This is a genomic window from Burkholderia puraquae (assembly GCF_002099195.1).
In the GTDB taxonomy this organism is placed as follows: Bacteria; Pseudomonadota; Gammaproteobacteria; order Burkholderiales; family Burkholderiaceae; genus Burkholderia; species Burkholderia puraquae.
In genome coordinates, this window is the sequence record NZ_NBYX01000011.1 from 113,449 (window position 1) to 170,207 (window position 56,759).

Sequence of the window (56,759 nt, forward strand, 5' to 3'; positions counted from 1 at the left end):
TGGACCGATTGCGTTTCGGCCGCGGCCGGTATGCCCTGGACGACGACCGGGCGAACACCGGTGAGCGCGAGCAGCGCGACATCCTGCGCGAAGGCCGCACGGGTGTGCGCATCGTTCGCGGTACCGCTCTTGACGATGACGACGGTCTGCCCGTGCAGGGCCTGCATGAACGGCAGCGAGCGCGCCAGCCCGGCCACGCGGCGCGACGTAAGGGTAGGACTTTCAGGGTCTGGGAACATGGGAATCCGGATGGATGAAGGGAGTGCACGACGCCGCACGGTGCGGCGTCAGTGCGTGCTTTGCATGAGCCGGTGAATCTCGTCGGGCGTCAGCGCGTCGCGCGACGCTTGCCGGAACGGGCGGTCACTGAAACACCGCGCCGCGTCGGCGAGCAGTTCGAGGTGCGCGCGATCGTCCGCTTTCGGCAGGATCAACACGATGAATTCGCGCACGGGCTTGCGGTCCGGCGCGTTGAACGCGAACGGGTACAGCGTGCGCACGAATAGCGCGACGGCCGAGCCGAGCCCGTCGACACGCGCATGCGGAATCGCGACGCCCTGGCCGAGCCCCGTCGAGCCGAGTTGTTCGCGCTTGATCAGCTCGGTCCTGATGCGTTCCGCGGAAACGCCGCTGCTGCGCTCGATATATCGCGCGACGAGGTCGAACAACTGGATTGCGCTTTCGGCTGGCACGTCGAGCAGGATGTTGTCTGGCGGACAGGCATCGGCGAGTCGGGGCGCGAACGATGCGCGGCCGCGTCGGCAGGGAAGGTCGGGTTGGCCGCTAGAGGCGGCCTGCTGCGTTTGCATGCGGATCTCTCCGTGTCGGGAATGACAGGGAAATCCTAGACAAAAGCGCGTAAAGACGGTGTCAGATACGCAGGGGGGCGGCATTAAAATTGTGTATCGATTGGGGCGCGGCGTGCGCGACGCGCCCGGTACGCGCGCCTTCAGGTGCCCGACAGCACGAACGGCAGCGTCGTCAGCAGAAACACCGAAATGCCGACGACCGGCGCGCCGAACGCGATCGCCGCGAACGCCACCGCGGCGCTGGTCAGCACGAGCGTTCTCGATACCCGGCGGTGCCGGTCGTGTGCTGCGGCCCTGTCATCGCGGAGGGCATCGGTCCGCGCACCGATCACGTGTTTCCAGAACGTCAGGCCAAGCATGATTGCTCCTGTATGAATGATGACCGGGACGGGGCGCGCAACGCGCCCCGCAAGCGGATCAGCGGCGCTCGAGCTTGAGCACGCGCGAGATCTGCCCGGACGTGAAGCCGCTGTTGCGCACGTAAGGCGCGCAGTCGAGCGGGGCGGTGAGCGATTCACTGACGACGTATTGGCCGACGAAGCGGTACGCGTCCGTTGCCATTCGAATGAACACAGGAATCGCGTCGCGTTGCGCGGCGAGCGTCCTGCCGGCCGCTCGCGCGGACGCGCTGCCGTCGCAGAGGATCACGTCGGGCGCTTGCGGGTTGAGGTCCGTGCGCAAGCAGGCGGCCACGACCTTGCCGTTCTTCGTCGGCAGGAACGCCTGCTTGCTGCCGCCGCAGGCGGTGTGGATGAATTCGCGGGTGTACTGCCTGTCGATCTCGAACATGACCGGGCTCCGGTATCGGAAATTTCCGTTGGTTAAATCAGGTATGCAAAGTAATTCGACCGGATCGAGATGCCAGGAAAGGGCATGCGATCGATCGTGCCGGGGCGGCGGATCGATGGCGCGTCGTGGCACGGGATTTTCCGCGCGGACACGCTTGCCCGCACGATGCGCGATCAACGCATCGACATCGTGCTCAAGCGTGCGCGGGAATGACTACGGCGCGCACCGTCCGCCTGTCGGCAGGACGGTGGCTCGGGAAAAGCGAGACGCAGGCGTCCTGCCTGTCAGGCAGAAAAGCAACTCGGCGGGCGAGGACTTCGGATGCGCATGTGCGTGCTCGGTGGTGGATTGCGAACACATTCTAGTGAACGCACGCACGGCCGCAAGTAAAAAGGTCGTAAAGGTTGCGCGGCGCGCGCGGGATCGCGGTCGGGTGCGACGGGGCGGGCTTTCATCTCACCCGAGCACGGCTGCGGGCCTTCGCGCGGCCCTGCATCGCCGATCAAACGCAACAACGCGTGACGACTTTCGTCGCCACGCGTTATCTGCCTGCATCTCGCAGCGCATGCCGGTGAACCGGCACACGCGCGGCACCGTCAGAAGTCGAACCCAGGCCCGCCCGCACCCGGGCCGCCCGGCGCAGCCGCTGGCGCCGCATCCTTCGGTGCTTCGAACACGGTGGCATCGGTCGTCAGCAGCAGCCCCGCGACCGACGCCGCGTTCTGCAGTGCCGTACGCGTGACCTTGGTCGGATCGAGCACGCCCGATTCGACGAGGTCGCCGTATTCGCCCGTCTGCGCGTTGTACCCGAAGTTGCCCGAGCCTTCGGCAACCTTCGCGACGACCACGCTCGCTTCCTCGCCCGCGTTCGTGACGATCTGGCGCAGCGGCTCCTCGAGCGCGCGCAGCACGATCTTGATGCCCGCGTTCTGGTCGGCGTTCGCGCCGTGCAGTTCGCGGATCGCCTGCCGCACGCGGATCAGCGCGACCCCGCCGCCCGGCACGATGCCTTCCTCGACGGCCGCGCGCGTGGCGTGCAGCGCGTCGTCGACGCGATCCTTCTTCTCCTTCACTTCGATCTCGGTGGCACCGCCGACCTTGATCACCGCCACGCCGCCCGCGAGCTTCGCGACGCGTTCCTGCAGCTTCTCGCGGTCATAGTCCGACGTTGCCTCTTCGATCTGCACGCGGATCTGCTTCACGCGCGCTTCGATGTTCTTCGCATCGCCCGCGCCGTCGATCACGGTCGTGTTTTCCTTGCCGACCTCGATGCGCTTCGCCTGGCCGAGTTCCGCCAGCGTGGCCTTCTCCAGCGTCAGGCCCGTTTCCTCGGCGATCACCTGCCCGCCGGTGAGGATCGCGATGTCCTCGAGCAGTGCCTTGCGGCGGTCGCCGAAGCCCGGCGCCTTCACGGCCACCGTCTTCAGGATCCCGCGGATGTTGTTCACGACGAGCGTCGCGAGCGCCTCGCCTTCGACATCTTCCGCAATGATCAGCAGCGGCCGGCCCGACTTCGCGACCTGTTCGAGCACCGGCAGCAGGTCGCGGATGTTCGAGATCTTCTTGTCGTGCAGCAGGATGTACGGGCTTTCGATTTCGGCGATCTGCTTGTCGGGCTGGTTGATGAAGTACGGCGACAGGTAGCCGCGATCGAACTGCAACCCCTCGACGACATCGAGTTCGTCCGCGAGCGACTTGCCGTCCTCGACGGTGATCACGCCTTCCTTGCCGACGCGGTCGATCGCTTCCGCGATGCGCTGGCCGATCGACTCCTCGCCGTTCGCGGAGATCGTCGCGACCTGCGCGATTTCCTTGCTCGTGGTGGTCGGCCGGCTGATCTTCTTCAGCTCGTCGACGGCCGCTACGACGGCCTTGTCGATGCCGCGCTTCAGGTCGAGCGGATTGAGCCCGGCTGCCACGTATTTCTGGCCTTCGCGGACGATCGCCTGCGCGAGCACGGTGGCCGTCGTGGTGCCGTCGCCGGCCGCATCGCTGGTGCGCGACGCGACTTCCTTCACGAGCTGCGCACCGATGTTCTGCAGCTTGTCCGCCAGTTCGATTTCCTTCGCGACCGACACGCCGTCCTTCGTGACGACGGGCGCGCCGAAGCTGCGCTCGAGCACGACGTTGCGGCCCTTCGGCCCGAGCGTGACCTTCACTGCGTTCGCGAGAATGTTCACGCCTTCGGTCAGCTTGGCCCGTGCGACGTCGCTGAAAATGATTTCCTTGGCTGCCATGATTGCGCTCCGTTATTGATTGACGACCGCGACGATGTCTTCCTCGCGCAGCACGAGAAACTCGTTGCCGTCCACTTTGACGGCTTGACCGGCGTATTTGCCGAACAGCACGCGCTCGCCGACCTGCAGGTCGGGCACGATGCGCTGGCCGTCCGCATCCTTGCGGCCGGGGCCGACGGCGATCACTTCACCCTGGTCGGGCTTTTCCGCGGCGCTGTCGGGGATCACGATGCCCGACGCGGTGGTGGTTTCCTGGTCGAGTCGCTTCACGATCACGCGGTCGTGCAAGGGGCGTAGGCTCATTTGTTCGTCCTGTGCTGATCTGTCGAAATGGGCTGGCACTCTTTAACAGAGAGTGCTGACGAGTATAAAAATGCGCGGCGGCGCGATCCAATAACGGATTCGGAAAAGCATTTTCACGGAGGCGCTTAGGACGAAGGGCGCGCCGGGCCGCGCGTCAGATCAGCAGCGACAGCGTCCTGAACAGCGCGAGATCCGCCTTGCGTGCCGAGCGCGCATGGCGGCGGATCACGTGCAGCAGGCAGTCGATGAAGCAGCGCGCCGCATCGCTCAGCGTGCTGCTGCGCCGCGTGACGATCCCGAGGTCGCGCGGCTCGAAGGTTTCCTTCAACGGCAACGCGCGCATCCGTTCGCCGAACGACGGCACGGCCGCGAGGATCGTCGGGCACCACGTGCACATGTCCGCCTGTTCGAGCATCGTCTGCAGCATGGCCACCGACTGCGCGCGCACGATGCGCCGCTCGTCGATTTCAGCGCCGTGGCGCGTGAACAGGTACTCGACGAGCGCGGCCTGCCCGTCGGCCGCGAAATTCAGCACCCAGTCGTTCTCGAGCAGGTCGTGGATCGACCGCGCGTGCTCGAGCGGGTGGCCGGCGCGCACCATCACCGAGGTTTCGTAGCGCAGCATCGGCTCGAACGCGAATTCCTGCATGCTGCCCGGTTGCACGTGCCCGAGCGCGAAGTCCATGCTGCCGTCGCGCAGCAGCGGCTGCGCGACGGCCATCAGCGCTTCGTAGAGTTCGAGGCGCACGTCGGGCATCCGCTCGCGAAAGCGCAGCACCGTTTCCGCGAGGAAGGTCATCGTGAGCCACGGCGTGACGCCGATGCTCAGCCGGCCCTCGACGCGGCCGCGCATGCGTTCGAGATCGCTCTGCGCGTGCTCGAGCTGCTTCAGCACGAGCTTCGCGTGCGTGAGCAGCGTCTTTCCGTATTCGGTGAAGCCGATCCCCTCCGGCGCGCGGACCAGCAGCGGCAGACGCTCGCTGGCCTCCAGTTCGCGCAGCGCGCGCGTGACGGCCGCCTGCGACAGCCCGAGCGTGCGCGCCGCGCCGCGGATGCTCCCGGCTTCCGCGCTCGCGACGAGTGCCTGCAGCTGATGCAGCTTGATCGTGCTCATGGTGCGATACCCGACAACGAAAGGTTGTCATCATAACGAAACCGGGGCTGTTCGCCGGGATTTTCGCTGCCTACGATGCGGCCACGATCTGTCATTCGGGCGATCGGCAACCGGAATGCATCGAGGAGAATCGGGGTTGGACCACAAACCTATCCAGCCGGAAATGGCGGCCATCGAGACGGACATGATTGCATTGCGCCGCCGGCTGCACGCGCATCCGGAGCTCGGCTTCGAGGAACATGCGACGAGCGACCTCGTGGCCGATTTCCTGACAACGTGGGGTTATCGGGTGACGCGCGGGCTTGGCGGCACGGGCGTGGTCGGCACATTGACGCGAGGCCGCGGGAAACGGCTCGGGCTGCGCGCGGACATGGATGCACTGCCGATCCGCGAGACGACCGGGCTGCCGCATGCCAGCCGGTGCGACGGCGTGATGCACGCGTGCGGCCACGACGGCCATACGGCGATGCTGCTCGCGGCGGCGCGCTGCCTGGCCGAGCGCGCAAGCTTCACAGGCACGCTGAACCTGATCTTCCAGCCGGCCGAGGAAGGGCTCGGCGGCGCAAAACGGATGATCGACGACGGGCTGTTCGCGCAGTTTCCGTGCGATGCGGTGTTCGCGATGCACAACGTGCCGGGCCTGCCGGCCGGCGTGCTCGGCTTCTGCGACGGCCCGGCGATGGCATCGGCCGACGAGGTGCGCGTGCGCGTGACCGGGCGCGGCGGGCATGGCGCGGCACCGCATACGACGATCGATCCGGTGGTCGTGTGCGCGTCGATCGTGATGGCGCTGCAGACCGTCGTGTCGCGCAACGTGAACCCGCAGGACCTGGCGATCGTGACGGCCGGCTCGATCCATGCAGGCACCGCATCGAACGTGATCCCGCCGCACGCGGATCTGGAACTCAGCGTGCGTGCGCTGTCGCCGGACGTGCGCGCGCTGCTCGAACGGCGCATTCACGAGATCGTGCAGGGGCAGGCCGCGAGCTATGGTGCGACGGCCGAGATCGACTACCGGCACGCGTACCCGGTGCTCGTCAATCACGCGGCGGAAACTGCGTTTGCACGCGACGTCGCCCGCGAATGGGGCGGCGAGGCCGCGTTGATCCCGCATTTGCGGCCGATCGCGGCAAGCGAGGATTTCGCGTTCATGCTGAACGCATGCCCCGGCAGCTACCTGTCGATCGGCAACGGTGACGGCGCCGCCGGATGCGGGCTGCACCACCCCGGCTACGACTTCAACGACGCGTGCCTTGCCACGGGCGCGAGCTACTGGATTGCGCTGGCGGAACGCTACCTCGCGTGACGGCCCCGCACGATTTTGACTGACGATTCACACAAGGAAGGAGACTGGCAATGAAGCAGTGGAAACGGATGGCGGCGCTTGCGGTGGCGCTCGCGGCAGGGGCGGCGCATGCCGGTGACTGGGCGGGCAAGGAGATCCGCCTCGCGGTCGATCCGACTTACCCGCCGCTCGAATACAAGCTGCCCGACGGCACGCTGACGGGCTTCGGGATCGACATCACGAACGCATTGTGCGCGGAGCTGCATGCGCGCTGCGTGTGGGTCGAATCGAGCTTCGACGGGATGATTCCGGGGCTGCTCGCGCGCAAGTTCGACGTGATTGCGTCGTCGATGACGATCACGCCGAAACGGCAGCAGCAGATTGCATTCACGAACCGGATCTCGAATGCGCCGGCGCGCCTCGTCGCGCGCAAGGGGTCGCCGCTGCTGCCGACGGCCGACGCGTTGAAGGGCAAGCGCGTGGGCGTCGAGCAAGGTTCCGCGCAGGCCGATTACGCGATCGCGAACTGGCAGCGGGCCGGCGTGCAGGTCGTGTCGTACCAGAACCAGGACCAGGTCTATGCCGATCTCGTGACGGGCCGGCTCGACGCGGCGTTCCAGGCATCGATCGCGGCCAGCGACGGTTTCCTGAAGAAGCCGCAGGGCCAGGATTTCGCGTTCGTCGGCGCGGCGATCGACGACGTGAAGTACTTCGGGCAGGGCGACGGGCTCGGGCTGCGCAAGCAGGACAACGACCTGCGCGACGCCTTCAACCGTGCGCTTGCGACGATCCTCGCGAACGGCACGTATCAGCGGATCAACCGGAAGTACTTCGACTTCGACATCTACGGCGCGAAGTAAGCGGCGACGCCCGTAAAAACGGGCAATCACGACAATATAAATAAGGATTACGGATGAACTGGAGATCGTTTTTCGTCGCGATTCCGGCGCTGTGTGCAGCGCCTGCGTTCGCGCAAGGCAGCGTCACGCTGTACGGCCTCGTCGATGCGGGCATCGACTACACGAACAATGTCGGCGGCCACAGTGCCTGGCAAATGGCGAGCGGCTTCGCGCAAGGCAGCCGCTGGGGGCTGAAAGGTACCGAGGATCTGGGCAGCGGCTACAGCGCACTGTTCCAGCTCGAGAGCGGATTCAACGTGAACAGCGGCACGCTCGCGCAGGGCGGCCGCATGTTCGGGCGGCAGGCCTACGTCGGGCTCGGCAGCACGCGTTTCGGCACGTTGACGCTCGGCCGGCAATACGATGCGGTAGTCGACTATCTCGCGCCGACGACCGCGAACGGCAGCTGGGGCGTCTATCCGTTCTCGCATCCGCTCGACAACGACAACACCGGCAACACGTTTCGCGTGAACAACACGGTCAAGTATGCGAGCCCCGATTTCGCCGGCTTCTCGTTCGGCGGCACGTACAGCTTCAGCAACGACACGGGCTTCGCGAACAACCGGCAGTGGAGCGTCGGCGCGCAGTACGAGCAGGGCGGGCTGCTCGTCGGCGCGGCGTTCCTGAACGCGGACAACCCGGGTGCGACGTCGGGCGGCGCGATCGCGGGGGCGGGATCGGTCGGCGCCGATGCGAACTTCGCGTCGGCGCGGCTGCGGATCTTCGGGGCGGGCATCAACTACACGGCGGGGCCCGCGACGGTCGGGTTCGCGTACACGAACAGCAACGTCACGCGGCCGACCGCGAACGTCGGCTACCTGTTCGGCGACGAAACGATCGCGCCCGTGACAGGGCCGCTCGCGGGTGGCACGGTGTCGTCGATCAAGTACCAGAACTTCGAAGTGAACGGCAAATACCAGTTCACGCCCGCACTGTTCGTCGGTGCGCAGTACGTGTACACGACGGTGCGCTACGACGCGACGACGGGCACCGCGAAGCCGAAGATCCATTCGCTCGGGCTGATGGCCGACTACAACCTGTCGAAGCGTACGGACGTGTACCTGATGGGTGCGTACCAGCGGATCGCGGGCGATGCGACCGGCTCGTCGCTCGACCAGGCCTATATTCCCGGTGCGGCAGACCTGTCATCGACGTCGAAGCAGTTGATGGTTCACGCGGGGATTCGTCACAGGTTCTGACGGGGCGACAGGGGAAGGGCAGCGAGGCGGCGGGCGCGGCACGGAGTCGCCCCGTCGCCTCGCTGCGTTTACTGCGCGACGCGAATCACGACCTTGCCGAAGTGCTGCCCCGACTGCAGGTACGCATACGCCTGCGGCGCTTCGTCGAAGCCGAACACGCGATCGACCACCGGCTTGATCTGCTTCGCGTCGACGAGCCGCGCGACATCGTCGAGCATCGCGCGGCTGCCGACCATGATCCCGTGCAACTGCCGGATCCCGCCGATCAGCGACAGCAGCCCGAGTTCGGGGCCGGCGAAGCTGCTGAGGCCGCCGATCACCGACACGATGCCGCCCATCTTCGTCGCGGCGACCGAGCGCGGCAGCGTATCCTTGCCGCCGACCTCGACGACCAGATCCGCACCTGCGCCGCCGGTGAGCCGCAGCACCTCATGTTGCCATTCGGGCGTTGCGCGATAGTTGATCGTTGCGTCCGCACCGAGTGCGCGGGCGCGTTCGAGCTTTTCGTCGCTCGACGACGTAATGATCGTGCGCAGCCCCGCGGCATGCGCGAGCTGCAGCGCGACGATCGACACGCCGCCCGTGCCGAGCAGCACGACGGTCGCGCCGGGCGCCAGGCCGCCGTCGGCGAACAGCGCGTTCCACGCGGTGACGCCCGCACACGATAGCGTCGCCGCCTCGTCGTAGTTCAGATGCGCGGGAATCGCGACCAGCGCGGCTTCGTCGGACACGAAGTGTTCGGCCAGCACACCGTCGAATTGCGCACCGGGCGACCCCGACGTTTTCTGCGGCGTTGGCGGCCCGTCGATCCAGTGCGGGAAGTACGTGTTGATCACGCGATCGCCAGGCTTGAAGCGCGTGACGTCGCGGCCGGTTTCGATGACTTCGCCGGCGCCGTCCGCAACCGGAATCAGCGCTTCCTTGCCGATGCCGAGATAGTCGCCGCGCGCGAACATCAGGTCGCGATAGTTCAGTCCGGCCGAGTGGATCTTCACGACGACGTCGGTCGGCCCGACCGCGCGGTGCGTCGCGTCGATACGCCGAAGCCCGGCAATGCCGTCGCCCGGTTTCAGTTGCCATGCATGCATGTCCGCTCCTTTTCGAGATAGTCGGGACTATCATAGTGTTGCGTACGGGGACGCATTGGCGAGAATTCGGCCAACGATTGTCGCCAGTGCGGACACAAACCAGTCATTCCACCGGAGCGGAATTGCATGGACGAGCGGTTGAGGGGCGTCGCCGAATTCGTCGACGTCGTGGAGTCGGGCAGCTTCGCGGCGGCGGCGCTGCGTCTCGGCATGACACGCTCGGCGGTCGCGAAGATCGTCGCGCGGCTCGAACAGCGTCTCGGCGCGCGGCTGCTGCAGCGCACGACGCGCCAGCTCGGACTGACCGACGAAGGGCTCGTCTATTACGAGCAATGCCGGCGGCTGCTGGCCGAACTCGGCGAGACGGAGGCCGCGCTCGACGCGGGGCAGCGCGAGCCGGCGGGGCGGCTGCGCATCAGCGTGCCCGTGCTGTTCGGGCGGCAATGCGTGGCGCCCGTCATGCGGCGCCTCGTGGAGCGCCATCCGCGGCTCGAAATCGACGTGTCGTTCAGCGATCGCGTGGCCGACCTGGTCAACGACGGCTTCGACATCGCGGTGCGCATCGGCGAGCTGGCCGATACGAGCGCGCTCGTCGGCCGGAGGCTCGGCGTGCAGCGCATGGGCATCTGCGCGGCGCCCGCATATCTCGAACGTCATGGCCGGCCGGCGGGGCCCGACGCACTCGCGTCGCACGTCGGCATCGCGTATTCGCGCGGCGGGCAACCGACCCCATGGCGGGTCGTCGGCGCGGACGGTGCGGTGCACGACCATCGCCCGGCCGGCCGCCTGCGGCTCGACGACCTGCAGGCGATTGCCGATGCGGCCGCGGCCGGCGCGGGCCTCGCTTGGCTGCCGTGCTGGCTGATGGCGCCTTACCTGCGCGACGGCCGCCTCGCGCTCGTGATGGACAGCAACAGCGTGTCGGGCGCCGAGGTGTACGCGGTGCGGCCGGCGGCGCGTCACGTGCCGTCGAAGGTGCGCGTCGTCGTCGATGCGCTGGTCGACGAGATTCCGCACATGCTGGCGTCGGACGACGCGAACGGCGAGCGCGGATGACGGCGACCGATTCTCCGATGACGACGCGACAATCCGGTTGGATGCGCATCGCGTTCGGACGCGTCTCGCATGTACGGCAGAACCGAGTGAGGAAAGGCCGGCAAGTCGCTTTTTTCGGGCGACTAGCGCTTGCGTCGTCGCGGATCGATGCCGTTTTGTTCGAGCAGCTTGCGCAGCCGCGCGTTTTCGATCCACAGTGAAGCGAACGCGGCCACCGTCATCAGGATCGGAAACCATTCGCCTGTCGCGCTGATGATCGCCCAACCTACGGCCGTGACAATCAGTGCCGTGACGATGAGAAGCAATCGGTCTGCAAGCCACTTCATTGCGCACCCCGGATCGCCGTGTTCGCCTTCAGGCCGAGATAGCTGTGCGAGCCCGGTGCAAGCACTTCGGGATGGCGCAGAACTTGAGCCATGACCAGAGGATGAACCGCGAGTCCGTAACGTGTGCCCCATCGAGCGACCGCCAAGGACATATCGATTCCTCGCTTGCCGACTCCGCATGCCAATGACGCATCGGTTGCGACCATCAAGCTGCCAATGACTGCGCCCAGGTAGATGCTGGCAAGAATCGAACTGCCGATGGTGACGCCTTCCAGCTTCGTCGTGGCGCCAATCAGTTCACCGATCGTTGCATCTGCACCTAATGTTCTCAAGACATCCATCATCGCGGCAACGCTGACGATGGACGTTTGTAGTGTTGCGAAAAGAGTTGTTGGAACGGGCATATGCAACGCGGTCATGTTTGCATGGAAGGCCGTGGAAAAACTCGGACATTTCGACATCTGGACTTTCTCGGGATAGGTCGCGAAATTCTTACATATTCCTTTCTGTAAATTGACCGGCAACTCTAGCAGGTTGTCGAGCAGACCGATCGAGTTTGGATCGGATGATCGAGCCGGTGATATCCCCACCAATCGTGCCGGATAGCGTTGATGCCGACATGCCGACCGATCACGGTAGCCTTCGCTATTACCGCGATCAGTGTAGTTTTGCAGCTCTTGTTGGCCGACTTGAGACTTTTTCTAACGTTTTCAGATCGCGCTCGTCGTGCGCGGCGAGACGAGCGGCGGGCTCGCGTGGTGAGGCATGGCGCTCGCGGCGCCGGTCTGTATCTGGTGACGCGGTATTAAGCGAACGACAGGGACTACCTGGGGCAGGTAACAGAATTTGAAGGTTTCCGGCGCAGGGCGCATATACGTACACGTCCGGAATGCGGGCGTCTGCCGGGCGCCAAACAGCGAGCCACAGCGCCTCGGCGGCATGTCTTGGGGAAACAATGCGAGCCGTCAGCCCCGCCGTGCGCGGGTTTTTTGCGTGTTCCATGAAAACCGTGAGCTTGTGGCATCGTGTCGCGAAAAGTAGATACGCCCGACGGTAACGCCGGGGTTTCGAATGGCTTCAATCGCAATCGAATTGGGTTCGGGAAAGCGCGCGACGCTGACACGCGCGGGACGTGGGACGTTGTTGGCCAGTCAGCGCGCCGCAATCTCCGAACTGATGCTGCACTGGCCGAAGTATGCAGGCCTGACGACGAATGCGGTGATGTATGTGCGGCAGTTGGGCCTTGGTACCGTTCGTGGTGCACCGCTCGATGTGCTCAGGTCTGCCATCGAGGATGGGCGGGTCGTCGTCGAGATCGAGCGCGTGGCGGTGAGTGGCGGCGCTTCTGGTGGTCAGCCGTCCATGCCCCCTTTCCCTCGTGGGAACCGGTTCGGTAGAGTGGCACCGATGGCGTTGCGGTCTTCAGACAAGCCAATCCCGCGTTGGGCGCGGCCGAGCGATGTATCGGCTGATGAGTTGATACGATACCTGGAGAGCGTCATAGCTGGCACCGGCAGTGGTATTGCCGACATCGCGCCCGTACGGGTTGATAGTGCGCTGCTCAGCGAGGCGACACCGTTCTCGCTCGACGATTCACCGTGGGGCGACGCCATGACCATGGCGGCTGTCGACGCGTTTCAAGAGGAACAGTGTTTCGCACGATACGAAATCGACATGGAAATGTGTGCGGCCGCTGGCGCGATGTATAAAGACCCCAGGACCTACGCACTGTGCGGGCAACGTGCTTTCGAAAAATTCCAGACTTGTAGAGGAATGTGACATGAGCAAACCGAGACGCGCCACCATCGTATTTTACGACGAGGAGACCGAACAGGTTACGCTGTGCACGGTGTTTCGCCGCGACGTGCAGGCCGTCCTTGACCGCGAAATGAAGGCAGGTGTCGCCATCACGATTCCGCCGCATGCCGAACCGAATGACGGGTGCCCGATTACCGATGAGGACGCGCGGCGATTGGGCGGCATGGCGCTGCTGATGCAGGCGGGCGTACATCCGGAATTGCGCGAACGGCTCAAGTTCGTGGAGTCGGGTTCCATCGACTGGTCTCCCGTTCGGCGGCCGGACACCGACTGAAAGTTTGGGGTGGCCGCACCCGGCGAATCGATCGTCGTGCGAATCGTGGAACACCGGCCTCCATGCATATTCCCCCACCCCGTTAGCATGTGACGAATCCGACTTTGGGCGCCGCGCGGGCGACGCTAAGATCGCCGATCCCGTAGATCGAGCGTCAACAAAAATGAAAAAGTCCGCTTCGCCGTTGCATGCTTTCCGTTTCCGTGTCGTCTGCGCCGCGATTGCCGGCGCGGTGTCGCTCGCGTCGTGCGGCGGCGTCGACAGCGATGCGCCGCCGCCTCAGGCCAATACGACGCCGCCGCAGGCCGCGAAACGCCCGAACATCCTGTACATCATGGCCGACGACCTCGGCTATTCCGACATCCATGCATTCGGTGGCGAAATCAACACGCCGAACCTCGACGCGCTCGTCGCATCGGGCCGCATCCTGTCGAACCACCACACGGGCACCGTCTGCGCGATCACGCGCGCGATGCTGGTGTCCGGCACCGATCACCATCTGGTCGGCGAAGGCACGATGGGCGTGCCGACCGACGAGCGGCGCGGGCTGCCAGGCTACGAGGGCTACCTGAACGATCGCGCGCTGTCGTTCGCCCAACTGCTGAAGGATGCCGGCTATCACACGTATATCGCGGGCAAGTGGCACATCGGCTCGGGGATCGTCGGCAGCGCGACGGGCAGCGGGCAGACGCCCGACCAGTGGGGTTTCGAGCGCAGCTACGTGCTGCTCGGCGGCGCGGCGACGAACCACTTCGCGCACGAGCCGGCCGGCTCGTCGAACTACACGGAAGACGGCCGCTACGTGCAGCCTGGCCAGCCGGGGCAGCCGGGGCAGCCGGGCGGTACGGGCGGCAGCCCGGCCGTGTTCTATTCGACCGATTTCTATACGCAGAAGCTGATCTCGTACATCGATTCGAACCAGCGCGACGGCAAGCCGTTCTTCGCATACGCGGCGTACACCTCGCCGCACTGGCCGCTGCAGGTGCCCGAACCCTGGCTGCACAAGTACGCGGGCGTGTACGACGCCGGCTACGACGCGATCCGCAACGCACGGATCGCGCGGCAGAAGGCGCTCGGCCTGATTCCCGCGGACTTCAAGCCGTTCGACGGGCTGCCCGAGACGACGGCGGCATCGCCTGCGACCGCGAACAACGGCACCGCGAACGCGAAGTACATCAGCGCCGTGCATACGGCCGCGGACGGCTACAGCGATTACGGCACTGGCAAGGTCGACAAGCTGTGGTCGAGCCTGTCGCCGGCCGAACGCCGTGCGCAGGCGCGCTACATGGAGATCTACGCGGGGATGGTCGAGAACCTCGACTACAACATCGGCCTGCTGATCCAGCACCTGAAGGACATCGGCGAATACGACAACACGTTCATCATGTTCCAGTCGGACAACGGCGCGGAAGGCTGGCCGATCGACTCGGGCGCCGACCCGACGGCGACCGATACCGCGAACGGGCAGGAGCCGATCTACTCGACGCTCGGCACCGACAACGGCAAGCAGAACGCGCAGCGCCTGCAGTACGGGCTGCGCTGGGCCGAAGTGAGCGCGTCGCCGTTCCGGCTGACGAAGGGCTACTCGGCCGAAGGCGGCGTGTCGACGCCGACGATCGTGCGGCTGCCGGGCCAGTCGCAGCAGCTGCCGACGCTGCGCGCGTTCACGCACGTGACCGACAACACGGCGACGTTCCTCGCGATCGCGGGCGTCACGCCGCCGTCGCAGCCGGCGCCGCCGCTCGTCAACACGCTGACGGGCGTCGACCAGAACAAGGGCAAGGTGATCTACAACAACCGCTACGTGTATCCGGTCACGGGCCAGTCGCTGCTGCCGGTGCTCACGGGCTCGGCGACGGGCGAGGTGCACACGACGCCGTTCGGCGACGAAGCGTACGGCCGCGCGTACCTGCGCAGCGCCGACGGCCGCTGGAAGGCATTGTGGACCGAGCCGCCGCTCGGGCCGCTCGACGGTCACTGGCAGCTGTACGACCTCGCGTCGGATCGCGGCGAGACGACCGACGTGTCGGCGCAGAACCCGTCGGTGATCGGCACGCTCGTCGACCAGTGGAAGACCTACATGAGCAACGTCGGCGGTGTCGAGCCGCTGCGTCCGCGCGGCTACTACTGATCGCGGGGACGACACGATGCGGTTCCGCTTCTGGACGACCGGCACGGCGCTTGCCGCCACGCTGTTCGCCGCCGCGTTCGCGGTGGGCTATGCGAATTCGGCGGCGCCGCCAGTCGGCGCATTCGACGACCTGAATCGCGGCCGCGCGCTTGCGCCGCTCGGTTCGGAACGCCAGTGCGAACGTTATTCTGGACTGCCGGCGAAGTGGCGCGACGACCCGCAGGCGGGGATGGTGCACCTGCGCGGCGGCGCGTTCGTGCTCGGCAGCACGCGCGGCTATGCGGACGAGCGTCCGGTCGGCGACGGCCGCACGCGCGTCGGCGGCTTCTGGATCGACCAGACCGACGTGACGATCGCGCAGTTCGCTGCATTCGTGCAGGCGACCGGCTACGTGACCGAGGCCGAGCAGCAGGGTGGGGCGGCGGTGTTCCATGTGCCGACGCGCGACGAGATGAACGCGCGCGACCTCGCGTGGTGGTCGTGGGTGAAGGGCGCGTCGTGGCGTCATCCGCGCGGGCCGGGCAGCGGCGTCGACGGGCTCGGCAACCTGCCCGTCACGCTCGTCACGCAGCGCGACGCGCTCGCGTATGCGCGCTGGCTCGGCCGCGACCTGCCGACCGAGGCCGAATGGGAGTACGCGGGCAAGGCCGGTCGCGACGATGCTTCGCTCGACGCGGCGCCGCGCGACGCGCAGGGCAAGCCGGCCGCGAACTACTGGCAGGGCGTGTTCCCGGTGCTCGACACGTCCGAGGACGGTCATGCGGGGCTCGCGCCCGTCGGCTGCTACGCGGCGAACGGCTTCCGGCTCTACGACATGATCGGCAATGCATGGGAATGGACGAAGGACGCGTACACGGGCCCGCACCAGCCGCATACGAACGGCGACACGGCGGCCGTCGCGCCACCGACGCGCCGGCACGATACGCCGATGGTCATCAAGGGTGGCTCGTTCCTGTGCTCGCGCGACTACTGCGTGCGCTATCGCGCGTCGTCGCGTGAACAGCAGGAAGCCGATCTCGGCGCGTCGCATATCGGCTTTCGCACGATTCTGAGGGATGCGTCATGAAGCGCGTCATGTATCGCGCGGGCGCATGGCTGATGGTTGCGTGCGCGGTCGTTCATTCGGGTTTGACCGTTGCTGCGGAATCAGCCGCACCGGCCGTACGCGTCGGCGTGACGCGTGGCGTCCATGCGCAGATCCTGGACGAAGTGAAGCGGGTCGCCGCCACGCGAGGACTGGGTATCGACGTCGTCGAATTCGACGACGCGTCGCGCATCGACGCAGCGCTTGCCGACGGCCGGATCGATGCAGCCAGCTTCGAGGATGCGCAACAGCTTGCTGCGACGCGCGCACGGAAGCGCTACGCACTGTCCGACGTCGCGCCGACTGTCACGCTGCCGATGGCGCTCTATTCGCGCAAGCTGAAGAACCTGAACGAACTGCAGCCCGGCGCGACGGTCGCGATTCCTGCCGATCCGCGCGGCATGGCGCGCGCGCTCGTGCTGCTGCAGAACGACACGCTCGTGACGCTGCGCGAAAAGGCCGGCCTGCATGCGACGCTGCGCGACGTGACCGGCAACCGGCTCGGGCTGAAGCTCGTCGCGCTGCGCCGCGATCGCCTTTACGCGGCGCTCGATACGGCCGCGTTCGTCGCGATCGACAGCGACGATGCCGCGCGTGCCGGGCTGCAACCCGCGCGCGACAGCATTGGCATCGAGGATGCGCGCTCGCCGTATGCGAACGTGCTGACGGTGCGCGATGCCGATCGCGCGAAGCCGTGGGTGACGCAGCTCGTCGCCGCGTATCACTCGGACGACGTCGCGCGCTTCATCCTCACGCGCTACCAGGATTCGGTGCGGCGGCCGTGGTAGACACCTACCTGCTCGCGTGCAACGCTTGCGGCCGCTGCTGCAACAGTGCACCGACGCTGTCGTTGCGCGAACTGTTCCGGCATCGGCATCGCTTCGTCGGTGCGCTGACGATCCGTCGCGTGCCGAAGCGGCGGATCGGCGAGCGCTGGCGTGCCGGCGGCCGCGAGCACGCGCTCGATGCGGACGACGTTGCGGCATTCGATGCGCTGGCGGAGCGGTTGTTTCATCGCACCGGCGGCATGGGAACCGAATGGATCGCGCTGACGCTTCAGGGCTACGACTATCCGTCGCTTGGCCGTTGCGCGGCGCTGGCCGACGACGGCCGCTGCGGCGTGCATGCGGACAAGCCGTCGATCTGCAGTGCGGTGCCGCTCGATCCGACGCTGCCGGACCGGTTGCAATCCCGTGTGCTGGCCGCGCGGCGCGACGATGCGGGATGGCTGGGCGCGAACTGCATCGTCGAAGTCGAAAACGCGCAATCGTCGGATGTTGCTTCCTTTCCGGTTCCGCTGGTAACGGCCGGACAGGTCGCAGACCGTGCGGCGCTCGACGCGTATCGCGATGCGCTCGTGTTCGAGCGCGCGGTGTGGCGTGATGCGGTGTTCGCCTCGTTGACCGACGGCGGGCAGGACGTGCGCCATGCGCTGTCGCGGCTTGCGCCCGGCGGCTACCTGACCGTGTCGATCGTGCCGGTGCTGCTGGCCGTTGCAACGGTGTCCGTGCATTGCCGCGCGCTGTGCATCAGCTTCGTCGACGCGCAGCTTGCATTGATCGGCGCAAACATCGAAGCGGCACTTGCACGCCGACGTGCCGACGACCGGCCCGCCACGCACGAGTTGCGCGGCTTCGCGCAGGCGCTTGAACGCGCCCGGCTCGCGCTGGCGGCCCTGCCGCCGCCCGCAGCCGGAACACGTGAAGACGCGCCGCGCATCGACGCGTGGCTCGACGACCGTCCCGTCGCCGATTCGCTCGCTGCGTAACCGCCGCCGGACGATCGCGGCACGCCGTGTGTGCCGTACACTTGGTGCTCTTTCAACCGCTATCGATGGAGCGTGCATGTACGCGTCGACCTTCATTTTCCGTGCCGGGCAATACGACGACGCATTCCACCGGCTCGACCGGCAGATCGCCGACATGGCGCGTGCGACGCCCGGCTATCTCGGCGAGGAAACCTGGGAGAACACCGAAGCGGGGCTGATCCAGAACGTCTACTACTGGGACTCCGAGGCGGCACTGCAGCAGTTGATGCAGCATCCGGCCCACCTCGAAGCGAAGGCGAAGCAGGCGCGCTGGCTCGATGGCTATCGTGTCGTGATTTCGAAGGTGCTTCGCGAATACGGCGACGGCAAGCTGACGCAACCGCATGCGGGGCAATCCGCGTCGCCGGCTGTCTGATTCATTTCTTTCGCATTACGGATCAATAACAACGAGGCGTGCACGACGCGTCCGCATTCGTCTGCAGGTTTGCGCGGCATCGCGTGCAATCAATTCTTCATCAAGCATGGCTAAGGTGGCGTGGCTTCACGTCGTCAGTCTGTCCACAACAACATCCCCATTCGATGTCGTACGGAGCCTTGTCCATGCCGAATTTCGCCTTGTCTGCGAAGCGCCGCCGCGCGCTGCGCGATCGAACCGTTCCTGTCGTCGCACTCACGCTGATCGCCGCGAGCATCGGCGCGCATGCCGCCCTGCATGACAACGGCGACGACAGCCGTTTCGCGCCCGGTTTCGTACCGGGCTTCCTGGTGTTGAGCCGCAGCGTGTACGACAACGTGTCCGCCAACGTGCAGCCCGGCGCGATCCTGCCGCCGAACTGCGCGAAAACCACCCGCGGCTGCGGCACGGCGTCCGGCGCGCCGAGCGACGGCACCTATCCGTACGTATGGAACAACGACCGCTACGACGGCAGCTTCGGCATCACGTCGCGCATCTTCCTCGACCAGATCACGCCGGCCGGCGGCGTCGTCAGCACGCTCGAAGTGCCGAACAGCCTGCAGAATGGCTTCGCGCACGACCAGATGGTGACGAGCTTCAGCTCGAAATCGGAACTCGGCCTGCACCTGTCGGCCGACGGCAATTACCTGACGTTCATGGGCTACGTCGCGCCGGTCAACGCGATCGACGTGTCGAACTCGAACACGCCGCTCGCGGTCGATACGACGAACCCGGACGGGCAGAACTTCTATCGCGCGATCGCGCGCGTCGATCGTCACGGGCATTTCCGCTTCACCGAGACGAATGCATACAGCGGCAACAACGGCCGCGCGGCGATCCTGAACAATCGCGACGGCCGCGAGATCTACTACACGTCGGGCAACGCCGGCAACGGCGCGAACCCGCAACCGGACAACGTGATTCTCGGCGCGGGCGCGCAACTGATCGACGGCGCGAAGCACCGCGAAGCGCAGCAGGATCCGGGCGTGCCGACGCCGCTCGCGAGCTTCTCGGTCACGGAACTCGGCGCGAAGGCCGACAAGATCGGCAAGGACGACAACTTCCGCGGCATCGCGGTGCACGACAACGTCGTGTACTACTCGAAGGGCAGCGGCGGCAACGGCGTGAATACCGTGTACTTCGTCGATACCACCGGCACTGCGTGCCCGTCGGGCGTCGGCGTGCCGTCGCCGAAGGCCGTGCTGCCGACGGCGCCGCTCGCGTACAACGCGGCGACGCTGCAGGCGGCCGGCCTGCCGAACAACATGTGCGTGCTGGCGGGCTTCCCGTCCACGCCGAACAAGACCGCGACGACGCTGTCCTATCCGTTCGGGATGTGGTTCGCCGACGCGAACACGCTGTATGTCGCGGACGAAGGCGACGGCTACACGGGCGGCGCGGACTTGTACACGCATGCCGCTGCCCAGACGACGGCGGGCCTGCAGAAGTGGGTCTACGACGCGGGCACGAAGCAGTGGAAGCTCGCGTACACGCTGCAGAACGGGCTGGATCTCGGCAAGCCGTATTCGGTGGCCGGCTACCCGGCTGGCAACAATACGGCGACCGGCCTGCCGTGGGCGCCGGCGACGGCAGGCCTGCGCAACCTGACGGGCCGTGTCGAACGCGACGGCACGGTGACGATCTGGGCGATTACGTCGACGGTCAGCGGCAACGGCGATGTGGGTGCCGATCCGAACCGCCTGGTTGCGGTGCGTGACGTGCTGAAGAACACGAGCGCGACGACGGCTGCGCATGAGCAGTTCGCCGTGCTGCGGACGGCGAAGTTTGCGGAAGTGCTGCGGGGGATCGAGTTTGCGCCGGGTACCGATACGGGGCGGTCGCACTAAAGAAGGCGAGACCCGGCTGGTGCCGGGTGACAGAGGCACGGCCGCGCGCTTCCGCGGCCGTGCCTTTCAACTTTGTCGTGGCACGCGTTCAGCCGGTGCGCTGCGCTTCGCCGTCTTTTGGCTCAGCCTGTGCCGCGCGCTCCCAGATCGCGAACATCGCATTCTGGACCGACGTTTGCGCGTCGATGACCTTGCGGTGATCGATGCCTGGCAGGTCGAGCAGCCGGTCGACTGCCGCTTTCGCACCTTCGGCGTCCTGCGGGAATCCGCACGCGAACCGCTTGTTCGTATCGAACAGGATCCACCACACATCCGATTCGTACGGTCCCTGGTCGTTGGTTTCGATTACGACCGCGCCGAGGTCGGACAGCGCGATGCCGTGCGTTGCGCCCTTCGGGTCGGTCGACTCGATGCGCATATCGGTCGCGGTCACGGTCCAGCGGCTCGGCTGGATGGACGAGGGGATCGATGACGGTGCGGTGTCGAGCCGGGCCGTGTCGGCGGCACCGGCCGGCGCGGCGGCATTCACTGGCCCGATTGCATCGACCGGGCCATCCTGCGCGATATCGGCTGCCGGTGCGACAGCGTCCTTATTCATGCGCCCGCCGATCCACGGCAACGCGGCGGCACCGGCCATCGCCGCAATCCACAGGGAGTACCCGAAGCCGAAAGCGTGGATCGGCTTGAAGTCCGGGCCGGCCGGTATCGTGTGCCATCCGAGCGCGAAGGCCACGACCACGGCGAGCAGCGCGGATACGATTCGGTTCGGCTTGATCAGTGCAACGACCAGCAGCGGGTTGCCGAGCCATGCGAATTGCAGGTCGAGGATCGCGAGCGGGCCGATCGCGAGGACCATATAACCGCGCCACCAGTGCACTGCGCCGGCAGCATTCGGCGGTTCGGCGGCGACCGGCAGCAGCAGCGATACGACGTACAACGCGACGATGACGGCGCGCGCGAGGTTCAGGCGAGCGGGTGCGGTGCGAGTCTGCATGTTGCCTTCTTGTCGTGCAGGGGCGTGCGAAGCGGTCAATGCCGGACGGCCGTGCCGGCAGTCACGATGCGTCGCTGGCGATTGTGGGCGATTCGCGCAGCGATGTCGAATGCGCGCCGGATGCCCGGCCTCGCCACCCGTCGCCCGCATCGCATCAAAGCGCTTCGACCAGCAACCGCTTGCTCTTCTCGCAGTACTCGTGACATGCGGCCCGCGCCGCAATCGCCGCGCCATGCACGAACCGCGGTGCATCGGCCCGCCGCGACATCGACACGACGATCGACGGCGGCGAAGGCTGCAGCGGCAGCTCGACCACTTCACCACTTTCGATCAACGCATCGACGAACAGCACCGGAATCGCCGCGACGCCGAAGCCGTCGCGCACGAGCTGCACGATCACCGAGATCGACGGCGACCCGGTGATGCGCGTGTCCGACAGCGGCACGCCGTGCGCGTGCGCGAGCGTGCGCACGATATCCTCGAGCGCACGGTGGGGTGCCGTACCGCGCCCGTAGGTGAGAATCGGCTGCCGCAGCACCTGCCTGGCGAGGCCCGTGCGCGTGTTCGGCAGCAGCCCCGCACGCGCGATCCAGCGCACCGGGTAGTTCGCGAGCGCATCGCACACGACCGACGCCTCGTCGCTGCCTTCCACGCGGATGATCAGGTCGAGCTCGCCGGCCATCAGCCGGCGCTGCAGCACCACGCTGACGTCGACGGTCAGGTCGATTTCGAGCTGCGGATAGTCGGCCGCCAGCCGCCGCATGTAGTGCGGCAGCCAGCTGTGCACGACGGTCTCGATCACGCCGAGCCGCAGCTTGCCGCGCAGCGCGCTCTCGCCGGACGCGGCGGCCTGCAGCTCCTGCGTCGCCTCGACCACGGCTTTCGCATAGCCGAGCAGGTATTCGCCGTTCGGCGTGAGCCGGAATTCGCGGCTGTCGCGGTCGACGAGTACCGTCTGCAGTTCGTCCTCCAGCGCCTTCAGGCGCTGCGAGATCGCGGCCGGCGTCGCGTGCAGCGCGGCGGCCGTCGTGCGGAAGTTGCGCAGCTTCGCGAGCGTGACGAAGGTTTCGAGAAAACGCGTGTTCATGGCGGTCGGACGGACGGTGGATGCGCACTTTGCCGGTGAGGAAAAGTGAACGGAGCCGGGGAAAACCCCGAGATCCGTTAAGAAATTCTATACACGAAGCGCAAAAAAACTCGTTGGCGACAAAATTTTTTCTTTTCTATTCTTCGCCGTATCCGATGACACGGCACCGTCATCCCGACGACATACCGATCTGCGACAGACCCTCATGACGCCTTCCGAATTCCGCCAGTCCGTGCGCCACGGCGCATTCCGCGGCCCGACCGCGGGCCACTGCGGCCCGTACGCGCAAGCGAACCTCGCGATCCTGCCCGAAGCGGTCGCGCACGATTTCCTGCGCTTCTGCCAGGCGAACCCGAAAGCCTGCCCGCTGCTGGGCGTCGGCGAACCGGGCGCGTTCCGGGTCGATGCGCTCGGCGAGGATCTCGACATCCGCACCGACGTGCCGAGCTACAACGTCTACCGCGACGGCCGGCTGACCGAGCGCGTCGAATCGCTGGAATCGCTGTGGCGCGACGATTTCGTCGTGTTCGCGATCGGCTGCTCGTTCTCGTTCGAGGACATGCTGGCCCGCGAAGGGATCGGCTTGCGCCACGTCGAGGAAGGGCGCAACGTGCCGATGTACCGAACGTCGATTCCGAACCGCCGCGCGGGAATCTTCGGCGGCCAGCTCGTCGTGTCGATGCGGCCGATGCGCGGCGCCGACGCGATCCGCGCGGTGCAGATCACGAGCCGGTTCCCGGGCGTGCACGGCGCGCCGATCCATCTCGGCGATCCGCGCGAACTGGGCATCGCCGATCTGAACGCACCCGAATTCGGCGACGCGGTGACGATCCGCGACGGCGAGCTGCCGGTGTTCTGGGCGTGCGGCGTGACGCCGCAAACCGCGCTGATGGACGCGAAGCTGCCGATCGCGATCGCGCACACGCCCGGCCACATGCTGATGACCGACATCACGAACGCGTCGCTGGCCGTGTTCTGAGCCCGGACGACGACAACCCGATCCGCACGACCCGCCGCTCGCGCGACAACCATCTGACGGCGCATAACGACAGGAGCACCACCATGGAAAGCAAGACCCTCGCGGCGAACGCCGCGCAGCCCGCGAGCCCCGAGCGCAACGGCCTGTTCTCGTGGTACGCGGACGCGCAGCCGCGCGAGCGCCGCGCGTTCTGGAGCTGCAAGGTCGGCTACATGCTCGACGGGATGGACACGCAGATGCTGTCGTTCGTGATCCCGACGCTCGTCGCGACCTGGGGCATCTCGTTCGCGGACGCGGGCTTCATCGGCACGGTCACGCTGCTCGCGTCGGCGGCCGGCGGCTGGATCGCCGGCATCCTGTCCGACCGGATCGGCCGCGTGCGCACGCTGCAGCTCACCGTGCTGTGGTTCGCCGTGTTCACCGCGCTGTGCGGGCTCGCGCAGTCCTACCACCAGCTGCTCGCGGCGCGCGCGCTGATGGGCTTCGGCTTCGGCGGCGAATGGACGGCCGGCGCGGTGCTGATCGGCGAAGTGATCCGCGCGCGCGACCGCGGCAAGGCGGTCGGCCTCGTGCAGTCGGGCTGGGCGATCGGCTGGGGGCTGTGCGCGCTGCTATATGCGCTGCTGTTCTCGGTGCTGCCGGCCGAGCAGGCGTGGCGCGCGCTGTTCCTCGTCGGCCTCGCTCCCGCGCTGCTGGTCGTCGCGATCCGCCGCTACGTGAAGGAGCCGGACGTCTACGAGAAGGAGAAGGCCGCGCAGGCGAAAGTGGCCGATGCACCGCGCCTCACCGAGATCTTCGCGCCGAAGCTGATCACGACGACGCTGCGCGCGGCGCTGCTGACGACGGGCGCGCAGGGCGGCTACTACGCGATCACGACGTGGCTGCCGACCTTCCTGAAGACCGAGCGTCACCTCACGGTGATGGGCACCGGCGGCTACCTCGCGATGATCATCTTCGGCTCGTGGGTCGGCTACCTGACGAGCGCGTACCTGACCGACCGCCTTGGCCGCAAGCCGAATTTCATCCTGTTCGCGGTCGGCTCGATGGTGATCGCGTTCGCGTACACGTCGCTGAACCTGACCAACGCGTCGATGCTGTGGCTCGGCTTCCCGCTCGGCTTCTTCGCATCGGGCATCTTCTCGGGGATGGGCGCGTTCCTCACCGAGCTGTTCCCGACCCGCGTGCGTGGTTCCGGCCAGGGCTTCTGCTACAACGTGGGCCGCGCGATCGGTGCGCTGTTCCCGTTCCTGATCGGCGCGCTGTCCAAGCAATACGGGCTCGGCATGAGCATCGGCATCTTCGCGGTCGCAGCATACGGCGTGGTGATCGTCGCCGCGCTGACGCTGCCCGAGACACGCGGCCGCGAACTCGACGCCGCCTGACCCACCATAGCGGCAAGGGCGGCCGGCCCTTCGTTTTTCTTCCCCTTTGATCGACCCGGTGACACGGCGTGCGACGCGCGCCGTGCGGCGGCGCTCGTCCCTCGATTCAACGACGCATCGACCCGACATCATGACTGACCGACACCTTTCTCCCGTTCCCTCCGACGCCGCACGTTGGCAATTCTGGATCGACCGCGGCGGCACCTTCACCGACATCGTCGCGCGCCGGCCCGACGGCACGCTCGTCACGCACAAGCTGCTGTCGGAGAACCCCGAGCAGTACCGCGACGCGGCCGTGGCCGGGATCCGCCACCTGCTCGGTCTCGCGGCCGGCGAGCCGATCACGCCCGAGCGTGTCGACATGGTGAAGATGGGCACGACGGTCGCGACCAACGCATTGCTCGAACGCAAGGGCGAACGCACCGCGCTCGCGACCACGCGGGGCTTTCGCGACGTGCTGCGCATCGCGTACCAGAACCGGCCGCGCCTGTTCGATCTCGACATCGTGCTGCCCGACGCGCTGTACGAGACCGTCGTCGAGATCGACGAGCGCATCGGCGCGCACGGCGACATCGTCGTGCCGTTCGATGCGCAGGGTGCCGAGGCGTCGCTGCGCGGCGTGTTCGACTCGGGCGTGCGTGCGCTTGCGATCGTGCTGATCCACGGCTATCGCTACACCGCGCACGAACGCGCGCTGGCGGACCTGGCGCGCCGCATCGGCTTCACGCAGGTCTCGGTGTCGCACGAGGTGTCGCCGCTGATGAAGATGGTGTCGCGCGGCGATACGACCGTGGTCGACGCGTACCTGTCGCCGATCCTGCGCCGCTATGTCGAGCAGGTTGCGCACGAGATGCCGGGCGTGAACCTGCAGTTCATGCAGAGCAGCGGCGGGCTGACGCGCGCCGACGCGTTCCAGGGCAAGGACGCGATCCTGTCGGGCCCGGCCGGCGGCATCGTCGGGATGGTGCGCGCCGCGCAGGCGGCCGGCTTCGAGCGCGTGATCGGCTTCGACATGGGCGGCACGTCGACCGACGTGTCGCACTACCACGGCGAGTTCGAGCGCGTGTTCGAGACGCAGGTGGCCGGCGTGCGGATGCGTGCGCCGATGATGAGCATCCATACGGTTGCGGCGGGCGGCGGCTCGGTGCTCGGCTTCGACGGCGCGCGGCTGCGCGTCGGGCCCGAGTCGGCCGGTGCGAATCCGGGGCCGGCTGCCTACCGGCGCGGCGGCCCGCTGACCGTGACCGACTGCAACGTGATGCTCGGCAAGATCCAGCCCGATCATTTCCCGCGCGTGTTCGGCCCGCATGCGAATGAGCCGCTCGACCGCGACGGCGTCGCCGCGAAGTTCGCGGCGCTGGCCGACGAGATCCACGCGGCGACCGGGCGGCGCGAGACGCCCGAGGCGCTCGCCGAAGGCTTCCTGGAAATCGCGATCGGCAGCATGGCGAACGCGATCAAGAAGATATCCGTGCAGCGCGGCCACGACGTGTCGCGCTACGTGCTGACGACGTTCGGCGGCGCGGGCGGCCAGCACGCGTGCGGCGTGGCCGACGCGCTCGGGATGACGCAGGTGTTCGCGCATCCGCTCGCGGGGGTGCTGTCGGCATACGGGATGGGCCTCGCCGACCAGACGGCGATGCGCGAGCGCGCGGTCGAGGCCGTGTTGTCCGACGCGTCGCTGCCGGCGCTGAATGCCGCGCTTGACCGGCTGGCCGACGAGGCCGTCGGCGCGCTCCTCGAACAGGGGGTGCCGCAGGCGCGGATCGCGATCGAGCGGCGCGTGCACCTGCGCTACCAGGGCACCGATTCGGCGCTCGACGTGCCGGCCGGCAGTGTCGCCGAGATGCAGCAGGCGTTCGAGGCCGCGTACCGGCAGCGCTATGCGTTCCTGATGCCCGGCACGCCGCTCGTCGCCGAGCTCGCGTCGGTCGAGGCGATCGGCCGCTCCGACGCGCCGGTGGAGATCGCGCCGCTCGCGCCGCGCAGCGACGGCGGCGATGCCGCGCTGCGCGCCCATTCCGCGGTGCGCTTTTATTCCGGCGACCAATGGCACGACGCGGCGCTCTACGTGCGCGACACGCTGCTGGCCGGCGACGCGATCGACGGCCCGGCGATCGTCGCGGAGAAGAACGGCACGACCGTCGTCGAGCCCGGCTGGCGCGCGCGGATGACCGCGCAGGGCAACCTCGTGCTGACGCGCACGACGCCGCTGCCGACGCGCCGCTCGCTCGGCACCGACGCCGATCCGGTGCGGCTCGAGATCTTCAACAACCTGTTCATGTCGATCGCCGAGCAGATGGGGCTGCGGCTGCAGAACACCGCGTACTCGGTAAACATCAAGGAGCGGCTCGACTTCTCGTGCGCGATCTTCGACGGCGCCGGCAACCTGATCGCGAATGCGCCGCACATGCCCGTGCACCTGGGCTCGATGGGCGAGAGCATCCGCACGGTGATCGAGCGCAACCGCGGCCGCATGCGCGACGGCGACGTGTTCATGCTGAACGACCCGTATCACGGCGGCACGCACCTGCCGGACGTCACCGTGATCACGCCGGTGTTCGCGGACGGCTCGGCCACGCCGCTGTTCTACGTCGGCTCGCGCGGCCACCACGCGGACATCGGCGGCACGACGCCGGGCTCGATGCCGCCCGATTCGACGCATATCGACGAAGAAGGCGTGCTGATCGACAACTGGCAGCTCGTGTCGGCCGGCACGCTGCGCGATGCGGAAACCCGCGCGCTGCTCGCGTCGGGCCGCTACCCGGCGCGTAACGTCGAGCAGAACATGGCCGACCTGCGCGCACAGGTTGCCGCGAACCAGAAGGGCGTCGACGAGCTGCGCCGGATGGTCGCGCAGTTCGGCCGCGACGTCGTGCTCGCGTTCATGGGGCACGTACAGGACAACGCGGAAGAAGCCGTGCGGCGCGTGATCGGCGCGTTGCAGGACGGCGCGTACCGCTACCCGCTCGACAACGGCGCGGAGATTCGCGTCGCGATCCGCGTCGACCGGGCGGCGCGGCGCGCGGAAATCGATTTCACGGGCACGTCCGCGCAGCTCGACAACAACTTCAACGCGCCGAAGGCCGTGTGCATGGCCGCCGTGCTGTACGTGTTCCGCACGCTGGTCGGCGACGACATCCCGCTGAACGCCGGCTGCCTGAAGCCGCTCACGGTGATCGTGCCCGCGCGTTCGATGCTGAACCCCGAGTATCCGGCGGCGGTCGTGTCGGGCAACGTCGAGACGTCGTCGGCGATCACCAACGCGCTGTACGGCGCGCTCGGCTGCGTCGCGTCGAGCCAGGGAACGATGAATAACTTCACATTCGGCAACGATCGATACCAGTACTACGAGACCATTGCGGGCGGCAGCGGTGCCGGCGACGGCTTCGCGGGTGTCGGCGCGGTGCAGACGCACATGACGAACTCGCGGCTTACCGATCCTGAGGTGCTCGAATGGCGTTACCCGGTGCGGCTCGATTCGCACCGGATCCGCGCCGGGTCGGGCGGCGGCGGGCGCTGGCGCGGCGGCGACGGCGCGGTGCGGCGGATCCGCTTCCTCGAGCCGATGACCGCGTCGATCCTGTCGAACAACCGGATCCACGCGCCGTTCGGCGCGGCGGGCGGCGGGGCCGGCGCGCTCGGCCGCAACACGATCGAGCGCGCGGACGGCACGACCGAGGCACTCGACCATATCGGCCGCGCACAGATGGCGCCGGGCGACGTGTTCGTCGTCGAAACGCCGGGCGGCGGCGGATACGGCGTGGCGGGCTGAGCCGCGCAACCGGCGCGGGCGCCCCGCGCCGGTGCGCGGACGACATTGCAACGGACTGTGGAATAAAGCCGCGCATTAACGCGCAAATGGAATCAAAAATGACGGAAAGTCGGGTCGCAGGAATGCGATCCGACCCTGCCGCCACGGCCTGGCCACGTCGCCGCCCGTGTATGCTTTAATCGACCGCAAACGCCCGCCCGGCGGGGCACTCAGCCTTTCTTGCCAGGCCTGTTGCGCACCGCCGCACCCGTGATCGGCCAGGCTGCTAATCATGAAAAATCCGGCTTGCCAATCGAGTCCCGATTCCTTGACACTCTGCTCTAAATGTGAGTGCCAATCTTGATCGTCATTTGATAAGATGGCTCTCATCATTCGTTAGGCGGAACCTGCGCGCATCGCGCGCGAACGCCGGGTCGCATTAGCTGGAAACAAGTACGGGACGAGGCCCTTCATCACGGCATTCACGATGGCCCTGCCGGGAGCGCGACGCGCGGCCCGACGGGCGGTCGGCCGGCTCGCCTCCGTCTACACTGTGCGTTTTTTCTGGATCGGGGCGTCTCCATGGATGACGAAAACGATAGCGCGGTGCTCGAGGCGCACGTCGGTACGCGCAGCCCCTGCTGGCGTCTCGGCAGCGACAGCAATGCCCTCGAACTGGCGGCCGTCCGCGGCCTGACCAACGTCGCCGTCGCGCTGACGGGCGAACAGGCCGCGTGCATCCGCGCGCTGACCGGCGTCACGTCGCACCTCGTGCTCGACATCACGCTGTTCGGCGAACCGGTCAGGCTCCATCTCGTCGGCAGGAAGATCGACACGACCGACTGGGCCGGCACGGCTTGCGCCTATTCCGATGCGGAATCCGTCGCGGGCGATCTCTCGCACGGGCTCGCGTTCGCCGAGCAGGTCGTGTCCGAAGTGAATTCGCTCGTGGTGATCCTCGACCGCAACGGGAGGGTGCAGCGCTTCAACCGCCTGTGCGAGGAAGTGACGGGCAAGCGCGAGGTCGACGTGATCGGCCGCAGCGCGTTCGAGCTGTTCATGAGCCCGGAGCAGGGCGAGCAGTCGCGCACCAACATCACGGGCTTTTTCGCGAGCAACCACTCGTTCGCGGTCGAGCGCTACATCAACACGGTCAACGGGCCGCGCCTGTTCCAGTTCCGCAACAAGTTCGTGCAGAGCGGCAGCGGCGTCGAGGAGCAGTTCCTGATCTGCTCGGGCATCGACATTACCGAGGAGCGCAGCGCGCAGCAGCGGCTCATCGAGCTCGCGAACACCGACGTGCTCACCGGGCTGCCGAACCGCCATGCGATCAGCGAGCGCATCCACGCGGCGATTGCCGCGGAGACCGCCGCGTCGCGCGGGCAGGTCGGCATCCTGTTCCTCGACCTCGACAACTTCAAGCGCGTCAACGATCACTACGGGCACATCACCGGCGACCGGCTGCTGCAGGACGTGTCGACGATCATCAGCGGCTGCCTGCCGTCCGGCGCGACGCTCGCGCGGCTCGGCGGCGACGAATTCCTCGTGCTGTTCGAGCATGGCACGCGGCCGCTGCTCGAGGCGACCGCGCAGATCATCCTCGAACGGCTGCGCACGCCGATCCATCTCGGGCTGATGGAGGTCTACACGAGCTGCTCGATCGGCATCGCGATGCATCCGCAGCACGGCGATTCGCTCGAAACGCTGATCCGCAGCGCGGATACCGCGATGTACGTCGCGAAGGAAGAGGGCAAGCATACCTACCGCGTGTTCTCGCTGGAGATGAACCAGAAGGTCGCGAAGTACATGTGGCTCGACACGAACCTGCGCAAGGCGCTCGAAGAGGAGCAGTTCGTGCTGCACTACCAGCCGGTCGTCGATATCGCGACCGGCGACGTGCACGGCGTCGAGGCGCTGATCCGCTGGCAGTCGCCCGACCGCGGGCTCGTCGCGCCGGTCGAGTTCATCCGCTTCGCGGAGGAGTCGGGCCTGATCGCACCGCTCGGGCGCTGGGTGATGCGCACCGCGGCCGCGCAGGCCGCCGCGTGGAAGGCACAGGGGCTCGGCATCCGGATCGCGGTGAACGTGTCCGCGCGGCAGTTGCAGGACATGAACATCGTGCACCAGATGGCGTCGATCCTCGACGCCGCGGGGCTGAAGCCCGGCCTGCTCGACATCGAGCTGACCGAGAGCTGCTTCATCGAGGACGAGGATTCGGCCAACGGGCTGATGCGGCAGTTCCGCCAGCTCGGCGCGGAGATCCATCTCGACGATTTCGGCACCGGCTATTCGTCGCTGTCGCAGCTGTCGCGCCTGCCGCTCGACGCGATCAAGCTCGACCGCAGCTTCATCACGGGCATCGACCGCAATCCGCGTTCGCAGGCGCTGGTGCGCTCGGTCGTGTCGCTCGCGAAGGCGCTGAATTTCGCGGTGATCGCCGAAGGCGTCGAAACGCATGCGGAAGCCGAATTTCTCAAGCAGCTCGACGTCGATCACGCGCAGGGCTATTACTACGCGCGCCCGATGCCGGCCCAGGCGTTCGAGGCGTGGCTCGCGGAGACGAGGAAGCTCAGGCTGATCGCCTGAGCTTCGTTCACGAACGGGCGCCGCCGGCAAGCGGCGGCGCCCGTCGCATTACACCGTGCGCAGCTTCGACACGCGCCGGTTCTGCAGCATCACGAGGCGTTCCATATACGCGAGATCCTTCGGCTCGATCGTGAACGCCGCATGCACCCACGCTTCCGTGATGTCCATCAGCTCGGAGCGCGACAGCTGGAACACCCGCTCGCGCGCGCGCAGCATCGCGCGCACGCCGTTCAGCTTCGGCTTCGTCACGTCGATGAAGGTGCGCGTCGCGAGATACGCGTCGCCCGCGTCGAACGTCTCGTCGATCAGGCCGCGATCCTCGTACCACTCGGATGCGTGCGCTTCACCTGTCGCGATCAGTTGCTCCGCGAGGCCCCGATCGGCCTTGCGCGCGACGAGCGAATAGCCGCCCATGCCCGGGAACAGGTTGAACGCGATCTCGGGGAACCCGAGCTTCACGCCCTTCTGCGCGAGCACGTAGTGATGCGCGAGCGCGGCCTCGAAGCCGCCGCCGAGCGCGCTGCCCTCGACCATCGCGATCGAGATCGACCCGGTGCCGAAGCCCGTGTAGATCTCGTACACGCCGTCGATGCACGAGCGTGCATAGGCCATCAGCAGGTCGCGCTTGCCGCTGCGGATCGCGTCGACGAAAAAGCTCAGGTCGCCGCCGACGTTGAACAACTCGGGGACGAGCGAGCCCGTCACCCAGAAGTCGAACGGCAGGCCCGAGTCGCGTGCGACGCGCGCGAGATGGATGATGTCTGTAACGAGTTGCTGGTTGAAGCACGGCCGCGGCTCCGATCGCAGCATCATCCACATGACGTTACGTCCTTCTTCGTAAAAGGCAGTCAGTTGCGTGAGTTCGCCGGCCTCATAAAACGGGCGGCACGCGGGATGGGATTGGAGTTGCATGGTATGTCCTCGTGAGATGTGGTTTTCGACGACCGTCGTGCCCGGCGCCGAGCGGGAGACGGATGTCCCGCAGGACGCCGTGCGCGAGGCATCGCCATTGTTGCGCGCGCACTAAAGTCGAATTGCGGGGAACAACGCACGACCGGGACGCGGGGCCGAACGCGTCCATGGGGGCCGGGGAAGGCGGCGGCGAGCGGCGCGGGCCGGTGTCGGGCGGCGGCGGGCAGTGCGACGGGCGGTGCAGGCAGGCGCGGGAAGGTAGCCGGGGCGGGGGCGCCGCGTTGCGCGAACGCGCGTAAGCGGCCGACCCGGCGCGTGGTTGGCGGGGTTGCTCGCTTACACGCTGAAAGCGGTGCCGGGCCGCCGTGCGGCCCCTATGGAAGATGCGGACTGGCGCCGCGCCCGTGCGTCGATTAGCTTTAAAGGATCACGCAGCGCGTGGCGCCGGGAGGGGAACATGACCACGTTCCAGAAGGTGTGGCAGTTGCTCGTCGGAAAGCCGCTCGACCCGCTCGATCCGCGCACGCGGCATGCGATCGCCGTGACGCCGCTGCTGGCCTGGGTCGGGCTCGGCGCCGACGGCCTGTCGTCGTCGTGCTACGGCCCGGAAGAAGCGTTTCTCGCGCTGGCGCACCACACGCCGCTCGCGCTGTTCCTCGCGATCGCGACGGCGGCGACCGTGTTCATCATCGCGCTTGGTTACAACCAGGTGATCGAGCTGTTCCCGACAGGGGGCGGCGGCTACCGCGTCGCGACGTCGCTGCTCGGGTCGAAGCCGGGGCTCGTGTCGGGCGCGGCACTGCTGGTCGACTACGTGCTGACCGTCGCGACGTCGCTCGCGAGCGGCGTCGACGCATTCTTCAGCCTGCTGCCGGTGAGCGCACAGGCGTTCAAGCTCGCGACCGAGATCGTGCTGATCCTGCTGATGACGGGGCTCAATTTCCGCGGGATGCGCGAATCGATCATGGTGCTGCTGCCGATCTTCATCGGCTTCGTGGTCCTGCACTTCGGGCTGATCGTGTACGGCGTCGCCGTGCATGGCAGCAACCTCGCGATGATCGTGCCCGATGCCGTGCACGAGGCGCACGGGATGTCGCAGTCGCTCGGCGTATTCGTGATGCTCGCGCTGCTGATGCGCGCGTTCTCGCTCGGCGGCGGCACTTACACGGGCCTCGAGGCCGTGTCGAACAACGTGAACATGCTCGCCGATCCGCGCGTGCCGAACGGCAAGGTGACGATGTGGTACATGTCGACGTCGCTCGCGTTCACGGCCGGCGGCATCATCCTGCTGTACATGCTGTGGCACGCGCGGCCCGTCGAAGGCGAGACGCTCAACGCGGTCGTGTTCGGCAGCGTGATCGACCATCTCGGGCTCGGCTCGGCGTTCGCGCGCCACGCATTGCTTGCCGCCGTGCTCGCGTTCGAGGCCGGGCTGCTGATGGTCGGCGCGCAGACGGGCTTCCTCGACGGCCCGGCCGTGCTGTCGAACATGGCGTCGGATTCGTGGGTGCCGCGCCATTTCCGCGACCTGTCGACGCGCCTCGTGCGGCAGAACGGCATCGTCGTCGTCGGACTGTCGAGCCTGCTGATCCTCTTGTGGACGCACGGCAGCGTCGACGTGCTCGTCGTGCTGTACAGCATCAACGTGTTTCTCACGTTCAGCCTGTCGCTGCTCGGGCTGTGCACGTACTGGTGGCGCCATCGCAGCGAGCCGGGCTGGCTCAAGCACTTCTTCCTGTCGGCGCTCGGGCTGAGCGTGACGGCGACCGTGCTCGTCATCACGCTGGTCGAGAAGTTCACGGCGGGTGGCTGGCTCACGGTGCTCGTGACGAGCGCGGTGATCGCGCTGTGCTTCATGATCAACCGCCACTACGCCTATACGCGCGCGCAGCTCGCCAAGGAGGACGAACTGTTCTCGGGCAAGCCGCCCGAAATCGACGAGGCCACGGCGCCGGGCAAGCCCGATCCGTCGCAGCCGACGGCCGTGCTGCTGGTCGGCAAGCATCGCGGCGCGAGCATGCACGCGCTGCTGTGGGTCAACCGGCTGTTTCCCGGGCACTTCCGCAACGTGATCTTCCTCGCGGTCGGCGAAGTCGACGCAAAGGCGTACGACGGTCACGAACATCTCGAGCGGCTGCGGCACACGATCACCGAATCGCTCGACTACTATGTCGCGCACTGCCGCCGCAACGGCATCGCAGCCGACTACCGGATCGCGTTCGGCACGAATCCCGTCGTCGAATTCATGAACCTCGCGTCGTCGACGCTCGACGCGTATCCGAACGCCGTGTGCTTCGCGAGCAAGCTGATCTTCCGGCGCGTGAATTTCCTCACGGCGTGGCTGCACAACCAGACGCCCGTCGAGCTGCAGGCGCGCCTGCACGTCGAGGGCAAGCAGATGGTGTTGCTGCCGATGAACGTCGGGTAGCGGTGCACGTCGCGCGCCGCGCCGGGTGACGACCAAGGGCAATGACGATGCGGATCACGTGTCGGTTCTCCGCCGCATCCGATATCGCGAGGTGGGGTGTGCAGGCGCGCATCGCGCATGCCGCCGGCCGGTTTCTTGTGCGGTGCAATTGCGCGATTACGGATGACGATGCGTATGCGAGCGTGACGAGCGTCGCGCGGGCCGGTGCAGCAGCCTGTCGCGCGCGCGGTCGCGGCCGCGCCCGGCCGTGAAGAACAGCACCGCGAACACGAGGAGCGCGAGCAGCAAGAGCGTCTGGACGATACCGTTTTCCATGTCGCCTCCGGTATGACGAGGGACGAAGGGCGCCTCGGCTGGCCGTCAGCCGGCGGGCATCAGCGTGCCGGCGAGCATCGTGTCGATGAAACGCTTCGCCAGCGCGATCGAGATCCTGACTGCGTCCGTGTCGTGGCGGAACACGTGATGCGTCGGGCCGAGCAGCTGCGCTTCGTGGCATCCGTGCGCATCGTGCCAGGCCACGACGGCGAGCGGCTCGCACAGCGCGTGGCGTTCGGCCCCTTCGCCCGCCACAGGGCGGCGAGCCGGGCCGCACGAATCCCGCCCTGGCGCTGGGTCGGGCGGAGCGGCCAAGCCATGACGGCTTCCCCGGCAGGCGCCGATCGTTCCGACCCCGCGCGGCGCATGATCGGACGAATGGCCGCCGGGCCGCATTCACGTCAGCATCGGTATCGCTTCGATCAGCGCGATGCCGAGCAACGCGCCGATCGCGGCGCCGATGAGTCGCGGATGCCACCGCAGATGCAGCGCCGTCAGCAGTGCACCGAACAGGATCAGGCCCAGCAGCGCGAACGCGATCACGAGATAACCCATTTCGAAGTCGCTATTGATGATCGCCATGATGTCTCCTTCCCCATGTCGGCGTGTCGTGTTCGGCAGGGCGTCATTCCGTCGACGTCGCACGCATGGATGACCTGACTGAATTATATGTCGCGACGTGATGCAAAAAAGCGCGCTCGCCAGGGGCAGCAGGCACGGGACGACATGCCGGCGATGCTCGCGCGGCGGGCCCGCCGCTGCACGGCTTGACGCTCGCCGGTACGTCACCCACACTGGTTCGCAAGGGGGCAAGCGGCGTGCGGGCCGTCATGTGCGCGTCATGCGGATCGAACCGTCCGCGCCGGCCCCGGCGCCCGGCAACGAACGCGCGGAGAGCTTCGACGTGGTGCTTTTTCCTTCCCGATGGACCGGCTGCCTGCTCGCCTGCACCATCGCGCTTGGCGACGGCGCGGCCATGGCCGATGTGCGTGATACGGGCGGCGACGCGCCTGTCACGCTCGTCAGCGATATCCACGAATTCGTGATCCAGCATGACGGTTCGCTCGACGAGCACGACGATTCGACGCTGCGCGCGAACAACGCGAACGGCATCGACGCGGTCGCGCAGCGCTACGTGTGGTTCGACAAGAATCTCGAGAAGGTGGACCTGCTCGCGGCCGAGACGATCGACCGCGACGGTGTCGCGCATCCGGTCGGTGCGGACGGCATCCGCGACGTACAGGAGCCGCGCTCGGCCGGCGCGCCGACGTTCCAGGACGGGCTGTTGCGCACCGTCGTGTTTCCCGGCGTCGAAGCCGGGTCGAGCACGCGCGTGGCGTTTCGCAAGACACGCACGAAGCCGGTCAACCGCGGCTACTTCGGCTACACCGTCGAGCCGTCGCGCGAGCCGGTCGACAGCCAGCGGCTGATCTTCGACGTGCCGGCCGACATGCCGCTGTACGCGGATGCGCGCGGCTACGTCGCGCTGCCGCCGGTCACCGCGAACGGCCGCACGCGCTACGAGTTCGACTACCGGCACGGCCCGTACGACCGCATCGAGAACGGCGCGGTCGGGTACCCGACCTACGGCGACCGGCTCGTCGTGTCGACGCTGCCCGACTACGCGGCGTTCGCCGCGCGCTACCGCGACGCGGCCGTCGATCCGGGTACGGACGATCCGGCCGTCGCGCAGCTGGCGCGCACGCTCACCGCGGATACCGCCGATCCGCGCGACAAGGCGCGCATCCTGTACGACTGGGTGCAGGCGAACATCCGCTACGTCGGGCTGTTTCTCGGCGAAACGGCCGCCGCGCCGCATCGCGTCACGGACATCCTGCGCAACCGCTACGGCGACTGCAAGGATCATGTCGCGCTGTTCGGCGCGCTGCTCGCGGCGGTCGGCATCCGCAGCGAACCGGTGCTGCTCAATCTCGGGTCCGTCTACACGCTGCCGTCGGTGCCCGGTTACGGCGGCGGTGCGATCAATCACGCGATCACGTGGCTGCCGGATCTCGAACGCTATGCGGATACGACGACGGCCGGCATCGCGTTCGGCTATCTGCCGCCGATCGTGATGGACCGTCCCGCGCTGCTCGTCGACACGGGCGTGCTGTCGCGCACGCCGGCCACGCAGCCGCGCGGCCGCATCGCTCGGGTCGAGATCGACGCGGCCGGGCCGGGCGCCACGCGTTTTCATGCGTACATCGAGGACGACGGCTGGACGGCCGAACTCGAACGCAACCTGTTTCGCCGCGCGACGCCCGACCTCGTCGCGCAACTCGCGAACAACCGCCTGCGGCAAAGCGGCTTGCGCGGCCGCGCGCAACTGTCGACCAGCGACCGGCGCGTGACCGACGGGCCCTTCGACGTGACGATCTCGGGCGCGCTCGACCATTTCGTGTGGCCCGACGGCACGACTGCGTTGCCCGCACTGTCGAGCCTGACGGGCGGCATCGCGACGCAGGTCGAGAGCTGGCTGGCCGAACCCGTGCGCACGCAGCCGTGGGGCTGCATCGGCGGCACGTTCGACGAGACCGGCCAGGTCGCACTGCCGGCCGATGTCGCGGTGACCGACCTGCCGGCCGATACGGCCGTGCACGATCGCTTCGTCGACTTCACGTCGCACTACGTATTCGACGCGGCCGCGCGCGTCGTGCAGGTCACGCGGCGGATGACGGCGGAATTCGGCCGTCAGGTGTGTACGCCGGACGAATTCACGGCACTGCGCGCGTCGCTCGAACGGATCGAACGCGACACGCAGGCGCAGATCGTCGTGCGGGCGAAAGGGCGTTGAACGGGCAGCGGAAGTGAGCGCGTCGTTGCCATGTGTCGACGCGCAGGAGGGACATCATGACGGAACGGGACTACGAGATCGCCGATCTCTCGAAGGATTTGCTGGGCCGGATCGTGCAGGGCACCGCTGCGAGCGGCGCCGTCGTGGATGCGGAGCAGTGCGCGGCGCTCGCCGTGCAGTGCGCGACGGCGCTGATCGACAGGCTGGAAGCGCGCAACGGCTGAGTGCGGCAATCCACGCGTGGTGGCGACTTGAGCGACGCTTGGCGGCCTCGGCCAGCGTCACGTTTTACGCTTCGCCGCGCACCTCGCCGTCCGCGCGCACGGCACCCGGCGGCTTGCCCACCACGCGCTTGAACGCACGGCTGAACGCGGCGAGCGAGCCGTAGCCGAGCCGGTACGCGACGGCCTCGATCGTCTCGTGGTCGCGCGTGATCCATTGCGCAGCGAGTCGCATCCGCAGCTCGGTCAGGTAGCGCACGGGCGTCATCCCGGTGGCCGCGAGAAAGCGTTCGGCGAACACCGAGCGCGACACGCCCGCTTCGGTCGCGAGTTCCGCGACGCTCCAGTTGCGGCCCGGATCGCGATGCAGCGCGACGATCGCGCGGCCGAGCTTCGGCTCGCGCAGCGCCTGCACCCAGCCCGTCGCGTCGCCGCATCCGCATTCGACCCAGCCGCGCACGATGAACGCCGCGACCACATCCGCGAGCCGCGCGAGGATGCCCGCGAAGCCCGCGCGCGCCGAGCAGGATTCGCGCTCCATCGCATCGAGCATCGGGCGGATTTCCGGGTAGCGCGCGAGCAGCGTGCCGACGTGCATGAACTCGGGCATCGTGCCGACGAGCGGCTGCATGCCGCCGAGATCGAGCTCCATGCACGCGCTGAAGATCAGCGCATCGCCGGCGCCCGGCTCGGTCGTTGCACAGGTCGCCGGCGACGCGCCGGCCGATGCCACCGACGCGACCGTATCGCAGATCTTCGCGACCTCGAAGCCATTGATTTCGCGGCACGGTGCATCGGGGTCGGACACCAGCGCGTGCATGCCGCCGTGCGGCAGCAGGATCGCGTCGCCGGCTTCGAGCCGCATCGTCTCGCCGGTCGCGTCGCGCAGCAGCACGGGCCCGCGCCCGACGAAATGGAACTGCGCGCGGCCCGGCGCGTCGCCGAAATTCAGCCCGAACGGCCGCGCGACCTGGATGCGGCGGTACTGGACGCCGCTCAGTCGCATCCCCAGCAGCAGCTCGCTGACGAGGTCGTGTACGTCGGACACGGGGGAAGGCAGGGGCTCGGACATATCGAGATTCGGACGATCGATCAACAAGAACGGATTGTATGTCATAGACCGTCCTGTCGTCGTTCCTTACGATACGCCGTCATCAGTATTTTCCCTATACGACACGGAACGACGCATGAATCCCGGAATTTCCTCGGCCGCCTCGACGGCGGCCCCCCGCGAACCGGCCTGGGGTGCGGTATTCGCGATGACGCTCGGCGTCTTCGGGCTCGTCACGGCCGAATTCCTGCCTGCCAGCCTGCTGACGCCGATGGCCGACAGCCTCGGCGTGACCGAAGGCGTGGCCGGGCAGGCCGTCACGGCCACCGCGACGGTCGCCCTGGTCACGAGCCTGCTGATCTCGGCGCTGACGCGCACGATCGACCGGCGGCGCGTATTGCTCGTGTTCTCGGTGCTGCTCGTCGCATCGAATCTGGCGGTCGCGTTCGCGCCCAACCTGACGATGCTGCTGATCGGCCGCGTCGTGCTCGGCATTGCGCTCGGCGGCTTCTGGACGATGGCGACGGCCACCGCGATGCGGCTCGTGCCGACGGCGATGGTGCCGCGTGCGCTGTCGATCATCTTCAGCGGCGTGGCGGTCGCGACGATCGCGTCCGCGCCGATGGGCAGCTATTTCGGTCACCTGATCGGCTGGCGCAACGTGTTCCTGATCGCGGCCGTGCTCGGCGGCATCGCGTTCGTGTCGCAGGTCATCACGCTGCCGTCGATGCCGCCGAGCGGCACGACGCGGCTGCGCACGCTGGTCGACGTGCTGCGCCGGCCGACCGTCGGCCTCGGGATGTTCGCGACGATCCTTGTGTTCACCGGGCATTTCGCGTTCTTCACGTATCTGCGGCCGTTCCTCGAACAGGTCGCGGGCGTCGGCGTGAACGGGCTGTCGGCGATCCTGCTCGGCTACGGCATCGCGAACTTCGTCGGTACGTCGCTCGCCGGCCGCGTGCTCGAACACCGGTTGCGGCCGATGCTGATCGGGATGCCCGCGCTGATGGTCGTGCTCGGTGTCGCGCTCGTCGCGCTCGGCCGCGCGCCGATGATGGACGCGGTGCTCGTCGCGTTGTGGGGGATGGCGTTCGGTGGCGTGCCCGTGGCCTGGTCGACGTGGGTCACGCGTACCGTGCCCGATGAAGCCGAGAGCGCGGGCGGGCTGATCGTCGCGGCGATCCAGCTCGCGATCGCGACGGGCGCGGCGGCCGGCGGCGTCGTGTTCGACGCGAACGGCGCGGCGGGCGTGTTCGTCGCCGCGGCCGTCGTGCTGGCCGTCGCGGTTGCAACGATCGTGACCGGCGTGCCGAAGCGCGTCGGCGTGGTGTCCACGCTGGCGGAATGACCGGCACCGGCGGGCCGCCCGGCCCGCCGCTCAGCGCACCGGTGCGTGCGCGTCGAGCAGTTGCCGGTGGCGCGCTTCGGTCGTGTCGTCGGCGGGGAACATGCACTCCATGCGCAGCTCCTGTGCAGCGGCGCTTTGCGGCGTACCGACCGTCGTGACCAGCGAGAAGTAACGCAGCACGATACCTTCGTGGATAAAGCCGATCGGGATGACCGGCAGCGACGGTGCGGCGGCCGGCGCCGGCGGCGTTTTCCAGTCGCGCGGCGCATCGGGCGACGCGAGCAGGTCGTCGAGCAAATGCCGGGTGTCGTCGTCGATCACGCGGCCGACCGATTCGCGATGCACGCGCTGCAGCAGGCTGCGCGACACCGTATCCCAGTCGGCCACGAACGGCCGCATGCCGTGCGGATCGAACATCAGGCGCAGCAGGTTGCGCGGGCCGTCGCGCGCAGCCATGTCGATGAAGCAGCCGAAAAAGCGCGGTGCCGCGTCGTTGGTCATCAGCACGTTCCAGTGGCGATCCATCACGATCGCCGGAAACGGATCGTGCTGGCGCACGACCCGTTCGAGCGCGCGGATCACGCCCTGCATCTCCTGCGCATTCCACGGCGCTTCCGAATACACGGGCGCATAGCCGGCCGCGAGCAGCAGCGCGTTGCGATCGCGCAGCGGCACGTCCAGCGTCTGCGCGAGCGTCAGCAGCGTGTCGCGGCCCGGCACGCTGCGCCCGCTTTCGATGAAGCTGATCTGGCGCTGCGAGATACCCGCGTCGAGCGACAGGTCGAGCTGGCTCATGCCGCGCACGTCGCGCCAGTCGCGCAGCAACTGGCCCAGTTCGTGCGGCGGCGCGTGCCGATCGCGGCGGCTGGCGTTCATCGTGCCTCCGTGGGCGTTCCGTGAGCGACGCGATCGACTATATCGGACTCACGCGGCATTCGCATGCCACGCGAATGCGTCGAACGGCGCTTCGAGCGTGGGCCGCGTCACGTTGCCGACGTAGTTCGTGATCGTCGATGCGGCGACCACCGCGATCACTTCCAGCAACTGTTCGGCGCTGAAGCCGGCGTCGAGGAACGACTGCCGGTCGGCATCGGCCAGGCGGCCGCGGGTGTCGATCAGCTTGCGTGCGGTGGCCGACAGCGCGGCCAGTTTCGCGTCGCCGGGCAGGCTGCCGCGCCGGATCGCGTCGACGTCGGCGTGGGTCACACCCTGTTTCAGCGCAAGCGCGGTATGGAAGGCGACCGGCCATTCGCTCGCGTTCGTGACCGCGTTGGTGAGCAGGAGCGTCTGGATCTGCGGCTCGGTGAGGCTGCTGGCGTGCACGCGCTCGAACAGGCCGATGAAGCCGTTGATCAGGATCGGCGACGCCGCCATGGCTGCGGCGATGTTCGGGACCATGCCGAAGGTTTGCCGGAGCTGCTGGAGGACGGGCTTCGATTCGGCCGGTGCCGAGTCGATGGTGTGAAGCGGATAGGCGGACATGATGTCTCCCGGGCGATGAGCGCCGCCGGAATGGCGGCGCGACACCCGAAGCGTAGGAGCGGCCGCGCCGTGCGCCAATTACATGGGATGTAATCGTTCGATGCGCGCGCGGCCGTCCGCTCCGCGAAGCTGTCAGCCGCCTTGCCTGACCATCTCCGCCAGCGTCTTCATCGCCTGCAGGTACGGATACGGCCCGTGGCTGATGCGGGCCACGCCGTATTCCGCGAATTCGGCGAGCGTCGGCGTGGCCGTGACGCGCATCACGTTCACCGGCAGCGGCGACGCGGCCGTCAGCGCACGAATGAGCGCCGGCGAGCGCAGCCCCGGCACAAAGAGGCCATCGGCACCGGCCGCAGCGTACGCGCGTGCGCGGGCCAGCGTCGCGTCGAGCAGGCGCTCGTCGTGCGTGTCGGCCGGCGCCTTGAAGAACACGTCGGTGCGCGCGTTGATGAAGTAGCCGGCGCCTGCGCGATCGGCAGCCTGCCGTGCTGCCCCGAGACGGGCCGCCGCTGCGTCGACGTCGCGCAATTCGCCCGTCGCCGGGAAGCTGTCTTCGAGGTTGCAGCCGATCGCGCCGGCCTCGATGCTCAGCGCGATCGTTTCGGCGACATCTTCCGGGCGCTCGCCGTACCCGCTTTCGAGATCGACGGTGACGGGCAGGTTCGTCGCTCGCGCGATCCGCTCGAGCACTTCCATCATCAGCGCGCGCGGCATCTGCTCGCCGTCGACGAAACCGTTGGCCGCCGCGACCGACCAGCTGCCGGTTGCCAGCGCGACGGCGCCCGCGTCGGCCGCCGTGCGCGCGCTGCCGGCGTCCCACACGTTGAACAGCGCCAGCGGCTGCCCCGCGCGGTGAAGCGACCGGAAATACGCGCCTTTCTCGTTGTTGCCCATGCTCGTCCCTCCTTGTGAATACCGGATCGGTTGTCGTGCCGAGCGATATTGCCACCGAATCGGGCGCCGCGAGGGATTCGTCCGATGACAACTGACAAGGAATGGCAGGAGCCGAGCGGCCTGCCGCGCAGGCTCAGTCGCGCGCGGCCGGATCGACCGACAGTGCGCGCAACTGGCCGCGCAACTGATCGACTTCACCCGGTGCGAACGGGCGCTCGATCTCGGCGTGTGTCTGCTGCCACAGCGGAAACGCTTCGGCGAGCAGGTCGTGGCCGGCCCGCGTCAGTTCGAGCAGGCGGCTGCGCCGGTCGTCCGGATCCTGCGCGATCGTGACGAGGCCGCGCCGCTCGAGCGGCTTGAGCGCGGCGGTGAGCGTGGTGCGGTCCATCGCAAGCAGCGACGCGACCGATTTCATCGGCGCCGGCTGGGGCCGGTTCAGCGACATCAGCAGCGAAAACTGGCCGTTGGTGAGATCCAGCGGGCGCAGCACGTCGTCGAAGATCCGCGCAAGATTGCGCGCCGCGCGCTGCATGTGCAGGCACAGGCAGCAATCGCGCACCATCAGCGTCGTTTCGAAAGGGAGCTTTTCTTTTCGTGCCATGTTGCAATTGTGTTGATATCAACCTATCTTGTCAAGGTCGAGGCGCGGCAGCCCGTCGCGTCCGTCACCGGAGGAGACAGCATGAGTGCTCAACAGCCGTTGTATCTCGCGGTATTTCTCGGGACCAAGGATAGCCCGGCCATGAAGGCGTGGCTGGCGCTGCCGGAGGATGAGCGGCGCACGCGCGAACGCGACGGCATTGCTGCGTGGCATGCATGGGTCGACCGGCATCGCGATGCGATCGTCGAGATGGGCGGGCCGCTCGGCAAGACCAAGACCATCGATGCGGCGGGCGTCACCGACACGGCGAACGCGATGAGCGGCTTCACCGTCGTGCGGGCGGCCTCGCACGACGCGGCGGCCGCGCTGTTCGAAGGCCATCCGCATTTCACGTTGTTCCCGGGCGTGGCGATCGACGTGATGCCGGTGCTGGCGATTCCCGGCGCGTGAACGACGAGCGCGGCGGGGCGTCGTGTATCGGCGACGCGCCGTGGCCGGCAAGTGGACGTTTTCCCGACATTCCGGATGGAGACTGGCGATGAAGCTTTACGGATTTGCCGGCACCCGCTCGCAACGTGCGCTGTGGGGGCTGAAGGAGCTGGATGCCGATTTCGAGTTCATCTCGGTGAACCTGCTTCAGGGCGAGCACAAGCGGCCCGAATTCCTGCACCTCAATCCGGCCGGCAAGGTGCCCGTGCTGGTGGACGGCGACCTCGTGATTCCCGAGTCGGCCGCAATCGTGCTGTATCTCGCGGACAAGTACCCGGAGAAGGCGCTGCTGCCGGTCGATCCGGCGCTGCGCGCGCAGGCCTACCGGTGGGTCATGTTCGCGGTGACGGAGCTCGAGCAGCCGCTGTGGCGGATCACGCGGCACTCGTTCATCTATCCGCCGGAGAAGCGCTCGCCGGCCGATATCGAACTGGCGCGCGAGGATTTCAAGACGATGGCCGCGATCCTCGACAAGCATCTCGAAGGGCGCGAGTTCATCGTCGGCGACACGCTGACGGTGGCCGATTGCGTGACGGCTTACCTGATCGACTGGGCGGGCGAGTGCAACCTGATCGAATCGTTCCCGCAATTGCGTGCGTACCTCGATCGGCTGTATGCGCGGCCGAAGGCGCCGCAGCGGATTGCGGACGCGCGCAAGGCGGCGTGAATCGGCGGTTGGTCATGCGCCGCATCGGCGTGACCGACCGCTACGTTTGCACAGTCGGGGAACGGCGGCCAGCCGCGTTTCATGGCGGTGAAGCGTGCGTCGCGAACGCGGCGCACGCAGGCGCTCACTCAACGTCGTCAGGCCCGCCGAGCGCGCGACACAGCATCGACAGGTCGCTGAGCGTGAGGTGCGGCGTCGTGGCCTGCTGCCGAACACGTTCCGCTTCCGCCGGATGCGTATCGCGAACCACCCACGCCGCCTGAAGCCCCGCGTTCAATGCGCCGACGATATCGAGGTGATAATCGTCGCCGACATGCAGCAATTCCGCCGGCTGCACGTCGAGTGCTTCCGCCGCGGCATGAAATATCCCGGGCTCGGGCTTCGCGACCCCGAACGCCTGCGCGCTGAGCGTCGCACGAAAGAATTCGCCGCCGCCGGTCAGCCGGAGATCCGCGTTGCCGTTGGTCACCGCGATCAGCGGAAACCGCGCGCTCAACCACGCGAGCGCCGGCAACGCATCTTCATAGAATTCGACCCGGTTGCGCGCGGCAAAGAAGGCCGCGTATGCACGCTCGGTGAGCGCGACATCTTCGTTCGCGCGTTCCAGCGCAAGCCGGATCGATCCGATTCTCATCGCGCGGAAGTCACCCGCGAGTTCGGGGCACAATCGTTCGTATTCCTCACGCAAATCGCTCAGCGCCTGCTGCGTAGGCAGCACACTCGCGGTACCGGGTGCGTGTTCGATCAGCCACGCGCGAAGCGCCGCTTCGGCCCGTACGACGGACGGCCCGAACGGCCACAGGGTGTCGTCCAGGTCGAACGAGAGGGCGGAAACTTGGGTGAGACGCATGGCGATTGACGGGGAGTTTCGTTTACCACGGCCACGGAATGGAGATCCCGGTGCCGTTTTCGAGGGCCTGCCGATACAGGAAGCGTGCGACGGTCAGGTCCTGAAGCGCGAGCCCGGTCATGTCGAAGACGGTGATCTCGTGCGCCGCACGGCCGACCGACGCGGTTCCGGCGAGGATGTCACCGATTTCGGTGCGTGGCAAATCCGGCGCCCACTGACACTCGCCAATGCTGCGCGCCTGATCGTGATCGTCCACGAAAATCCGCGCGTGCTCCAGCAAGCCGGCCGGAAGCTCACGCTTGCCTGCGGTGTCGGCGCCCACGCAGGTCAGGTGAGTGCCCGGCCGAACCGCATCCGCATCGAACAGCGCGCCGCGGCCCGGCGTTGCCGTGATGACCACGTCGCTATCGGCCACCGCGTCGTTCCGGTCGCGAGCCACGCCGATCGTGCATCGTTCCCGGAAGGCCGATTCGAATACCGGGTCAGGCTCGCCGCTCACGTTCACGTACTGCACCGTGCACCGTTGCGGCAGCAGCCCGAGCGCGTAGTCGAGCTGGACGCGCGCCTGCACGCCCGTGCCGAACACGCAGATTCGCGTGCTGTCGCGACGCGCGAGCAGTTGCAGCCCGAGGCCGCCGGCAGCACCGGTCCGCGCGGTGGTGATCGCATTGCCGTCCATGATGCACAGCGGGCGGCCCGTCGCCGGATCGATCAGCGCGACGGTGGCCTGATGCGGCTCGCCGCCGAGCCCCCGGTTGCCGGGCCAGAACCCGGCCGCCTTGAAACCGAGCAGATCCTGGCACCCGACGTCGCCCGACTTGATGCCGAACACGCCGCCGGTGTGCAGCTTCTCGCGCACCACCGGGAACACGCGTCCGGCCCTTTGACTGTGCAGCACGAAGGCTTCGCGTACCGCCGCCGTCACTTGCGCGGCCTGGAGGGCGGGCTCGACGGCATCGCGGTCGAGAAGCAGGAGTCGGGCGTCTGTCGGCATATTCAGGCAAGCGCTTTCGGCGCAAGGCAAATCGGGGTTGTTTAAATTTTGTCCAGATTTGGATAAATAGTCAATTCGTCGAGGGGGCGACGCGGATGCGCGCTCGGGTTCACCACCCGTAGAAGCGCGGCCACGTCTGCGCGCTGCCGTCTTCGCCGATGGCGTGATACTCGGGATGTTGCGCACCGGTGGCGCACGCGTGATTCGGCAGGATGCGCAGGCGGGTGCCGATCGGAAAGCGTTGCGCGATGCCGGAGTCGGGCGAGCCGGTGCACGACACGATCCCGTGCTCCTGGTTGGCGGCGCTCATCACGTAGTCGCCGAGCACGTCGCCGTGTTCGGTGCAGACCTGCCCGTAGCCGAAATCGCGCGCCTGGCGCTGCGTGCCGCGGTCGCGGCTCATCGCCATCCAGCCTGCGTCGACGATCGCCCAGCCTTTCTCTTCCTGGTGTCCGATGACGGTGGTCAGCACCGACAACGCGATGTCGGACAGGTCGCACACGCCGATGTTGTGCATCACGAGGTCGAACATCGCGTACACGCCGGCGCGCACCTCGGTAACGCCGTCGAGGTTTTCGGCCGCCAGCGCGGTGGGCGTCGACCCGATGCTCACGACCGGGCAGGGCAGTCCGGCGGCCCGGAGGTGCGCCGCCGCCCGCACGGTGCGGCTGCGTTCCTGCTCGGCGATTGCCGCCAGCGCTTCGGGCGTGCTGTATTCGTAGCTGGAGCCCGCGTGCGCCAGCACCCCGCCGAGCACCATCCCGCCATCGACCAGTGCGCGGCCCACGTCGATCAGCAGGCCGGCGTCGGGCAGAATTCCCGAGCGGTGCCCGTCGACGTCGACCTCGATCCACACTTCGAAGCGCTCGCCGTGCGTGCGCCCGAATTCGGCGATCGCGTGCGCGGCCGGCAGGCTGTCGGCGACCAGCTTCAGGTCGCAGCCCTGCCGGCGCAGCGCGAGCGCCTGGCCCAGCTTCGCGGGCACCATGCCGACCGCGTAGACGATGTCGCGGATACCGTGCGCGAAGAACTGCTCGGCTTCCTTGAGCGTCGACACGGTGATGCCCTGCGCGCCTGCCGCGATCTGGGCATCGACGACGTGCGTGCACTTGGTGGTCTTGACGTGCGGCCGGAACCTGACGCCGAGCGCGTCCAGATGCGCCTGAATGCGGCCGATGTTGTGATGCATGCGGCCGACGTCGATCACGGCAGCCGGGGTGTTGAGAGTTTGAAGGTCCACGATGCGTTGCCTCGGAGGGTTGCCGATGCGAACACTGTAGAGGCGTCGACGGGCTTCGTGTTTAACGCATGGCTAATCCAGCATTAAACGTCATTTAATCGACGGGATCGCGCGGGTCGTGGCGCGGCTCATGTCTTGCCGCGCCACGGCGGCGGGCTCAGAAACCGCGTCGCGGCTTCGAGGAACACCCGTTGCCGTGCGGAACGGCCGGTGCGCGACGGCAGCAGCGCCGTCACCGGCGCGGGCGGCAGGTGCCAGCCGGGCAGCAACCGGACGAGCTTGCCGTTTGCCAGCAGCGGCGCGACGTCCCACTCCGAGCGTTCGACGATCCCGAGCCCGGCCAGCGCCCATTCCGTGATGACGGTGCCGTCGTTGGACGACAGCGCACCGGTGACGCGGATTACAGTAGACCGTCGCGGTTCGCCCTTGACGTCGCTGCCTGGCGAGAAGCGCCAACGCGGGATGTCCTCGTCGTTCTCGCGCAGGCACAGGCAGTCGTAGCGGGCCAGGTCGGACGGATGGTTCAGTTCCTTGATGCGACGTGCATAGGCCGGGCTCGCGCACAGGAAGCGTTCATTGGGCGCGAGCGGGTACCCGATCCACGACGACGATTTGAGGCTGCCGACATGAACGACCACGTCGGCGCCCGACGCGCTGGTCAACGGGCTCTCCGACAGGTGGAGCGAGATTTCCAGCTTCGGATGTGCGCGTTGCACGTCGCGCACGATTCGCGCGATATACTTGCGGCCGAAGCCGAGCGGGGCGACGACGCGCAGCGTGCCCTGCACGTCGCCGTGGTCGCCCGCAATGCTGACCGGCAACGCCTCCACGCGCTCGAGAATCTCGACGGCTTCCTGGTACAGCCGTTGCCCTTCGTCGGTCAACGCGATCCCTTTCGGCTGCCGCACGGCGAGCCGTGCGTTCAAGCGTGCTTCCATCCGCTGCAGGCGGATCGTGACCGCAGGCGGCGTGAGATCGAGCAATCGCGCGGCAGAAGCCAGCGAGCGCGACGTGCCGATCGCGCGTACGAGTCGAAGGTCGTCGAGGTCGAGCATTTCATGTCTCTTAATGCCGGATGTGCCGAGCATTAAACCTCACATCGGGACGCGAATCCATCGATGCGACTGCGGATCGCGCCGGCGGCGCATCGAATCGCATCGCATCGCCGCTTCGAATTACGCGGCCCGCGACACCACGCACCGTCACCGGTCGAGCCCGAAAATCAGCGACCGGTGCGCGGCGACCCCGGCCATCACGCCGGACGCCGACGCGAACGTCGCGTTGGTCATCGGTGTCGACGCATCGCCGGCCACGAATACGCCGGCGATGCTCGTCTGCTTCCCCGCATCGACACGCACGACCGGGCCGAGCGGCCCGTCGTCGAATGCACAGCCGAGCTGCTGCACGAGATCGCTCGCCATGGCCGTGCGCGCGCCGACGAACAGCGCATCGATCGGCACGACCTGCCCGTCGGCGAGCCGCAATGCTTCGATACGCGGCGCTTCGCCGAGGATTTCCACGACCGGCGACCGCTCGATGCGGACGCCGCGTGCATCGAGCAACGCGGCTTCTTCTTCATTCGCTTCGACCACGCCCTGCGTGAACCACGTGGTCGGGCCCCAGTCCGGAATCAGGATCGCCTGATGTACCGACAGCGGGTGCGTGGCGAGCACGCCGAGCCGCTGGCCGCTCACCTCGTACCCATGGCAGTACGGGCAATGCAGCACGCTGACGCCCCAGCGCTCGGCGAGCCCCGGCAGCGGGGGCAGTTCGTCACGGATGCCGGTCGCGAGGATCAACCGGTCGGCGCTCGCGCGGCTGCCGTCGGTGAGCGTCACGTGGAAGCGGCCGTCCGCATCGCGTTCGGCCGTGCGTACGTCGCCTGCGATCCGCCGCGCGGTCGGATACGCGGCGAGCTGCGCGGCGGCTTCGTCGACGATCTGCGCGGGCGGCTTGCCGTCCTGCCCGAAAAAGCCGTGCGCGTGCGCGGCAAAGCGGTTGCGCGGCCGGCCGGCGTCGATCACGAGCACGCGGCGGCGCGCCCGCGCGAGCTGCATCGCCGCCGACAGCCCCGCAAAGCTGCCGCCGATCACGATCACTTCATGATGGTCATGCATGCACCCACTCCTTTCCTGAACCTGCGTGAATGACGGACGTGCGTCGATGGTGGCCAACTCATGAAACACGAGAAGTTGCATGATAGGGCGATGGTATCATTCATGCAACTTCACAAGTTTCGAGAGAGGGGAGTTCTGCCCGTGAGAACCGACAGCCGCTTGTCGCGCATGCTGCATGCGCTGATCCACATGGATCAGGCCGACGGCCCGATGACGTCCGAAGCGATCGCGACGATGCTGTGCACGAACCCGGTCGTCGTGCGGCGCCTGCTCGGCGGCCTGCGCGAGCGCGGCTACGTGCAGTCGGAGAAGGGGCATGGCGGCGGCTGGGCGCTGAGCGTCGCGCTCGACGACATCACGCTGCTCGACGTCTATCGCGCGGTGGGCGAGCCGCCGCTGTTCTCCGATCTCGTCACCGACGACGAGGCCGAATGCCTGGTCGAGCAGGCCGTCAATGCGCAGCTGTCGGCCACGCTGAAGGAGGCCGAGACGACGCTGCTCGCACGCTTCGGCGAAGTCACGCTCGGCATGCTGTCGCGCGATTTCGAAGCGAAGGCGGCCCGGCGGCGCAAGCCGCGCTGACGCGCCGCAGCATCGAGGCCGGAAGCGGCCTGCACGCGATCCGGCACGGCCGAAACCGTCGCGCCGAGATGTTCTGTCCCCCAACTTCTGCCCGGTTCGCCCGCCACAGGGCAAAATACGGGTTTTCCGCACCCGCGAGGGCGCGACCGAATCACGCGCCGGGCGGCGGCAGTGCGCAATCCGCACGCCGCCGCCGGGCGCCCAGGCAAGATCGCTCGCCGTGTCGCGAGCCCACAGGAGTCCAGACCCCATGCCCGAATCCAACCTGTCCTTCTTCGGCCGGCTGTCGCTGGCCGTCGGCACGTTCTTCTCCGTGCTCGGCAACCGCGAGTTCGCGGCCGGCGTGCTGCGCGTGCGCGACGGCGCCCCGGCGCCGGTCGCGCCGGCACCCGCCGCTGCCCCGGCTCCGGCCCCGGCACCCGCCGCCGCGCCCGTGAAGGCGCCGGCGCCCGAGCTGCGCGAAGCGAGCCCGCAGGCCGCGCTGCAACTGCTCGGCCTGCTGCAGCGCGATGCGCGCTTCATCGACTTCGTCGAGGAAGACATCGCCGGTTACGCGGACGCCGACATCGGCGCGGCCGCGCGCCTCGTGCACGACGGCTGCCGTGCCGCGCTGCGCGAACACTTCACGATCGTGCCGGTGCGCGACGAAGCCGAAGGCAGCCGCGTGACGCTGCCGGCCGGTTTCGACGCGACGGCCGTGCGCGTGACGGGCAACGTGGTCGGCTCGGCGCCGTTCACGGGCACGGTCAGCCATCGCGGCTGGCGGGTGGCCGACGTGCGCCTGCCGAAGCTGACGGGCAGCCACGACGCCTCGGTCGTCGCACCGGCGGAGGTGGAACTGTGAGCGATCCGCGCTATTCGATCGGTATCGATCTCGGTACGACCCACTGCGCGCTGTCGTATGTCGACAGCAATGCAAGCGACGGCGAAACGATCGCGCAGCAAGTGCTGCCGATCGCGCAGCTCACCGCGCCCGGCGCGCTGGAGTCGCGCGACCTGCTGCCGTCGTTCCTCTACCTGCCGCATGAAAGCGAACTCACGCAGGGCGACCTGACGCTGCCGTGGACGGCCTCGCGCGGCTTCGCGGTCGGCGAAATGGCGCGCACGCGCGGCGCCGGCACGCCGATCCGCCTCGTGTCGAGCGCGAAGAGCTGGCTGTGCCACCCGGGCGTCGACCGCCGCGCGGCGATCCTGCCGAGCGATGCGCCGCCGGAAGTGTCGCGCGTGTCGCCGCTGGAAAGCTCGATCCGCTACCTGACGCACCTGCGCGAAGCGTGGGACCACGCGCATCCCGACGCGCCGTTCGCCGACCAGGACGTGACGGTCACGATCCCCGCATCGTTCGACCCGGCCGCGCGCGAACTGACGGCCGAGGCCGCACGCGCTGCCGGCTACTCGCGGATGACGCTGCTCGAGGAGCCGCAGGCCGCGCTGTACAGCTGGATCCAGAAGAGCCAGGGCGGCTGGCGCAAGCAGGTGCAGGTCGGCGACCTGATCCTGTGCGTCGACGTCGGCGGCGGCACGACCGACCTGTCGCTGATCGCGGTGGTCGAGCGCGACGGCAATCTCGAGCTGCATCGCGTGGCGGTCGGCGAGCACATCCTGCTCGGCGGCGACAACATGGACCTCGCGCTCGCGCACGTCGTTGCGCGCAAGCTCGCGCAACAGGGCACGCAGGCCGATCCGTGGCAACTGCGCGCGCTCACGTACGCATGCCGCGCCGCGAAGGAAACGCTGCTGTCCGACCCGACGACCGACGCGGTGCCGCTCGTCGTGCCGAGCCGCGGCTCGAAGCTGATCGGCGGGTCGATCCGTACGGAACTCACGCGGGCGGAGCTCACGCAGACGATCCTCGAAGGCTTCTTCCCGCAAGTCGACGCAGCCGCGCGCCCGGTGAGCCGCGCGCGGGTCGGCCTGACGCAGCTCGGCCTGCCGTATGCGCAGGACGCGGGCATCACGCGCCATCTCGCGGCGTTCCTCGGCCGCCAGGTCGCGGCGCTCGATTCGCTCGAAGGCGTGCAGCGCACGCTGCCGCAGGGCGCGACGTTCCTGCATCCGACGGCCGTGCTGTTCAACGGCGGCGTGTTCAAGTCGACGCTGCTCACGCAGCGCGTGCTCGATACGCTCAACAGCTGGCTCGCCGCCGAAGGCGCGCCGCCCGCCCGCCTGCTCGAAGGCGCGGATCTCGATCTCGCGGTCGCGCGCGGCGCGGCGTACTACGGCTACGTGAAGCGCGGCCGTGGCGTGCGCATTCGCGGCGGCACGGCGCGTGCGTACTACGTCGCGATCGAATCGGCGATGCCCGCGGTGCCGGGGCTCGAACCGCCGGTGCAGGCGCTGTGCGTCGCGCCGTTCGGGATGGAGGAAGGCTCGGACGCAGCGCTGCCGCCGCAGGAGTTCGGCCTCGTCGTCGGCGAACCGGTGCAGTTCCGCTTCTTCGGGTCGTCGGTGCGCCGCCAGGACGAGGTCGGCACGCTGCTCGACTACTGGTCGGCGGAAGAACTGCAGGAGCTCGAGGAAATCCAGGCGACGCTGCCTGCCGAAGGGCGCACGGTCGGCGAGGTCGTGCCCGTGAAGCTGCATGCACGCGTGACTGAAGCCGGCACGCTCGAACTCGAGGCGATCCCGAGCGGCACGAACGAGCGCTGGAAGGTCGAGTTCGACGTGCGCGGCGCCGCCTGAGCGCGATGAAGCGCTATACGGTCGGGATCGACCTCGGCACCAGCAATACGGTCGTCGCCTACGTCGAGGCCGGTTCCGACACGATTCGCGTGTTCGACGTCGAGCAGCTGGTCGGCCCCGGCGCGGTGGCTGCGCAGCCGCTGCTGCCGTCGGTGCGCTATCACCCGGCGGCGGGCGAGCTGCCGCCGGACACGCTGCGGCTGCCGTGGGCGGCCAATGCGAACGCGAACGCGGCCGGTGCGACGCCGGCCGTGATCGGCCGCTACGCGCGCACGCTCGGCGCGCAGGTGCCGGGCCGGCTCGTCACGAGCGCGAAGAGCTGGCTGTCGCACGCGTCGGTCGACCGGCTCGCGGCGATCCTGCCGTGGGGCGCGGCCGACGGCGTCGACAAGGTGTCGCCGGTCGACGCGAGCGCGAGCTATCTCGCGCACGTGCGCGACGCGTGGGACGCCCGTTTTCCCGATGCGCCGCTCGCGAAGCAGGACGTGATCCTGACGGTGCCGGCGTCGTTCGACGACGGTGCGCGCGCACTGACGGTCGAGGCCGCACGGCGCGCAAAACTGCCCGCGCTGCGGCTGCTGGAAGAGCCGCAGGCCGCGTTCTACGACTGGCTGTACGGCCAGCGTGCCACGCTGCGCGACACGTTTGCCGCCGCGCGGCGCGTGCTGATCTGCGACGTCGGCGGCGGCACGACCGACCTCACGCTCGTCGATGTCGCGCCGGGCGACGACGGCGAGCCGACCTTCACGCGTGTCGGCGTCGGCAATCACCTGATGCTCGGCGGCGACAACATGGACCTCGCGCTCGCGCGCCTGGTCGAGTCGAGGCTGACCGAGCCCGGCACGCGGCTGTCCGCCGCGAGCCTGTCGCAGCTCGTCGAGCGCTGCCGCGCCGCGAAGGAGCGGCTGCTCGGCGACGATGCACCCGAATCCGTCAACGTCACGCTGCTCGGCGCGGGCAGCAAGCTCGTCGGCGGCGCGCGTTCGGCCGAGCTGACGCGGCAGGAAGTCGAGCAGATCGTCGTCGAAGGTTTCTTTCCGCAGGTCGAAGCCGGCGAGTTGCCGCGCCGCGCACGCGCCGCGATCGTCGAATTCGGGCTGCCCTATGCGAGCGACGCGGCCGTCACGCGGCACGTCGCCGCGTTCCTGAACCGTCATGCCGAAGGCCCGTTGCCCGACACGCTGCTGCTCAACGGCGGCGTGTTCCGCGCGGGCGCGCTCGCCGGCCGTCTCGCGCAGACGCTCGGCGCGTGGCGCGGCGCGCCGCTCGACGTGCTGCACAACGCGCATCCGGACGTGGCCGTCGCACGCGGCGCGGTGGCCTACGGGCTCGCGCGTGCCGGGCATGCACCGCGTATCGGCGGCGGGTCCGCGCGCAGCTATTTCCTCGTGCTCGACGATGGCGCGGCCGATTCGGCCGCGCGTGGCGTCTGCCTGCTGCCGCGCGGGGCGGAAGAGGGCCGCGAGATCCGGCTCGACGATCGCACGTTCGCGTTGCAGCTCGGGCAGCCGGTGCGTTTCCACCTCGTATCGACGGTGGCCGAGACCAGGTATCAACCCGGCGATCTCGTCGATCTCGACGGCGGCGACTTCGTGCGGCTGCCGCCGATCGCGACGGTCGTCGACGCGAAGGCGGGCAGCGACGCCCGCGAAACGCCGGTGAAGCTCACCGCGTCGCTGACCGAGGTCGGCACGCTTGAAATGCACTGCATTGCGACCGACGACGCGGCGCGCCGCTGGCGGCTCGAATTCCAGTTGCGCGGCGATGCGCCGGTTCAAGGCGACGATGCGGGGCCCGCGCGGCATCCGCGTCTCGATCAGGCGATCGAGCTGATCGAGCGCTCGTTCGGCAGCAAGGCCGCGGGCGTCACGCCGAAGGACACGCGCCGGCTGCGCGCGCAGCTCGAACAGGTGCTCGGTGCGCGTGAAGAGTGGGACGTCGCGCTCGCGCGCGAACTGTTCGATGCGCTGCTCGCACGCGCACGGCGGCGCCGGCGCTCGGCCGATCACGAGCGTGCATGGCTGAACCTCGCCGGTTATTGCCTGCGCCCGGGCTTCGGCCATCCGCTCGACGCATGGCGTATCGAGCAGCTGTGGCCGCTGTTCGACGACGGGATCCAATACGTGACCGACGCTCAGGTGTGGTCCGAGTGGTGGACGTTGTGGCGGCGCGTGGCCGGCGGCCTCGACGACGACGCGCAGACGCAGGTGCGCGACGCGATCGCGTTCCTCGAACCGTCCGACGACAAGCGGCGCAAGCTGCCGTTCGATCCGGGCAAGGTCGGTCCGGCCGACATGACGCGGCTGTCCGCGTCGCTCGAACGGTTGCCCGTCGAGCGCAAGGTCGAGCTGGCCGAGCGGCTGATCGCGCCATTGCAGAAGCCGGCCGAGCGTGCGCTGTGTGCATGGGCGCTCGGGCGCATCGGCGCGCGCCGGCCGTTCTACGGCAGCGCACACAGTGTCGTGCCGGCGGAAGTCGCCAAGGGCTGGCTCGATGCGCTGTTTGCACTCGACTGGAAACAGGTCGAGCCAGCCGCGTTCGCGGCTGCGCAAATTGCGCGGATGACCGGAGACCGTTCGCGCGACCTGCCGGACGACACGCGTGAGGCCGTGATCAAGCGCCTGTCGGCGGCGAATGCGTCGGCGGCCTGGATCGAGATGGTGCGCGAGGCGATTGCGTTCGACGAAGCCGACACGGTGCGCGTGTTCGGCGAAACGCTCCCGGCGGGGTTGAAACTGCTGGCGGAGTGAGTGGTGCGGTGTGCTCCAGGGTCATTCGGATACCAGAGCATTTCGCAGCGTTACCGATGCGGGCTGACGCTCGACGATTCAACGTCCTTCGAATACGCGAACGGCTGCCGTTGCATTGCATCGGCAGCCGTTTATGCGTTGTGAGCCTGCCGGTCACATCTGCGGCATCGTCTCGCGTGGCGATGCGGCCGATACCACGGCTGTCACGCTCGGCGCGGCCACCCGCCGCGCAAGATGAATCCCCGCCAGCATGCAGCGCACCGATCCGCCGGCCAGTTCGATCGTCGGCACGTCGAGCGGGAGCAGGCGCGCGGAACGCGCGATCGTCGCGCGCTGCACCGGCGTGAGGCAGTCGTACGCGCGCCGCGACAACGCAAGCACACGCCCCGCCGTGCCCGACAATTCCAGCGCATTGCCTACGAAATTCGCGATCTGCGATGCATCGAGCGCGATCACCGTGCGCCCCGTTTCGGCCAGCCGTTGCGCGATCTCGTCACGACGGCGGCTGTCGGCAATGAGTTCGAGGCCGACCATCGCAAACTCGGTCGCGACGCTCATCATCACGTTCGTGTGATAGATCGGCCGCCCGTCGGCGTCGGCCGTATCGAAGCAGATCGGCTCGAAATTGAAGTTCGTGCAGAATCGTTCGAGCGCGACCGGATCGGCGCGGCGCGAGCGCGCGGTGTATGCGATCCGCGCGACGTGGTCGAGCACCATCGCACCGGTGCCCTCCAGGAACACGTCGTCGTATTCGAGCCCCGAGTAGTCGATCACGTCCTGTACGCGATATTCGGCCTTCAGCATCTCGATCACGTCGGCGCGCCGCTCGCGGCGGCGGTTCGGGCTATACATCGGATACAGCGCGACGTGGCCGCCCGGGTGTGTCGAGAACCAGTTGTTCGGGAATACGGAGTCGGGCGTGTCGCGCTCGCCGTGGTCGTCGAACACGTGCACGCGCACGCCTGCGTCGGCGAGCGTCTGCGCGGCGGCCGTGACTTCGTCGCGTGCGGCGGCCGACACCGACGACATGTCGTTTGCCACGCCGCCGGACGTGCGCTGGAAGGCGTTGTCGGCGGCGG

The 56,759-nt window shown here is 67.8% G+C and carries 54 protein-coding genes (2 of these 54 only partly in view); 27 read left to right on the forward strand and 27 right to left on the reverse strand.

The genetic code is table 11. The features are described from left to right. The 4 genes from B7G54_RS21395 to B7G54_RS21410 all read right to left on the reverse strand — a co-directional run. Nucleotides 1-239, reverse strand: the 5' portion of a protein-coding gene (locus B7G54_RS21395; protein WP_085040893.1) for an amino acid kinase family protein. The gene continues 655 nt to the left of window position 1, outside the view; only the first 239 of its 894 coding nucleotides appear in the window; the start codon lies at nt 237-239; the stop codon falls past the left edge of the window. Nucleotides 240-287: 48 nt separating this feature from the next. Continuing rightward, the gene (locus B7G54_RS21400; protein WP_085040894.1) at nt 288-809 is read right to left on the reverse strand and encodes a PTS sugar transporter subunit IIA; all 522 of its coding nucleotides are present in this window, start codon (nt 807-809) and stop codon (nt 288-290) included. A 140-nt stretch (nt 810-949) separates the two neighbouring features. Next, complete coding sequence (locus B7G54_RS21405) at nt 950-1,168, reverse strand: hypothetical protein (protein ID WP_244289398.1); 219 nt, start codon at nt 1,166-1,168, stop codon at nt 950-952. A 58-nt stretch (nt 1,169-1,226) separates the two neighbouring features. After that, nucleotides 1,227-1,598 carry a DUF6697 family protein gene (locus B7G54_RS21410; RefSeq protein WP_085040895.1) on the reverse strand — a complete coding sequence of 124 codons (372 nt, stop codon included), beginning with the start codon at nt 1,596-1,598 and terminating at the stop codon, nt 1,227-1,229. 84 nt (nt 1,599-1,682) lie between these two features. Between B7G54_RS21410 and B7G54_RS40010 the strand changes: the two genes are divergently transcribed. Next, nucleotides 1,683-1,811, forward strand: coding sequence for a hypothetical protein (locus B7G54_RS40010; RefSeq protein ID WP_279628082.1), 129 nt, complete (start codon nt 1,683-1,685; stop codon nt 1,809-1,811). 383 nt (nt 1,812-2,194) lie between these two features. Here the strand turns inward: B7G54_RS40010 and groL are convergent, their stop codons facing one another. The 3 genes from groL to B7G54_RS21425 form a co-directional block, all read right to left on the reverse strand. Further along, nucleotides 2,195-3,835: a chaperonin GroEL gene (gene groL, locus B7G54_RS21415; protein WP_085040896.1), complete on the reverse strand. Its 1,641-nt coding sequence runs from the start codon at nt 3,833-3,835 to the stop codon at nt 2,195-2,197. Nucleotides 3,836-3,847: 12 nt separating this feature from the next. Then, nucleotides 3,848-4,138 carry a co-chaperone GroES gene (locus tag B7G54_RS21420; RefSeq protein WP_011356207.1) on the reverse strand — a complete coding sequence of 97 codons (291 nt, stop codon included), beginning with the start codon at nt 4,136-4,138 and terminating at the stop codon, nt 3,848-3,850. 154 nt (nt 4,139-4,292) lie between these two features. After that, a complete protein-coding gene (locus tag B7G54_RS21425; RefSeq protein ID WP_085040897.1) occupies nt 4,293-5,252 on the reverse strand; it encodes a LysR substrate-binding domain-containing protein in 960 nt (319 codons plus the stop codon). Between the two features lie 184 nt (nt 5,253-5,436). Here B7G54_RS21425 and B7G54_RS21430 point away from each other — a divergent pair, with 184 nt between their 5' ends. Genes B7G54_RS21430 through B7G54_RS21440 form a run of 3 tightly spaced genes read left to right on the forward strand, consistent with a single transcriptional unit; the run spans nt 5,437 to nt 8,635 of the window. Beyond that, nucleotides 5,437-6,558 carry a M20 aminoacylase family protein gene (locus B7G54_RS21430; protein ID WP_106409005.1) on the forward strand — a complete coding sequence of 374 codons (1,122 nt, stop codon included), beginning with the start codon at nt 5,437-5,439 and terminating at the stop codon, nt 6,556-6,558. Between the two features lie 50 nt (nt 6,559-6,608). After that, entirely contained in the window at nt 6,609-7,397 is a 789-nt protein-coding gene (locus B7G54_RS21435; RefSeq protein ID WP_085040899.1) for an ABC transporter substrate-binding protein, read from the forward strand. A gap of 53 nt (nt 7,398-7,450) precedes the next feature. Further along, the gene (locus B7G54_RS21440; protein ID WP_085040900.1) at nt 7,451-8,635 is read left to right on the forward strand and encodes a porin; all 1,185 of its coding nucleotides are present in this window, start codon (nt 7,451-7,453) and stop codon (nt 8,633-8,635) included. Between the two features lie 68 nt (nt 8,636-8,703). Here B7G54_RS21440 and B7G54_RS21445 read toward each other — a convergent pair whose 3' ends face one another. Further along, nucleotides 8,704-9,723, reverse strand: coding sequence for a zinc-dependent alcohol dehydrogenase family protein (locus B7G54_RS21445; protein WP_085040901.1), 1,020 nt, complete (start codon nt 9,721-9,723; stop codon nt 8,704-8,706). Nucleotides 9,724-9,849: 126 nt separating this feature from the next. On the opposite strand from B7G54_RS21445, the gene B7G54_RS21450 reads away from it, so the two are divergent. Further along, nucleotides 9,850-10,779: a LysR family transcriptional regulator gene (locus B7G54_RS21450; protein WP_085040902.1), complete on the forward strand. Its 930-nt coding sequence runs from the start codon at nt 9,850-9,852 to the stop codon at nt 10,777-10,779. Between the two features lie 122 nt (nt 10,780-10,901). Here the strand turns inward: B7G54_RS21450 and B7G54_RS21455 are convergent, their stop codons facing one another. Further along, on the reverse strand, nt 10,902-11,084 hold the full coding sequence (locus tag B7G54_RS21455; protein ID WP_244289399.1) for a hypothetical protein: 183 nt from the start codon (nt 11,082-11,084) through the stop codon (nt 10,902-10,904). Between the two features lie 17 nt (nt 11,085-11,101). Further along, complete coding sequence (locus tag B7G54_RS21460; RefSeq protein WP_085040904.1) at nt 11,102-11,566, reverse strand: hypothetical protein; 465 nt, start codon at nt 11,564-11,566, stop codon at nt 11,102-11,104. A gap of 610 nt (nt 11,567-12,176) precedes the next feature. On the opposite strand from B7G54_RS21460, the gene B7G54_RS21465 reads away from it, so the two are divergent. The 8 genes from B7G54_RS21465 to B7G54_RS21500 all read left to right on the forward strand — a co-directional run bounded on the left by B7G54_RS21465 (nt 12,177) and on the right by B7G54_RS21500 (nt 20,481). After that, the gene (locus tag B7G54_RS21465) at nt 12,177-12,884 is read left to right on the forward strand and encodes a hypothetical protein (protein ID WP_085040905.1); all 708 of its coding nucleotides are present in this window, start codon (nt 12,177-12,179) and stop codon (nt 12,882-12,884) included. A gap of 1 nt (nt 12,885) precedes the next feature. Continuing rightward, complete coding sequence (locus tag B7G54_RS21470) at nt 12,886-13,197, forward strand: hypothetical protein (RefSeq protein WP_085040906.1); 312 nt, start codon at nt 12,886-12,888, stop codon at nt 13,195-13,197. A gap of 163 nt (nt 13,198-13,360) precedes the next feature. After that, nucleotides 13,361-15,328, forward strand: coding sequence for an arylsulfatase (locus B7G54_RS21475; protein WP_085040907.1), 1,968 nt, complete (start codon nt 13,361-13,363; stop codon nt 15,326-15,328). Nucleotides 15,329-15,344: 16 nt separating this feature from the next. Continuing rightward, nucleotides 15,345-16,394 (forward strand): formylglycine-generating enzyme family protein, encoded by a 1,050-nt coding sequence (locus B7G54_RS21480; protein WP_085040908.1) that lies wholly within the window; start codon nt 15,345-15,347, stop codon nt 16,392-16,394. Between the two features lie 32 nt (nt 16,395-16,426). Continuing rightward, on the forward strand, nt 16,427-17,200 hold the full coding sequence (locus tag B7G54_RS21485) for a MetQ/NlpA family lipoprotein (protein WP_425266517.1): 774 nt from the start codon (nt 16,427-16,429) through the stop codon (nt 17,198-17,200). Continuing rightward, nucleotides 17,194-18,180 carry a YkgJ family cysteine cluster protein gene (locus B7G54_RS21490; protein ID WP_085040909.1) on the forward strand — a complete coding sequence of 329 codons (987 nt, stop codon included), beginning with the start codon at nt 17,194-17,196 and terminating at the stop codon, nt 18,178-18,180. Before B7G54_RS21485 ends, B7G54_RS21490 begins: the two co-directional genes overlap by 7 nt. Before the next feature lie 76 nt (nt 18,181-18,256). After that, nucleotides 18,257-18,595, forward strand: coding sequence for an antibiotic biosynthesis monooxygenase family protein (locus B7G54_RS21495; protein ID WP_085040910.1), 339 nt, complete (start codon nt 18,257-18,259; stop codon nt 18,593-18,595). 185 nt (nt 18,596-18,780) lie between these two features. After that, nucleotides 18,781-20,481, forward strand: a complete 1,701-nt coding sequence (locus B7G54_RS21500) for a hypothetical protein (protein ID WP_085040911.1) — start codon at nt 18,781-18,783, stop codon at nt 20,479-20,481. A gap of 88 nt (nt 20,482-20,569) precedes the next feature. Here B7G54_RS21500 and B7G54_RS21505 read toward each other — a convergent pair whose 3' ends face one another. Together B7G54_RS21505 and B7G54_RS21510 are read right to left on the reverse strand one after the other, a co-directional pair. Next, nucleotides 20,570-21,475 (reverse strand): hypothetical protein, encoded by a 906-nt coding sequence (locus B7G54_RS21505; protein WP_085040912.1) that lies wholly within the window; start codon nt 21,473-21,475, stop codon nt 20,570-20,572. A 154-nt stretch (nt 21,476-21,629) separates the two neighbouring features. Further along, entirely contained in the window at nt 21,630-22,562 is a 933-nt protein-coding gene (locus tag B7G54_RS21510) for a LysR family transcriptional regulator (protein ID WP_085040913.1), read from the reverse strand. Between the two features lie 205 nt (nt 22,563-22,767). Here B7G54_RS21510 and B7G54_RS21520 point away from each other — a divergent pair, with 205 nt between their 5' ends. The 4 genes from B7G54_RS21520 to pdeR all read left to right on the forward strand — a co-directional run bounded on the left by B7G54_RS21520 (nt 22,768) and on the right by pdeR (nt 31,263). Beyond that, on the forward strand, nt 22,768-23,541 hold the full coding sequence (locus B7G54_RS21520) for a putative hydro-lyase (RefSeq protein ID WP_085040915.1): 774 nt from the start codon (nt 22,768-22,770) through the stop codon (nt 23,539-23,541). A gap of 83 nt (nt 23,542-23,624) precedes the next feature. Further along, complete coding sequence (locus B7G54_RS21525; RefSeq protein WP_085040916.1) at nt 23,625-24,923, forward strand: MFS transporter; 1,299 nt, start codon at nt 23,625-23,627, stop codon at nt 24,921-24,923. A 130-nt stretch (nt 24,924-25,053) separates the two neighbouring features. Beyond that, nucleotides 25,054-28,698 (forward strand): hydantoinase B/oxoprolinase family protein, encoded by a 3,645-nt coding sequence (locus B7G54_RS21530; protein WP_085041020.1) that lies wholly within the window; start codon nt 25,054-25,056, stop codon nt 28,696-28,698. A 561-nt stretch (nt 28,699-29,259) separates the two neighbouring features. Continuing rightward, nucleotides 29,260-31,263, forward strand: a complete 2,004-nt coding sequence (gene pdeR, locus B7G54_RS21535) for a cyclic di-GMP phosphodiesterase (RefSeq protein ID WP_085040917.1) — start codon at nt 29,260-29,262, stop codon at nt 31,261-31,263. 48 nt (nt 31,264-31,311) lie between these two features. Here the strand turns inward: pdeR and B7G54_RS21540 are convergent, their stop codons facing one another. After that, nucleotides 31,312-32,175, reverse strand: a complete 864-nt coding sequence (locus tag B7G54_RS21540; RefSeq protein WP_085040918.1) for a crotonase/enoyl-CoA hydratase family protein — start codon at nt 32,173-32,175, stop codon at nt 31,312-31,314. Between the two features lie 457 nt (nt 32,176-32,632). Between B7G54_RS21540 and B7G54_RS21545 the strand changes: the two genes are divergently transcribed. After that, on the forward strand, nt 32,633-34,603 hold the full coding sequence (locus B7G54_RS21545; RefSeq protein ID WP_085040919.1) for an APC family permease: 1,971 nt from the start codon (nt 32,633-32,635) through the stop codon (nt 34,601-34,603). 156 nt (nt 34,604-34,759) lie between these two features. Here B7G54_RS21545 and B7G54_RS39110 read toward each other — a convergent pair whose 3' ends face one another. The 3 genes from B7G54_RS39110 to B7G54_RS21555 all read right to left on the reverse strand — a co-directional run bounded on the left by B7G54_RS39110 (nt 34,760) and on the right by B7G54_RS21555 (nt 35,500). After that, on the reverse strand, nt 34,760-34,918 hold the full coding sequence (locus B7G54_RS39110; protein WP_165765597.1) for a hypothetical protein: 159 nt from the start codon (nt 34,916-34,918) through the stop codon (nt 34,760-34,762). Nucleotides 34,919-34,963: 45 nt separating this feature from the next. After that, nucleotides 34,964-35,173, reverse strand: coding sequence for a hypothetical protein (locus tag B7G54_RS21550; RefSeq protein ID WP_106409003.1), 210 nt, complete (start codon nt 35,171-35,173; stop codon nt 34,964-34,966). Between the two features lie 141 nt (nt 35,174-35,314). Then, nucleotides 35,315-35,500: a hypothetical protein gene (locus B7G54_RS21555; RefSeq protein WP_085040920.1), complete on the reverse strand. Its 186-nt coding sequence runs from the start codon at nt 35,498-35,500 to the stop codon at nt 35,315-35,317. Between the two features lie 322 nt (nt 35,501-35,822). On the opposite strand from B7G54_RS21555, the gene B7G54_RS21560 reads away from it, so the two are divergent. Next, a complete protein-coding gene (locus B7G54_RS21560) occupies nt 35,823-37,712 on the forward strand; it encodes a DUF3857 domain-containing protein (RefSeq protein ID WP_085041021.1) in 1,890 nt (629 codons plus the stop codon). Between the two features lie 56 nt (nt 37,713-37,768). Next, entirely contained in the window at nt 37,769-37,936 is a 168-nt protein-coding gene (locus B7G54_RS39115; protein WP_165765598.1) for a hypothetical protein, read from the forward strand. A 64-nt stretch (nt 37,937-38,000) separates the two neighbouring features. On the opposite strand, the gene B7G54_RS21565 is transcribed toward B7G54_RS39115, so the two are convergent. Beyond that, on the reverse strand, nt 38,001-39,050 hold the full coding sequence (locus tag B7G54_RS21565; protein WP_085040921.1) for an AraC family transcriptional regulator: 1,050 nt from the start codon (nt 39,048-39,050) through the stop codon (nt 38,001-38,003). A gap of 70 nt (nt 39,051-39,120) precedes the next feature. On the opposite strand from B7G54_RS21565, the gene B7G54_RS21570 reads away from it, so the two are divergent. Next, complete coding sequence (locus tag B7G54_RS21570) at nt 39,121-40,332, forward strand: MFS transporter (RefSeq protein ID WP_085040922.1); 1,212 nt, start codon at nt 39,121-39,123, stop codon at nt 40,330-40,332. 30 nt (nt 40,333-40,362) lie between these two features. On the opposite strand, the gene B7G54_RS21575 is transcribed toward B7G54_RS21570, so the two are convergent. The 4 genes from B7G54_RS21575 to B7G54_RS21590 all read right to left on the reverse strand — a co-directional run bounded on the left by B7G54_RS21575 (nt 40,363) and on the right by B7G54_RS21590 (nt 43,309). Next, on the reverse strand, nt 40,363-41,208 hold the full coding sequence (locus B7G54_RS21575; RefSeq protein ID WP_085040923.1) for a helix-turn-helix domain-containing protein: 846 nt from the start codon (nt 41,206-41,208) through the stop codon (nt 40,363-40,365). A gap of 48 nt (nt 41,209-41,256) precedes the next feature. Beyond that, complete coding sequence (locus tag B7G54_RS21580) at nt 41,257-41,814, reverse strand: carboxymuconolactone decarboxylase family protein (protein ID WP_085040924.1); 558 nt, start codon at nt 41,812-41,814, stop codon at nt 41,257-41,259. A 132-nt stretch (nt 41,815-41,946) separates the two neighbouring features. Then, nucleotides 41,947-42,708 (reverse strand): isocitrate lyase/PEP mutase family protein, encoded by a 762-nt coding sequence (locus B7G54_RS21585; RefSeq protein WP_085040925.1) that lies wholly within the window; start codon nt 42,706-42,708, stop codon nt 41,947-41,949. A gap of 133 nt (nt 42,709-42,841) precedes the next feature. After that, a complete protein-coding gene (locus B7G54_RS21590; protein WP_085040926.1) occupies nt 42,842-43,309 on the reverse strand; it encodes a MarR family winged helix-turn-helix transcriptional regulator in 468 nt (155 codons plus the stop codon). An 81-nt stretch (nt 43,310-43,390) separates the two neighbouring features. Here B7G54_RS21590 and B7G54_RS21595 point away from each other — a divergent pair, with 81 nt between their 5' ends. Further along, entirely contained in the window at nt 43,391-43,759 is a 369-nt protein-coding gene (locus B7G54_RS21595) for a hypothetical protein (RefSeq protein WP_085040927.1), read from the forward strand. A gap of 88 nt (nt 43,760-43,847) precedes the next feature. Beyond that, nucleotides 43,848-44,465, forward strand: coding sequence for a glutathione S-transferase family protein (locus B7G54_RS21600; protein ID WP_085040928.1), 618 nt, complete (start codon nt 43,848-43,850; stop codon nt 44,463-44,465). A gap of 124 nt (nt 44,466-44,589) precedes the next feature. Here the strand turns inward: B7G54_RS21600 and B7G54_RS21605 are convergent, their stop codons facing one another. The 5 genes from B7G54_RS21605 to B7G54_RS21625 form a co-directional block, all read right to left on the reverse strand. Continuing rightward, nucleotides 44,590-45,315 carry an HAD family hydrolase gene (locus tag B7G54_RS21605; RefSeq protein ID WP_085040929.1) on the reverse strand — a complete coding sequence of 242 codons (726 nt, stop codon included), beginning with the start codon at nt 45,313-45,315 and terminating at the stop codon, nt 44,590-44,592. A gap of 22 nt (nt 45,316-45,337) precedes the next feature. Then, entirely contained in the window at nt 45,338-46,309 is a 972-nt protein-coding gene (locus B7G54_RS21610; protein WP_085040930.1) for an ornithine cyclodeaminase family protein, read from the reverse strand. A gap of 109 nt (nt 46,310-46,418) precedes the next feature. Beyond that, entirely contained in the window at nt 46,419-47,549 is a 1,131-nt protein-coding gene (locus tag B7G54_RS21615; protein WP_085040931.1) for a DSD1 family PLP-dependent enzyme, read from the reverse strand. A 128-nt stretch (nt 47,550-47,677) separates the two neighbouring features. After that, on the reverse strand, nt 47,678-48,637 hold the full coding sequence (locus tag B7G54_RS21620) for a LysR family transcriptional regulator (RefSeq protein WP_085040932.1): 960 nt from the start codon (nt 48,635-48,637) through the stop codon (nt 47,678-47,680). A gap of 114 nt (nt 48,638-48,751) precedes the next feature. After that, nucleotides 48,752-49,666, reverse strand: coding sequence for an NAD(P)/FAD-dependent oxidoreductase (locus B7G54_RS21625; RefSeq protein WP_085040933.1), 915 nt, complete (start codon nt 49,664-49,666; stop codon nt 48,752-48,754). A gap of 141 nt (nt 49,667-49,807) precedes the next feature. On the opposite strand from B7G54_RS21625, the gene B7G54_RS21630 reads away from it, so the two are divergent. The 4 genes from B7G54_RS21630 to B7G54_RS21645 all read left to right on the forward strand — a co-directional run bounded on the left by B7G54_RS21630 (nt 49,808) and on the right by B7G54_RS21645 (nt 55,680). Beyond that, nucleotides 49,808-50,248, forward strand: a complete 441-nt coding sequence (locus B7G54_RS21630; protein ID WP_085040934.1) for an Rrf2 family transcriptional regulator — start codon at nt 49,808-49,810, stop codon at nt 50,246-50,248. Nucleotides 50,249-50,498: 250 nt separating this feature from the next. Continuing rightward, nucleotides 50,499-51,092 carry a DUF2760 domain-containing protein gene (locus B7G54_RS21635; protein WP_085040935.1) on the forward strand — a complete coding sequence of 198 codons (594 nt, stop codon included), beginning with the start codon at nt 50,499-50,501 and terminating at the stop codon, nt 51,090-51,092. Beyond that, entirely contained in the window at nt 51,089-52,930 is a 1,842-nt protein-coding gene (locus tag B7G54_RS21640) for an Hsp70 family protein (RefSeq protein ID WP_085040936.1), read from the forward strand. Before B7G54_RS21635 ends, B7G54_RS21640 begins: the two co-directional genes overlap by 4 nt. A 5-nt stretch (nt 52,931-52,935) precedes the next feature. Further along, nucleotides 52,936-55,680, forward strand: coding sequence for an Hsp70 family protein (locus B7G54_RS21645; protein WP_085040937.1), 2,745 nt, complete (start codon nt 52,936-52,938; stop codon nt 55,678-55,680). A gap of 153 nt (nt 55,681-55,833) precedes the next feature. Here the strand turns inward: B7G54_RS21645 and ctlX are convergent, their stop codons facing one another. Continuing rightward, nucleotides 55,834-56,759, reverse strand: the 3' portion of a protein-coding gene (ctlX, locus tag B7G54_RS21650) for a citrulline utilization hydrolase CtlX (RefSeq protein WP_085040938.1). It continues 76 nt past the right edge of the window; the window shows 926 of its 1,002 coding nt (coding positions 77-1,002); its start codon lies beyond the right edge, outside the window — the gene reads right to left on this strand; it ends in the stop codon at nt 55,834-55,836.

Coding starts and splice junctions, on each gene's coding strand:
- B7G54_RS21645 (WP_085040937.1), top strand. CDS start 52,936: ATGAAGCGCTATACGGTCGGGATCGACCTCGGCACCAGCAATACGGTC.
- B7G54_RS21600 (WP_085040928.1), top strand. CDS start 43,848: ATGAAGCTTTACGGATTTGCCGGCACCCGCTCGCAACGTGCGCTGTGG.
- B7G54_RS21445 (WP_085040901.1), bottom strand. CDS start 9,723: ATGCATGCATGGCAACTGAAACCGGGCGACGGCATTGCCGGGCTTCGG.
- B7G54_RS21480 (WP_085040908.1), top strand. CDS start 15,345: ATGCGGTTCCGCTTCTGGACGACCGGCACGGCGCTTGCCGCCACGCTG.
- pdeR (WP_085040917.1), top strand. CDS start 29,260: ATGGATGACGAAAACGATAGCGCGGTGCTCGAGGCGCACGTCGGTACG.
- B7G54_RS21620 (WP_085040932.1), bottom strand. CDS start 48,637: ATGCTCGGCACATCCGGCATTAAGAGACATGAAATGCTCGACCTCGAC.
- B7G54_RS21400 (WP_085040894.1), bottom strand. CDS start 809: ATGCAAACGCAGCAGGCCGCCTCTAGCGGCCAACCCGACCTTCCCTGC.
- B7G54_RS21430 (WP_106409005.1), top strand. CDS start 5,437: ATGATTGCATTGCGCCGCCGGCTGCACGCGCATCCGGAGCTCGGCTTC.
- B7G54_RS21610 (WP_085040930.1), bottom strand. CDS start 46,309: ATGCCGACAGACGCCCGACTCCTGCTTCTCGACCGCGATGCCGTCGAG.
- B7G54_RS21485 (WP_425266517.1), top strand. CDS start 16,427: ATGGTTGCGTGCGCGGTCGTTCATTCGGGTTTGACCGTTGCTGCGGAA.
- B7G54_RS21635 (WP_085040935.1), top strand. CDS start 50,499: ATGCCCGAATCCAACCTGTCCTTCTTCGGCCGGCTGTCGCTGGCCGTC.
- B7G54_RS21465 (WP_085040905.1), top strand. CDS start 12,177: ATGGCTTCAATCGCAATCGAATTGGGTTCGGGAAAGCGCGCGACGCTG.
- B7G54_RS21565 (WP_085040921.1), bottom strand. CDS start 39,050: ATGACATACAATCCGTTCTTGTTGATCGATCGTCCGAATCTCGATATG.
- groL (WP_085040896.1), bottom strand. CDS start 3,835: ATGGCAGCCAAGGAAATCATTTTCAGCGACGTCGCACGGGCCAAGCTG.
- B7G54_RS21590 (WP_085040926.1), bottom strand. CDS start 43,309: ATGGCACGAAAAGAAAAGCTCCCTTTCGAAACGACGCTGATGGTGCGC.
- B7G54_RS21435 (WP_085040899.1), top strand. CDS start 6,609: ATGAAGCAGTGGAAACGGATGGCGGCGCTTGCGGTGGCGCTCGCGGCA.
- B7G54_RS39110 (WP_165765597.1), bottom strand. CDS start 34,918: ATGGAAAACGGTATCGTCCAGACGCTCTTGCTGCTCGCGCTCCTCGTG.
- B7G54_RS21450 (WP_085040902.1), top strand. CDS start 9,850: ATGGACGAGCGGTTGAGGGGCGTCGCCGAATTCGTCGACGTCGTGGAG.
- B7G54_RS21625 (WP_085040933.1), bottom strand. CDS start 49,666: ATGCATGACCATCATGAAGTGATCGTGATCGGCGGCAGCTTTGCGGGG.
- B7G54_RS21545 (WP_085040919.1), top strand. CDS start 32,633: ATGACCACGTTCCAGAAGGTGTGGCAGTTGCTCGTCGGAAAGCCGCTC.
- B7G54_RS21505 (WP_085040912.1), bottom strand. CDS start 21,475: ATGCAGACTCGCACCGCACCCGCTCGCCTGAACCTCGCGCGCGCCGTC.
- B7G54_RS21605 (WP_085040929.1), bottom strand. CDS start 45,315: ATGCGTCTCACCCAAGTTTCCGCCCTCTCGTTCGACCTGGACGACACC.
- B7G54_RS21425 (WP_085040897.1), bottom strand. CDS start 5,252: ATGAGCACGATCAAGCTGCATCAGCTGCAGGCACTCGTCGCGAGCGCG.
- B7G54_RS39115 (WP_165765598.1), top strand. CDS start 37,769: ATGACGGAACGGGACTACGAGATCGCCGATCTCTCGAAGGATTTGCTG.
- B7G54_RS21575 (WP_085040923.1), bottom strand. CDS start 41,208: ATGAACGCCAGCCGCCGCGATCGGCACGCGCCGCCGCACGAACTGGGC.
- B7G54_RS21520 (WP_085040915.1), top strand. CDS start 22,768: ATGACGCCTTCCGAATTCCGCCAGTCCGTGCGCCACGGCGCATTCCGC.
- B7G54_RS21525 (WP_085040916.1), top strand. CDS start 23,625: ATGGAAAGCAAGACCCTCGCGGCGAACGCCGCGCAGCCCGCGAGCCCC.
- B7G54_RS21405 (WP_244289398.1), bottom strand. CDS start 1,168: ATGCTTGGCCTGACGTTCTGGAAACACGTGATCGGTGCGCGGACCGAT.
- B7G54_RS21410 (WP_085040895.1), bottom strand. CDS start 1,598: ATGTTCGAGATCGACAGGCAGTACACCCGCGAATTCATCCACACCGCC.
- B7G54_RS21420 (WP_011356207.1), bottom strand. CDS start 4,138: ATGAGCCTACGCCCCTTGCACGACCGCGTGATCGTGAAGCGACTCGAC.
- B7G54_RS40010 (WP_279628082.1), top strand. CDS start 1,683: ATGCGATCGATCGTGCCGGGGCGGCGGATCGATGGCGCGTCGTGGCAC.
- B7G54_RS21555 (WP_085040920.1), bottom strand. CDS start 35,500: ATGGCGATCATCAATAGCGACTTCGAAATGGGTTATCTCGTGATCGCG.
- B7G54_RS21495 (WP_085040910.1), top strand. CDS start 18,257: ATGTACGCGTCGACCTTCATTTTCCGTGCCGGGCAATACGACGACGCA.
- B7G54_RS21475 (WP_085040907.1), top strand. CDS start 13,361: ATGAAAAAGTCCGCTTCGCCGTTGCATGCTTTCCGTTTCCGTGTCGTC.
- B7G54_RS21440 (WP_085040900.1), top strand. CDS start 7,451: ATGAACTGGAGATCGTTTTTCGTCGCGATTCCGGCGCTGTGTGCAGCG.
- B7G54_RS21510 (WP_085040913.1), bottom strand. CDS start 22,562: ATGAACACGCGTTTTCTCGAAACCTTCGTCACGCTCGCGAAGCTGCGC.
- B7G54_RS21530 (WP_085041020.1), top strand. CDS start 25,054: ATGACTGACCGACACCTTTCTCCCGTTCCCTCCGACGCCGCACGTTGG.
- B7G54_RS21570 (WP_085040922.1), top strand. CDS start 39,121: ATGAATCCCGGAATTTCCTCGGCCGCCTCGACGGCGGCCCCCCGCGAA.
- B7G54_RS21460 (WP_085040904.1), bottom strand. CDS start 11,566: ATGTCGAAATGTCCGAGTTTTTCCACGGCCTTCCATGCAAACATGACC.
- B7G54_RS21470 (WP_085040906.1), top strand. CDS start 12,886: ATGAGCAAACCGAGACGCGCCACCATCGTATTTTACGACGAGGAGACC.
- B7G54_RS21585 (WP_085040925.1), bottom strand. CDS start 42,708: ATGGGCAACAACGAGAAAGGCGCGTATTTCCGGTCGCTTCACCGCGCG.
- B7G54_RS21580 (WP_085040924.1), bottom strand. CDS start 41,814: ATGTCCGCCTATCCGCTTCACACCATCGACTCGGCACCGGCCGAATCG.
- B7G54_RS21595 (WP_085040927.1), top strand. CDS start 43,391: ATGAGTGCTCAACAGCCGTTGTATCTCGCGGTATTTCTCGGGACCAAG.
- B7G54_RS21540 (WP_085040918.1), bottom strand. CDS start 32,175: ATGCAACTCCAATCCCATCCCGCGTGCCGCCCGTTTTATGAGGCCGGC.
- B7G54_RS21500 (WP_085040911.1), top strand. CDS start 18,781: ATGCCGAATTTCGCCTTGTCTGCGAAGCGCCGCCGCGCGCTGCGCGAT.